Source organism: Propioniciclava coleopterorum (assembly GCF_011393335.1).
GTDB lineage: Bacteria > Actinomycetota > Actinomycetes > Propionibacteriales > Propionibacteriaceae > Propioniciclava > Propioniciclava coleopterorum.
Map to the genome: position 1 here is coordinate 113219 of NZ_CP049865.1, position 57232 is coordinate 170450.

Consider the following 57232-nt stretch of genomic DNA (forward strand, 5'->3'; position numbering starts at 1 on the left):
TCTGCGCCTGGCCCGCCACGACGACCTCGTCGCTGTCGGCGAGCAGCCGCGTCATCCGTGGTTCGTCCCACACCCCCGGCGCGACCTCCCAGCCGTCCACGTCGGTCTCCACCGTCGCGACGCCCCGGGCGGACAGCGCGGCCAGCAGCGTGGACTTCCCGGTTCCCGACATGCCGCTGACCTGGATGCGGACCATCAGTCCAGCAGTTCCCGCACGGCGGCGTCCGCGAGGAGCCGGCCCGCGTCGGTGACCCGCACCGACCCGCGCTCGCGGACCAGCCAGCCGCGGCGCTCCAACCCCGGGACGCGCCGGCGTTCGGCCGGGGTGAGCACCTCCTCGGGCAGTCCCCTGCGCAGCCGCAGTTCCAGCAGGACGCGCTCGATCCGGCGGTCCTCGGCCCCCAACCGCTCCCGGCCCGCGGCCGGCGAGTGCCCGGCCGCCAACGCGGAGCCGTAGCTGCGCGGGTGCTTGGCGTTCCAGAACCGGACGCCGCCGACGTGGCTGTGCGCGCCCGGCCCGAACCCCCACCAGTCGTCGCCGACCCAGTAGGCCACGTTGTGCCGGCACTCGTGCCCCCGACGGCTCCAGTTGGAGACCTCGTACCAGTCCAGCCCCTGGCCGCGCAGCAGGCCGTCGGCCAGCGCGTACTTGTCGGCCAGGTCGTCCTCGTCGGGCAGCGGCAGTTCGCCGCGCTTCACCCGGGCGGCGAACCGGGTGCCGTCCTCGACGATGAGCGAGTAGGCGCTGACGTGGTCCGGGGACGCCGACAGTGCCGCCTCGATCGACGTGCGCCAGTCCTCGACCGACTCCCCGGGGGTGCCGTAGATCAGGTCCAGGCTGACCGAGGAGAAACCGGCCGCGCGAGCCCACGCGACGGCGTCCAGGGCGCGACCGGGGTGTGGGTGCGCTCGAGCGTGGCCAGGACGTGCGGCACGGCGCTCTGCATCCCGAACGAGATCCGGGTGAAGCCGGCCTCGACGAGGCGCTCGAGGTAGGCCGGCGTCACCGAGTCGGGGTTGGCCTCGGTGGTCACCTCGGCGTCCGGGGCGAGCCCGAACCTGCCCTTGAGCGCGGTCAGCAGCCCGGCGAGTTCGGTGGCGGGCAGCAGCGTCGGCGTCCCGCCGCCGAAGAAGACGGTGCTGAACGGCCGCGGCTCGCCCAGGACGCCCGCGGCGAGGTCGATCTCGGCGCGCACCGCGTCCAGGTAGCCGCGCTGGGACGCCCCGGGCGCGGCCCCCAGCTCCGCGGCGGTGTAGGTGTTGAAGTCGCAGTAGCCGCAGCGGGTGGCGCAGAACGGCACGTGCACGTACGCCGAGAGCCGGCGGCGTTCCTGGCCGGCCAGCGCCTCGGCCGGCAGCGCCCCGTCGGTGGGGGCCGGCTCGCCCTCGGGCAGCGCGGAGGGGCTCATCGGCTCCCCCGACCCTCGGCACGCACCCCGCCGGACGGGCGAAGCGGGCCCGTCGGGATCCGATCGGACGCCTCGGGCGCGGCCCGGTGCGCGGTCACGTCAGCTCCCGGACGCCGTCGCCGACCGCGGGCGGCGGGAACGGCAGCGGGAGGCCGTCCAAGGCGTGATGGCACGCGCACTCGCCGGACGGCGCCCCGCTCACGGTGCGCGCCAGCAGGCCCTTGAGCCGCTCGATGTTGCCGGCGAAGACGGCCTTGACGTCGGCGGCGGTCACGCCCGCCTCGCCCTCCAGGCCGGCGTCGTTGTCGGTGACGCAGGCGACCGTCGCGAAGCACATCGCCAACTCGCGGGCCACGGACGCCTCGGGCATCCCGGTCATGCCGACGACCGACCAGCCGTTGGCGGCGTGCCACTGCGACTCGGCGCGGCTGGAGAACCGCGGCCCGTTGATCACCACCAGGGTGCCGCCGTCGGTCAGCGGCGTCGCCTCGTCGGCGGCGGCCAGGAACGCTGCGCGGGTGCGGGCGCAGTACGGGTCGGCGAAGGGCACGTGCACCACCCCGCCCTCGGTCTCCCAGACGGTGTGGCCCGGGCGGTGGGTGCGATCGACGACCTGGTCCGGGACCACGAACGTGCCGGGCGGCAGTGTCGGCTGCAGCGACCCGACGGCGCACGGCGCGAGCACCGTGGCGACCCCGAGCGCCTTGAGCGCCCACAGGTTGGCCCGGTAGTTGACCAGGTGCGGCGCGTGCTGGTGCCGCTCGCCGTGGCGCGGCAGGAACGCGACGCGGCGCCCGGCGACCTCGCCGAGCGTCACGGGCGCCGACGGCGGCCCGAACGGGGTGTCGACCTCGACGCGGACGGGGTCGGCGAAGAACGAGTAGAAGCCGGAGCCTCCGATGATCCCGATCTCGGCGCGCAGGTCGGCGCGCATCAGCCCAGCGCGGCGAACAGCTCGCCCAGGACGGGGTTCCAGCCGCGGACGTCCACGTGCGCCACGATGCCGTTGACCTGGAACGGGTCCTCGGCCAGGCGCGCACGGGCGTCCTCCTCCGACGTGGCGCGGACGACGATCAGGGCGGCGTCCGGGCTGCCCTCGCGCCCGGCGAGCGGGCCGGACAACACCACGGTGCCCGCGTCGGCGAGCTCGCCGAGGTGGGCGCGGTGCGAGGCGCGCACCTCGTCGCGGCGCGCGGTGTCGTCGATGTAGGTGTACTGGACGGCGAACAGGCTCATGGATCTCATCCTAGGAGCTGATGTGTGCCTCGCCGGCGCCGGGCACACTGGGTGGCATGAGCATCCCGACCGGACCCTGGCAGTCCCCTGCGCCGGCCCCGAGCTCGTGGCAGCAGGGACAGTTCTCCGCGCCCGCCCCGGTGGTGATCGACCGGCGCCCCGGCGCGGTGGCCTCGTTCTTCTTCATCGGCTCGTGGCTCGCGCTGCTGTGGCTGCTGGAGGGCGTGGACGCCGTCACCGGCGGCGCGCTCGACACCTTCGGGGTGAGCCCGCGCGACGTCACCGAACTGCCGCAGATCCTGTCGGCCCCGTTCCTGCACTTCGGGTTCAACCACCTCATCGCGAACTCCGTGCCGTTCCTGGTGCTGGGCGTGCTCGTCCGCATGACCGGACGCCGCGACTTCTGGGTCGCGACCCTGTGCTCGATCGTGGTGTCGGGCCTGGTGGCCTGGCTGGTGTCGGCGCCCTACACCGTCACGGCGGGCGCGTCCGGGCTGATCTTCGGCTGGCTCGGGTTCCTGCTGGTGCGGGGGTTGTTCGCCCGCAACTGGGTGCAGATCCTGGTCTCCGCCGCCGTGTTCGGCTTCTTCGGAGGCATGCTCTGGGGCGTGTTCCCGACCATGCCCGGCGTCTCGTGGCAGGCGCACCTGGGCGGCGTGCTCGGCGGCGTCCTGGCCGCCTGGTGGCTCACCCGCCGCGGTCGCGGCGCCGCGACCGTCCTGCGGTAGCCCGCGGGGCGGCGCCGGGAACCTGCGCCACAATGGGGCGCCATGGGTTCCCTGATCTACAGCAATCCCCTGGCCACCCCCGACGACGTCGCAGGCTTCCGCATGGAGGGTCCCGGCGTGGTGGGCTTCCCGCGCGGCCGTCTCCGTCTGGAGAGCCTGGCGCATCCGGACGAGGGCCAGGCGGCCAACCTGGTGTTCTGGTGCGACGAGTCCTTCGGCGACGGCATCGAGATCAGCTGGGACTTCCACCCCCTCACCGAGCCGGGGCTGGCGATCCTGTTCTTCCACGCCGTGGGATCGGAGGGCCGCGACCTGTTCGACCCCTCGCTGAAGGCCCGCACCGGCCCCTACGACCAGTACCACAGCTCCGACATCGCGGCCTATCACGTGTCCTACTTCCGGCGGATGTGGCCGACCGAGCGCCGCTTCCACACCTGCAACCTGCGCAAGTCGCCCGGCTTCCACCTCGTCGCCCAGGGCGCGGACCCGCTGCCCGGCGCCCTGGACGCCGACCCGCCCTACCGCGTCCGGGTCACCGTCGCCGACGGTGACGTGAGCTTCGCCATCGACGGCCTGACCCTGTTCCGCTGGCGCGACGAGGACGCCCCGGGCGGGCCGCGCCTGGCAGGCGGCCGCGTGGGCTTCCGCCAGATGGCGCCGCTGATCGCGGAGTACGCCAACCTCGAGGTTCACCGCCTGGGCTAGGCCTTTCGCGGGCACCGTCCGCGCGCGGGACCGGATCGGTTCGGATTAGTTTCGCCAGAACCCTTGCCAATTGGAACGTTTCATAGTTACTGTCGCCTGGTCACCCCACACGAGAGGCGGCGCGCGATGACGCGAACCACCACCCCGATCTCGCGATCAGGAACCTGGGCCGAGCGGGCCTACGAGGCCGGCAACGCCGTCCTGCTGGCGCTGCAGTTGCAGGGCCTGATGGTGCTCGGCACGCTCGCCGGCGGCGTCCTGTTCGGGCTCGCGCCCTCCCTGACGGCGGCCGCCGCCCTCGCCCGCGCCGACCGGCGCGGCGACCTCGTCCGGCCGTGGCGGGATTTCTGGCCCACCTGGCGCGCCGACCTGGTGCCCGCCACGCGCGCGGCCGCGCCGCTGGCCGGGCTCGCCCTCATCGCGGCGGCCAACCTGACCTTCGCCGCGCCGCTGGGCCTGGGGTGGGCGATCGCGTCGATCGCCGCCGCGCTCGCGATCGCGACGGCCGTCGCCTGGTTCCCGGCGCTGTACGCGCACTACGCGATGCCCTGGCCGCGCTACACGCTGCTGGCACTCGCCCTGGTGGCGCGCAAGCCGCTCGCCTCGATCATCCTGCTGTTCCTCTCCGCCGGCCTCGCCTTCCTGGCCACCTGGTCGCCCGCCATCGCGGTGTTCGTGGCCGCCGGCGCGTGGGTGCTGGTCGGCTCGCGCGTCGCGCTGAGCGCGTTCGACGAGAACGAGGAGCGGCTCGCCGACGGCCCCGAGGTGCCCGACCTCGTCGCGACGCTGCCCTCGCGCCCCCTGGATCTCTCCTAGCACGACCCCCTCGTCCCCCCACCAGTACGACACCTCGTCCCCCCACCGAAAGGACAACGACGTGCCTACCCCCAAGAAGCTGCTCGCCGTGGCTCTGAGCGCCGCCCTCGGCGTCTCCCTGGCCGCCTGCGGCGGCGCCCCGCAACAGGCCGACACCGAGGACCTGGCCACCATCACGGTCATGGGGCCGGTCCTGGATCAGCAGGCCCCCGCCGGCGACGGCATCCTCCACAAGAAGATCGAGGAGTTCACCGGCAAGAAGCTCGCCATCACCTGGGTGCCGAACTCCGCCTACGGCGACCGCACCAACGTGACGCTGGCCGCCGACAACATCCCCGAGGTGATGGTCATCCAGGACAAGGCCCCCGGCTTCGTCCGCTCGGCGCAGGCCGGCGCGTTCTGGGACCTGACCGAGAAGCTGAACTCCGGCAAGTGGCCCCACCTCAAGGCCGAGAACGAGGCGATGCAGCTCAACGCGTCCATCAACGGCAAGAACTACGGCGTGCCGCGCCTGCGCGACCCCATGCGCACCGCGGTGATCATCCGCAAGGACTGGCTGGACAAGCTCGGGCTGCAGATGCCCGAGACGACCGAGGACCTGTACGAGATCGCCAAGGCGTTCACCACCCAGGATCCCGACGGCAACGGCAAGGCCGACACCTACGGGCTCATCCTGCCCAAGTGGGGCGGCTACCAGAACGCGGGCCCCTACGACGTCATGGAGACCTGGTACGGCGCCCCGAACGGCTGGGGCGAGAAGGACGGCAAGCTCGTCCCCACGGTCGACACCCCCGAGGCGCTCGAGGCCGCCAAGTTCTTCAAGAAGCTCGTCGATGAGAAGCTGGTGAACCCCGACTACGCCTCCATGGACGCCACCAAGTGGAACGACCCGTTCGTGCAGGGCAAGGGCGGCATCATCATCGACGTCTCGTCCCGCGCCGCCGCGATCATGGGCCTGTTCAAGCAGCAGGACGCCCAGAACTTCGCCTCCTACGTCGACATGACCGGCAACCTCAAGGGCCCCGACGGCGAGAAGCGCTCCTACCCGACGCTCGGCTACGCGGGCTTCCTCGCGATCTCGCGCCAGTCGGTCCCCACCGAGGCCGAACTGGACGACATCCTCACCACGCTGGACAAGCTCGCCTCCAAGGAGGGTCAGATCCTGGAGAACAACGGCATCCAGGACGTCAGCTTCAAGGTCGACGGCGACTGGTCGGTGACCATCAAGGGCGGGGACGCCGACGTCATCAACGCCGACACCAAGTCGTTCGCGCAGCTGGGCACCAACACCGCCGGCTACGAGGCCTACACCGTGAAGCCGTCCACCGCGGACGAGGAGGCCTTCTACCTCAAGCGCCTCGCCATCCATGAGGAGGATATGAAGACGGCCGTGCACAACCCGGCCAACGCGCTGGTGTCGGAGACCTTCGTGTCCAAGGGCGCCCAGCTCAACCAGATCCTGGTCGACGCGCGGCTGAAGTTCATCGCCGGCCAGTTCACCGAGGACCAGTACAACGCCGAGGTGAAGCGCTGGCACGCCGAGGGCGGCGACCAGGTCATCAAGGAGATGAACGAGCTGTACGCCAAGCGTTGACGCGCCCGTGGGGGACGCGCCCGGCGCGTCCCCCACGACCCTCCCCCGTCCCCTCCTGCTGAGGAGCCCCCCATGGCCCAGACCATGAACCCCGACAGCCTGGCCGAGCAGGCCCTGGCCGTCGAGGAGGTCGACAGCGACCTCGAACAGCGCCCGCGCGGTCGAAAGCGCCGCGCCCCGGCCGGCCGCCCGGTGTCAATGCGCGCCCGGTTCGTCCAGTACCGCTGGCTGTTCCTGATGCTCATCCCGGGCGTCCTCTACTTCGCGCTGTTCAAGTACCTGCCGATGTACGGCATCACCATCGCCTTCCAGGACTTCCTGCCGTTCCTCGGCTACTCGGGCAGCCCCTGGGTCGGGCTGAAGCACTTCGAGGCGCTGTTCTCGGGGCCGGACTTCCCGCGCATCCTGGCGAACACGCTGATCCTGGCCGGGCTGCACATCGTGATCGTGTTCCCGGCGCCGATCCTCGTGGCGCTGCTGCTCAACGAGCTGCGGATCACCTGGCTCAAGCGTGCGGTGCAGAGCTCGATCTACATCCCGCACTTCCTGTCGTGGACGATCGTCGCGTCGCTGACGTTCCTGCTGTTCGGCCTGGATCCCGGGCCGATCACGAAGTTCGTCGCCGGCGCATTCGGGATGCAGGTCGACTTCCTGGCCGACCCCGAGTGGTTCCGGCCGCTGATCATCCTGCAGTCGATCTGGAAGGGCACGGGCTGGGGGACGATCATCTACCTCGCCGCGCTGACCGGCGTCGACCCGAACCTGTACGAGGCGGCCCGCATCGACGGCGCCAACCGCTGGCGTCAGATGTGGCACGTCACGCTGCCGGCGATCCGCAGCACCGTGGTGGTGATGGCGATCCTCATGACCGGCAACCTGCTGGACACCGGCTTCGAGCAGATCTTCCTCATGACGAACTCGCTGAACCGCAGCGTGGCCGACGTCTTCGACACCTACGTGTACACGATGGGCATCACCCAGGGCATGTACTCCTACTCCACGGCCGTCGGCCTGTTCAAGGCGCTCGTCGGCATCGTGCTCATCTTCGGCTCCAACGCACTGGCCCGGAAGTTCGGCCAGTCCGGACTCTTCTGAAAGGGGCGTCGACATGGCACGCGACAACACCTACAACACGCCGGGGAGCCGGATCTTCGACTCCCTCAACGTCGTCATCCTCATCGGGCTGGCGCTGCTCACCCTGCTGCCGTTCATCTACGTGCTGGCCGGTTCGTTCGCCCAGGAGTCGGAGATCATCAACCGCGGCTTCTTCCTGTGGCCCGAGAAGCCCTACCTGGGCGCGTACGAGTTCATCTTCTCGACGAACACGTTCGTGCGCTCGCTGGTGGTGACCATCGGGGTCACCCTCGTCGGCACCCTCGTCCAGGTCGCGCTGACGTTCCTCATGGCCTACCCGCTGTCGCGGCGCGGCCTGCCGGGACGCAACGCGCTGCTCAACCTGGTCATCTTCACGATGGTGTTCGGCGGCGGCATGATCCCCACGTTCCTCGTGGTGAAGCAGCTCGGGCTGCTGGACTCCTACTGGGCGCTCATCCTGCCCGCGGCGATCAGCCCGTTCTACCTGATCATCGTGAAGAACTTCTTCCAGGAGCTGCCCGAGGAACTGCAGGAGGCGGCCCGGATCGACGGCTGCACCGAGATCGGGGTGTTCGCCCGGATCGTCCTGCCGCTGTCCAAGCCGATCCTGGCGACCTTCTCGCTGTTCTACGCCGTCGGCATCTGGAACGACTACATGTCGCCGCTGCTCTACATCAGCGACACCTCCAAGTGGACGCTGCAGATGTTCGTCCGGCAGGTCACCGTGTCGGCCGACGCGCTGGGCAACCTCGACCCGAACTACGTGCCGCCGGAGCAGGGGTTGAAGTTCGCGATCATCGCGGTGGCGACCCTGCCGATCCTGATGGTCTACCCGTTCCTGCAGAAGCACTTCGCCAAGGGCATGCTGATCGGCTCGGTGAAGGGGTGACGCGGCGCTCCCCCGCCGTCCTGCTGGGCGGCGACTCGACCGTGGCGTCCTGCCCCGCCGGCGAGACCCCCATGTCGGGCTGGGGCGCGCACCTTGCGGGACCGCTGAACGCCCGCGTGAACCACGCCCGCGGCGCCGCCGGGCTGCCACCGGCCACCGTGGGCGTGCTCAACACCGCCAAGGGCGGCGCCACCACGGCGAGCTACCGCGAGGAGGGACTGTGGGACGCGCTGCTGCAGGCGTCCCGGCCCGGCGACACCGTCGTGCTGCAGTTCGGCCACAACGACCAGAAGCAGCCCGACGTCCTCGCCGCCCGCGGCGGGTTCAGCGACCGCCTGCGCGCCTTCGTCGCCGAGGCACGCGCCCACGGGCTCACCCCGGTGCTCGCCACCTCCGTCGAGCGACGGCACTTCGACGGGGACACCGTCAAGGCCACGCACGGCGACTACCCGCAGGCGACCCGGGACGTCGCCGCCGACCTGGGCGTGGCCTGCATCGACCTGACGCCGCTCACGGCGGCCCGGTACGCCGAGCTCGGGCCCGAGGCGTCCCGCGCGCTGTTCACCCACTTCCCGGCGGGCGCGCATCCGCTGTACCCCGACGGCATCGCCGACGACACCCACTTCTCGTTCCCCGGCGCGCTGGAGGTGGCCGAGATGGTGGCCGCCGCCCTCGCGCCGCTGCTCACCGACCGCGCCGAGGAGGCGCCCCCCGCATGACCGTCACCGCTCCGCTCCACCGCGTCACCCCCGCCCGCGACCAGGCCGCCACGTGGGGCGTGTGCTGGCCCCGCGGCGCGGTGCGGCCCAGCGCGTCCTTCACCCTGGACGCCGACGGCGCGCCCCACCCGGTGCAGAGCTGGCCGCTGGCCACCTGGCCCGACGGGTCGTGGAAGTGGACCGGGCACAGCTCCCCCGGGCTGCCCGCGGGCGCCCTCGCGGTCATGGCCCATCCGGCGGCGTCCCCTCCGGTCTCGTCCCCTCCGGTCGCAGCCCCTCCGGTCGCAGCCCCTCCGGTCGGAGCCCCTCCGGCAGCGGGGCAGGCGTCCCCCGATCCCGCCGACGGTGACGGACCCGATCCCGCCGACGGTGACGGACCCGGCGCGGCCGAAGGCGATGCACCCGGCCCGGCCGACGGACACACGCCCGGGGCGGCCGACGGCGCCGACGCGCTGCGGGTCACGGCGTCCGGAGACGGGTGGATCGTCGCCGACGCGACCCGCGCCTGGCACGTCGCTCCCGGACGCCACCTCATCGACCGCGTCGAGGTCGACGGCCGGCTCGTCGGGCGCGACGTGGCCCTGGTGAGCCTGTGGCAGGACGGCCCCGACGACGACGGCGCCCGGCCGGCGCGCGAGGACTGGTCGGGGCGCGTGGAGAGCGTGGTCGTCGAGCAGGACGGCCCCGCGCGTGCGGTCCTGCTGCTCACCGGCGCCCACCACCCCGACGGCGCGACCGCCCGCGGCTCGGACGCCTGGCTGCCGTTCCGCGTCCGGCTGATCTTCGGCGCCGGCCGCCCCGACGTGCTCGTGCAGCACACGTTCGTCTGGGACGGCGACGCCGCCACCGACTTCCTGGCGGGGCTGGGCGTCCGCGTCCAGGTGCCGCTGCGCGCCGAGCCGTGGAACCGGCACGTCCGGCTGTCGGGGCCGATCCACGACGGCCGCGTCGGGTTCCTCAGCGAGGCGGCCCTGGGCATCACCGGGCTGCGCCGCGACCCCGGTGCCGAGCGCCGCGCCGCGCAGGTGGCCGGGCGGCCGCTCGACGACCCGTCCGGCTGGCCGGCGACCGTCGGCGACCGGCTGCGCTGGATTCCGGTCTGGAACGACTGGTCGCTCGCCCAACTCAGCCCCGACGGCTTCACGCTGCGCAAGCGCACGGGACCCGGCCACGCCTGGGTGCCGATCCCCGGATCGACCCGCTCCAGCGGCTTCGCCTACGCGGGCGACACCGTCGGCGGCGTCGCGCTGGGGCGCCGCTCGTTCTGGCAGACCCACCCGGTCGGCGTCGACATCCGCGGGATGGGCGGCAACGCCGCGAGCCTGACCTCGTGGCTGTGGTCGCCCGAGGCGCCGGCGATGGACCTGAGGTTCTACCACGACGGGCTCGGGCAGGACACGTGGGCCGACCAGCTCGACGCGCTGGAGATCACCTACGAGGACCACGAACCCGGCTTCGGCGACCCGCACGGCATCGCCCGGACCGCCGAGCTGCGGCTGTTCGCCCACGCCGGGACGCCGACGCCCGAGGCGCTCGCGGCGGACGCGCTCGCGACCGAGGATCCCGTCGTCGTCATGCCCACGCCCGCGCACCTGGCCGCCTGTGGGGTGTTCGGCGACTGGCTGCCCATCGATCCGGCCGACGCCGCCGCGTCCGAGCTCGAGGCGCTGCTGGACGGCCTGTTCGCGTTCTACGCGGGCCAGGTCGAGGACCGGCGCTGGTACGGGTTCTGGGACTTCGGCGACGTCATGCACGCCTACGACCCCGACCGGCACCAGTGGCGCTACGACGTGGGCGGGTACGCCTGGGACAACTCCGAGCTGTCCACCGACCTGTGGCTCTGGCTGCAACTGCTGCGCACCGGGCGCGCGGACGTGTTCCGCATGGCCGAGGCGATGTCCCGGCACACCGGCGAGGTCGACGTCCACCACGTCGGCCGGTTCGCGGGGCTCGGCAGCCGCCACAACGTGCAGCACTTCGGCTGCTCGGCCAAGCAGCTGCGGATCAGCTCGGCGGTGTACCGGCGGATCCACTTCTACCTGACCGCCGACGAGCGCGTCGGCGACCTGCTGGCCGAGCTCGTGGACGCCGAGCGGACGTTCCTGGCGCTCGACCCGACCCGCAAGGTCCGCCACGACGGCTACGTGATGGACCCGCACGCGGTGTCGGTGGGCCTGGGCACCGACTGGAGCGCGCTGGCCTCGGCGTGGCTCACCGGCTGGGAGCGCGTCGGCGACGAGGCGGTGCGCGCCCGCTGCCGCGACAAGCTCCTGGGCACGATGGCGGACATCGGCGCCCTGCCGCAGGGGTTCCTGTCCGGCGAAGCGCGCCTCGACCTGGCGACCGGCCGGTTCGACACCGCCCCGGACCAGCGCTCGGTCTCTCACCTGTCGGCCGTGTTCGGCCTGGTCGAGGTGTGCGCCGAGGTCATCGACCTCACGGCCGGGACGCCCCACGAGCAGCCCGGTTTCGCCGAGGCGTGGGCGCGCTACTGCCGCCACTACCTCACCCGCGACGACGACCCGCGGGCCGCGACCGCCGCCGACGGCGTCCCGCTGGCGCAGGCGCACAGCCGGCTGGCGGCCTGGGCCGGAGCCCACGACGCCGACCCCGCGCTGGCGGACCTGGCGTGGTCGGCGTTCCTGTCCCCGCGCGACTCGATCCCCCACGACCGGCTGCGCCCGGGGCGTCCGCTCGGAGTCCGGGTCGAGGACGGCCCGACCGTGCTCGCGCCCGTCCGGGAGGCCCCCGGGGTCTCGACCAACGGGGCCGCGCAGTTCGCGTTGGCCGCGATCCAGAACCTGGCGCTGGCCCGCGCGGCGCTCCCGGGGGACGCGGATGCCTAGTGGCGCCCCGGAGGCGCGCCTAGGCTGGCGCCATGAGCTTCATGGAGGTCTTCGAGCCGGGGCTGCGGCACTGGCGCGAGTTCAAGGAGCTCCAGAAGGTCCTGGTGCACCGCACCGACCAGGCCGGCTCGGGCCGCAAGCCGGTCGACCTGGAGTCCGGCCGGATCGTCATCGAACTGCCCGACGCGGCCGCGTCCTCACCCGGTGATCAGGCGTCTTCCGGCTCGGACGCGGATGCCGCGACTCCGGGTGCCGACTAGTCTTGGCGCAGCGATCGGCGAGTGGCCTTTGGCTAGGACAGGGCCCACGGCGGCCCCTGCACAGATTGGCGCCCGATCGTGACCCTGACACCGTCCCCCGCCACCCGCGCCCCCGCCCGCTCCTGGCAGCGGTACGCCGACGCGACCACCTACCCGCCGCTGATCCGGGCCTACACCGAAGTGTCGGCCGCGGTGAAGGAGGCGGGGCTGCTGCGCCGGGCCCGCTGGTTCTACGTCCTGGTCGGCGCGATCCTGCTCCTGGGCTTCGGGGGCGTGTGGACCGGCTTCGTGCTGCTGGGGCCGAGCTGGTTCCAGCTGCTGATGGCGGCCGGCCTGGGCCTGTTGCTCACCCAGGTGGCGTTCCTGGCGCACGAGGCCGGCCACAAGCAGATCCTCGCCTCGGCACCCGCCAATGACCGGCTCGCCCGCGTCCTGGCCGGCCTGATCGGGATGAGCTTCTCGTGGTGGGACTCCAAGCACACCCGGCATCACGCCAACCCCAACCGGGTCTCCAAGGATCCCGACGTCGCCGTCGACACCATCTCGTTCCTGGAGGAGGACGCCGTCCGGGCGCGCGGCCTCATCCGCTGGATCACGCTGCGGCAGGGCTGGCTGTTCTTCCCGCTGCTGACGCTCGAGGGGCTGAACCTGCACGTCCAGAGCTTGCGGCACCTGCTCTCGCGCGGCCGGGTCAAGCACCGCTGGTGGGAGCTGTCGATGATCGCGGCGCGGTTCGCGGCGCTGATGATCCCGGTGTTCCTGCTCCTGCCGCTCGGGATGGCGTTCGCGTTCCTGGGCGTCCAGTTCGCGGTGTTCGGGGTCTGCATGGGCGCCTCGTTCGCGCCCAACCACAAGGGCATGCCCGTCATCGACAAGGACGCCCGCCTGGACTTCTTCTCCAAGCAGGTCCGCACGTCGCGCAACATCTCCGGCGGTTGGTGGGCCACCACGCTGCTGGGCGGCCTGAACTACCAGATCGAGCACCACCTGTTCCCGAACATGCCGCGTCCGCACCTGGCCAAGGCCCGCGTCATCGTCCGCCGGTTCTGCGCGGAGCTCGAGGTGCCCTACACCGAGACGAGCCTGCTGCGCTCCTACGGCATCGTGATCGCTTACCTCAACCGGGTCGGCCTGGCGGCCCGCGACCCGTTCGAGTGCCCGATCACCGCGGAGTTCCGCCGCGCCTGACAGACGCGCTTTTCGTGCTGGAGAGACGGCCGCTCGGACGCCTCCGGCCGCGGACCCGACCGCACCCGCTCCGCGTTCATGATGAGCAAGCAGCGCGACAGCTGGCACCACTGACCTGACCATCGGTGCGCCGAGCAGCCGCCCCCTTTTTCGCCAGTCGCCCCCGTTCCTGCGGGGGCAACTGGCGTCTACGGGGGCGGCTCGTCGCGAAAGGGGGCGGCTCGTCACGAACGGGGGCGGCTCGTCACGAACGAGGGCGGCTCGTCGCAAACCGCGGGTGGCTCGTCGCAAACGCGGGCGGGCCGTCACAACAAGGGCGATTCGTCATGGGATGCGGGAGCCCCACCGCCTGGCCCTAAGCCTCCACTCCGAAGACGCCCCCGTTAGCGCCAGTCGCCCCCGTTGCAGCGTGGGCAACTGGCCTCAACGGGGGCGACTCGCCGCAAACGGGGGCAGCTCGTCACAAGAGCGAGCGCTTCGTCGCAAACGCGGGCGGCTCGTCGCAAACGCGGGCGACTCGCCGCAAACGGGGGCGACGCGACGCGAACGGGGGCGACTCGTCACAAGGGCGAGCGCGCCGTCGCAAACGCGGGCGGGCCGTCGCAGACGCGGGCGACCCCACGCAGAACCGCGGCGAGCTCCGGGCTACTTGGGGTCGCGGGACTCGCCGGTGGAGAGCGCGGCGACGAACGCCTCCTGGGGGACCTCGACGCGGCCGACCATCTTCATCCGCTTCTTGCCCTCCTTCTGCTTCTCCAGCAGCTTGCGCTTGCGGCTGATGTCGCCGCCGTAGCACTTGGCGAGGACGTCCTTGCGGATCGCGCGCACGGTCTCGCGGGCGATCACCCGGGCGCCGATGGCGGCCTGGATCGGCACCTCGAACTGCTGGCGCGGGATCAGCTCCTTGAGCTTCTTGGCCATCGCGAGGCCGTAGCTGTAGGCGGCGTCCTTGTGGACGATCGAGCTGAAGGCGTCCACCGGCTCGCCGTGCAGCAGGATGTCCACCTTGACCAGGTCGGCGGTCTGCTCGCCGGCCTCGTCGTAGTCGAGCGAGGCGTAGCCCTTGGTGCGGCTCTTGAGCGCGTCGAAGAAGTCGAAGACGATCTCCGCCAGCGGCAGCGTGTAGCGGATCTCCACGCGGTCGGACGACAGGTAGTCCATGCCCTTCTGGAGGCCGCGGCGCTGCTGGCACAGCTCCAGGATGGTGCCGATGTAGTCGGTCGGGGTCAGGATCGTCGCGTTGACGACGGGCTCCCAGACCTCGGCGATCTTGCCCTCGGGGAACTCGCTGGGGTTGGTCACCTGGTGCTGCGTGCCGTCCTCCATGACCACCTTGTAGACCACGTTGGGCGCGGTGGAGATCAGGTCGAGGTTGAACTCGCGCTCCAGGCGCTCCCGGACGATCTCCATGTGCAGCAGGCCCAGGAAGCCGATGCGGAAGCCGAAGCCCAGCGCGCCCGAGGTCTCGGGCTCGTAGGTGAGCGCGGCGTCGTTGAGCTGCAGCTTCTCCAGCGCCTCCCGCAGCTCGGGGAAGTCGCCGCCGTCGATCGGGTACAGGCCCGCGTACACCATCGGGTTGGGGTTCTTGTAGCCGGCGAGCGCCTGGGTGGCGGGCGCGTGCTGCAGCGTCACGGTGTCGCCGACGCGGCTCTGCCGGACGTCCTTGACGCCCGTGATGAGGTAGCCGACCTCGCCCACGCCGATGGCCTTGCTGGGCAGCGGCTCGGGGCTGATGACGCCGACCTCGAGGAGTTCGTGGGTGGTGCGCGTCGACATCATCGCGACCCGCTCGCGGTGCTTCAGTTCGCCGTCGACGACGCGGACGTAGGTGACGACGCCGCGGTAGGTGTCGTAGACCGAGTCGAAGATCAGGGCGCGGGCGGGGGCGTCGGGATCGCCGACCGGGGCCGGGATCTGCGCCACGATGGCGTCCAGCAGTTCGGGGACGCCCAGGCCGGTCTTGCCGGAGACGCGGAAGACCTCGTCGGGCTCGCACCCGACCAGGGAAGCCAGTTCCTCGGCGTACTTCTCCGGCTGCGCGCCGGGCAGGTCGATCTTGTTGAGCACCGGGATGATCCGGAGGTCGGCCTCCATGGCCAGGTACAGGTTCGCCAGCGTCTGGGCCTCGATGCCCTGGGCGGCGTCCACGAGCAGCACGGCGCCCTCACAGGCGGCGAGCGAGCGGGAGACCTCGTAGGTGAAGTCGACGTGGCCGGGGGTGTCGATCATGTTGAGGACGTGGTCGACGCCGCCGACCTGCCAGGGCATCCGCACGGCCTGGCTCTTGATGGTGATGCCGCGTTCGCGCTCGATGTCCATCCGGTCGAGGTACTGGGCGCGCATCGAGCGCTCGTCGACCACCCCGGTCAACTGCAGCATGCGGTCGGCCAGCGTCGACTTGCCGTGGTCGATGTGGGCGATGATGCAGAAGTTGCGGATGATCTGCGGGGGTGTGGCCCCAGGCTGCGGCGTGGTCACGCGACGGCCCCTCTCCGAGTGCTGGTGCTCCGTGTGCGGGTACGACGAGACGTCGCCCCGGCCACTGAGGGCGGAGCGACGTCGCGGGAGTTCGTCAGAGCGCGGCGGCAGCCGAAGCCACGGCCGACTTGCGGTTCGCGGCCTGGTTCTTGTGGATGACGCCCTTGCTCACGGCCACATCCAGCTCGCGGCACGCGACCTTCGCCAGCTCCTGCGCCTTGGCGACGTCGCCGGCCTCTGCGGCCTCGCGGAACTTGCGAATGTGCGTCTTGAGAGTGGACTTCACGGCCTTGTTGCGCAGACGCGCCTTCTCGTTCGTGAGGATCCGCTTCTTCTGGGACTTGATGTTCGCCACGGGCAAGCCTTCGGTTCAGGTTCGATCTAGAAGTGCGCCCACGACGGACGCGATGGCCTACATTACCAGCGACCCCGGCCGCCGCCCAAATCGGCTCCGGGGAGCCCCTCGGACGCCGCCGCGCGCCGCCGCGGACCCCTCAGCGCCCCATCCCGGAGTCGGGCCGACGCCCCCGCAGCCCGGCCACCTCCAGCACCAGCCGCTCCAGGGCGAAGGCCGGGTCGGCCGCCGATCCCTTGACCGCGGCGTCCGCGACCGCCACGCGCCCCAGGGCGTCGGCGAGCCCGCGCGGCGTCCAGTCGCGCGAGAGCCGCACCAGGTCCTTGACCTTCCACGGCGGGACGCCGATCTCGCGGGCGACGTCGCCGTCCCGCATCCGCTGCCCCGCGAGGTCGCTGTAGCGCCCCTGCTGCCGCAGCGCGGTCGCCAGCGCGCTCGTCACCAGCACGGGGGCGACCCCGGTGTCGAGCGCCCAGCGCAGCGCGCCCAGCGCCTCGTTGCGCCGCCCGGCCATGACGTGGTCGGCGACGGTGAAGCTCGTCACGTCGGCGCGGCCGGTGAAGTAGCGCCGGACGGCCGCCTCGCTGATGACCCGGTCGTCGGCGTCGTCGAGCAGCTGCCGCACGGCCCCGGCGACCGCGCGGGCGTCCGAGCCGAGGGACTCCACGAGCCGCGCCGCGGTGCCGGCGTCGATCCGGCCGCCCTGGCGCCGCGCCTCGTTCGCCGCGAACTGCGCCAGTTCCCAGGCCTTGATGGTCGGGCAGTCGATGGTGGCGACCTTGGCCTTCTTCAACGCGTCCAGGAGCCGCTTGCCCTTCACCCCGCCGGGGTGCACCAGGACCAGCGCGAGATCGTCCATCCGGGCCGTGGCGTAGCCCGCCAGGGCGTCGTAGAGGTCGGGCGTCACCTCGGAGATCGGGTTGACGACCACGATCGCGTCCGAGGCGAACAGCGAGCCGCCGGTCGCCTCGTTCAGCGCCGAGGCGTCCAGCCCCGAACCGTCCAGCATCGTGACGCCCGCCTCGGGCCGCTCGATGAGGGCGCGCTCGGTCAGGCCTCGCACCGCGCGCTCGGCCAGCAGCGCCTCGGGGCCGCTCACCAGCGTCACCGCGCCGAACAACGGGGCTGTCGTCTCCACCCCTTCATCCTGCCAGCACCCACCGACGGTCCGCTGCGGTGGGACCGTCCGGGCGATGCCCAGCCCCCGACCGGGTCCCGGGTCGACGAACTCCCGTGGGTGATCGGCCGCGCAGAGGCACGCAGAGGCGGGCTGGGGGCACTCCGCAGCAACCCCTGCCGCCCCCGGGACGGCCTGCGCTAGTGTGGCGGGTAAACGCATTCCCACGCTTGGAGGACCCTGTGACCACGACCATCGCCCAGGTCGGCGTCCGCGGCTTCGGCCGGATCCACATGGAGCGCATCGACCGGCTCGCCGGCATGGGCCGCATCGAACTCGTCGCCACCGCCGACCCCGGCGGCCCGCTGGAGGACCGCGACGTCGCCTGGTACCCCTCGCTGACCGAACTCCTGGAGCGGCACTCCCCCGACATCGTCAGCCTCGCCACCCCGATCGGGACGCACAGCGCGCTCGCGACCGAGGCGATGCGCGCGGGGGCCGACGTCTTCCTCGAGAAGCCCCCGTTCGCGTCCCTGGCCGAGTTCTGGCAGGTGCTCCGCGCCATCAAGGAGACCGGCAAGCAGGTCCAGATCGGGTTCCAGAGCCTCGGCTCCGACGGCGTGGCGCGGCTGCGCCAGCTGGTGGCCGACGGGACGCTGGGCGACATCGTGGGGATCAACGCCCGCGGCGCCTGGCTGCGGCAGCGCGCCTACTACGCCCGCGCGCCGTGGGCCGGCCGCCGCACCCTGGACGGCAAGCGGATCGCCGACGGCGTCGTCACCAACCCCCTGGCCCACTCCCTGGCGACCGCGCTCGTCGTCGCCGGCGTCACCGACATCGACGACATCGCCTCGGTGACCACCGAGATGTACCACGTGCACGACATCGAGGCCGACGACACCTCGTTCGTCCGGATCGACCTGGTCGACGGCCCGCCCGTGTGCGCCGCCCTGACGCTGGTGGCCCCCGACCAGGGCACCGCCATGGTGACCGTGGTGGGCACCCGCGGCACCGCCACGTACGAGTACACCGACGACGTGCTGCACCTGCAGGTCGACGGCGTCACCACGCACGAGACGTTCGCGCGCACCGACCTGCTGGAGAACTTCGTCGACCACCTCGAGGGTGGCGCCGAGGCCCTGGTGCCGCTGCAGGACACCATCGGCTTCATGTGCGTCCTGGAGGCCACGCAGGACCGGCCCGCGCCGCTGCCGATCCCCGACCGCTACGTCACCTGGCGCGGCGAGGGCCTGGAGGGCTACCCGATCCTCAAGGACGTCGAGTACTGGATGGACCAGGCGCTGGCCCAGCAGAACGGCTTCGCGGCGGCGGGCGCGCCCTGGGGCGACCCGGACGCCGTGGCCGTGTGGCGGCCGCGCACGGCGCTCGCGCACCTGGAGATCGACGGGCGCGTCGTCGCCGAGTACGCCGACGGCTCCGACATCATCCCCACGTCGAGCCCGCGCCCCTACCTGCACCCGATCCGGACGCTGGCCGGCGTGATGATCACCGACTCCCACCCGGCCGACCACGACTGGCACTGCGGGCTGGCCTTCACCATGCAGGACGTCGACGGCGTCAACTTCTGGGGCGGCCGCACCTACGTCCGGGACCGCGGCTACACCTGGCTGGGCGACCAGGGCGCCATCACGCACACCGACTGGCTGGAGCGCACCGACCACAGCCTCACCGAGACGCTGACCTGGGCGGGGCCGATCGTGGAGCCGCTCGAGCACCCCATCGCGCCGGTCGAGCTCACCGAGACCCGCCACCTCGCGTGGCACCGCGCCGGCGAGGACGCGTGGGTGCTGGACGCCGACCTCGCGCTGGAATCCCCCACCGGCGCCCCCGTGACGCTGGGTGGCCCCGGCACCAACGGACGCGACGTCGGCTACGGCGGCTGGCAGCTGCGGCTGCGGCCCAGCGAGGACGTCCGGATCTGGGGGCCCGGCTTCTCCGGAGTCGAGGCCATTTTCGGCCGCACCGCGCCCTGGCTCGCCTGGTCGGGCTCCTTCGCCGGCGCCCCGGTCACGATCGTCATGGCGCACCTGGACGCCGAGGCCGCGGCGTCCGACCGCTGGTTCGTCCGGCACGGCGACTTCGACGGACTGGGCACCGCCCTGGCCTGGAGCGAGGTCGTGCCGGTGCCGGTGCGGCGCCGCTACCGCCTGATCGTGGCCGACGGCACCCTCGACGACGCCGCCATCGCGGCGCTCGTGCCCGAGCCGTCCTGATGACGCCGGCCGAGCTCGCCGCCGGGTTCGCCGACCCGCCGGTGGCGGCGCGGCCGTGGGCGTTCTGGTTCCTCAACGACGACACGCCCCTGGCCGAGCTGACCGCCCAGCTGGACGCCTTCGCCGCGGCCGGCTTCGGGACGGTGTGCCCGTGCGCCCGGATCGGGCTGTCGGAGTCGATCGGCTACCTCACCGACGCCTGGTGGGATCTGATGCGCGGCGTGGTCGCGCACTGCGCCGCCCTGGGGCTGCGCGTCGTGCTCTACGACGAGGCGTCCTACCCCTCGGGCGCCGCGAACGGCGCGGTCGTCGCCGAGAACCCGGAGTTCGCGTCCCGCTGCCTGGTGCGCACCACCGCCGAGGCCGAACTGTCGCCGGGCGGCGTGGCCTACCTGCGCCCCAACCCGGGCCGCTCGCTGTGGGACCGCCGCGTCGCCACCGTCCTCACCGACGCCGCAGGCGTCCGCCACCTCGTCACCCCGGACGCCGCGGGCCTGGTCCGGGTCTCGGCGGCCGAGCACGGGACCGGGACCGTCACCGTGGAGGCGTTCTTCGACGCCCCCAGCGGCGGCACGATCCGCGGCGCGCACGCCTGGCAGGACGACGAGTCCGCGCTCGCCCCCGCGTCCGCCGATCTGATGAACCCCGAAGCGGTCGCCGCCTTCCTGCGGCTCACCCACGACGCCTACGCCGAGCACCTCGGCGCCTGGTTCGGCACCACGATCGTGGCCCTGTTCACCGACGAGCCCGCGCCGTCGGGCCGCAACCCGCGCCCCGGCGCGATCGCGTGGACGCCCGGCCTCGAGCACGCGCTCGCCGCCGCCGCGGGCACCCCGGTCGAGGACGTCCTGGTCGATCTGGCCGACGCCTTCACCCCGGACACCAGGGTCCACGCCCTGCACGAGGCCGTCGTCGCCGAGCGGGTCGCGACGGTCTACCACGGCGCGCAGCGCGCCTGGTGCGACGCGCACGGCCTCGCCTTGACCGGCCACCCGGAGCGCCCCGACGAGATGGCCGCCCTGGACGCCTTCACCTGGCCGGGCCAGGACACCGTGTGGCGCTGGGTGCTGCCCGGCGCCTCCGCGCTGACCGGCCCCGAGTCGGCCGGGCCGCGGACGGCCTCGAGCGCGGCCGTCCTGCGCCGGCTCGCCGACCCCGCCGACGTCGCCCCCGTCGTCAACGAGGTGTACGGCGCCTACGGCTGGCGGCTCAGCCTGGACGAGATGAAGTGGATCGCCGACTGGCTGGCCGTCCGCGGCACGACGGCGTTCCTGCTGCACGCGCTGTTCGCCTCGGTGCGGGACAACCGGGCGTTCGAGTCCGAGCCGGACCTCGGCCTGGCCAACGCCTGGTGGCCGCACCTGCCGACCTTCGTGTCCTATCTGGCGCGGCTGTCGCTGCTCAACCAGGCGCTCCAGGAGCGTCCGACGGTGGCCGTGGCGGTGGTCGGCGACCGGGTCCCGGCCGACGCCGTCGCGCCGCTCCACACCCGGCAGGTCGGCTTCGTCTACGCCGGCCTCCCGGCGCTCGCCGCGCTTGCCGTGGACGCCGTCGTCGCGCTGCCCGGCGACGCGGACGCCGTGCGCGCGGCCGCGCCGCAGGCGCGGATCATCGTCGCCGAGGGCGCGGACTGGTGGCGCGACCTCGCGCCGTCCGGCCCGCCGGTCCTGTCCGGGGAGCGCGCCGACCTGCGCGTCCGGTCGGGGCGCCTGGGCGACACGGACGCCGCCCTGCTCACCAACGAGGGCGAGGACCCCATCACGGTCGCCGCCGGCGGCGCCGCCTGGGACCCCTGGACGGGCACGATCACCGCGGTCGACGGCCCGCTGACGCTGCCCCGGCGCGGGGCGATCTGGCTCACCGACGCCGTGCCGGAGGGCACGCCGCCGGCGCCGCCGCCCCGGGAGCCGGGCGCCCCGGTCGCCCTGGCGCCGTGGCGCAGCGACCCCGCCGCTCCGGCGGGCGACTGGACCGCGGACCCGGCCTGGGAGACCTTCGCCGGCGCGGTGACCTACGCCACCTCCTTCACCCTCGCCGAACCGACCGACCTCCTGCTCGACCTGGGTGCGGTCGGCGACAACGCCGACGTCCGCGTCAACGGCACGCCCGTCGCGGCGCTGTTCTGGGCGCCCCAGCGCTGCACCGTCCCGGCGGCGGCGACCCGGGCCGGGAGCAACACGCTCGAGGTCGGCGTCACGAACAGCAGCGCCAACCGGTACGAGGGTGCGCTGCGGCCCTCGGGCCTGATCGGTCCGGTGACGCTGCACCTCGCCGTCGCCGTCGCGCCGGGCCGCTAGGTTGGCGGCATGAAGAGCGTCTTCCTCATCCGCCACGGCGAGGCCGAGTTCACCGGACGCGGACGCGGCGACCACGGCCGCATCCTCACCGACGAGGGGCTCGCCCAGGCCGCTCGGCTCGGCGAACTGCTCGCCGACGCCGGCGTCGAGGTGGTGCTGGCGTCCTCGGCCGACCGCGCGCTCCAGACGGCCCGTGGCATGGCGCTGCCCGCCCGGGTCGAGCCGCTCGACGAGCTCTACAACGCCTCCACGCTCGGGATCCTGCGCGCGCTGGCCGACCTGGACGAAGGCGTGACGGTGGCCGCGCTCGTGGCGCACGCCCCCGGCGTCCCGGCGCTCGTGGACGAGCTCACCGGCCCCGGCAGCGACCCCGACGCCATCGCGCTGGTGCGGTCGCACTACCCCACGGCGACCGTCGCCCGCATCGACTTCGACGGCGGCTGGGACGAACTCGCCGCCCCACGGCTGGCCTGGGCCGACCGCGGCTGAATCGGCGACGGCTTCCCGTCGCCCGGACAAGAATCGCATTCAGCCCATTTCCGCAGGTCACGATTCCCCAACACCTCGACGATTCCTTTGACTTGCGTTTCGGCAACCGCTTACCTTGAATGCGACGCACGCAACGACGCATGGGGGAGCGCATGGCGCAGAGGAAGTCCTGGACCCGACGCCTGCGCGAGGGCTGGCCACCGCTGGCCTTCGGCGTGGCCGTCTTCGTGCTCTGGTGGGCCGTCACGGCCGCCGGACTTGTGCCCGCCTTCCTCATCCCGTCCCCCGGCGACACCTGGGCGGCGTTCGCCAAGAACGTCCCCTACTTCGCCCAGCACACCGGCGTCACCACGATCGAGACGCTGCTCGGCTTCGTGATCGCCGCGATCATCGGCGAGGTCGTCGCGATCGCGATGGTCTACTCGCGCCCCATCGAGCGCACCCTCTACCCCATCGTCCTGTTCGCGCAGGTGATCCCGAAAATCGCCATCGCGCCGCTGTTCATCGTCTGGCTGGGCTTCGGGCTGGCCCCCAAGGTCGTCGTCGCCGTCCTCATGGCGTTCTTCCCGGTCGTGATCTCCGGCCTGGCCGGCCTGAAGTCCGTGGACCGGGAGATGCTCGAACTGGCCGACACCATGGGCGCCAGCAACTGGAAGGTGTTCAGCAAGATCCGGTTCCCCGCCTCGCTCCCCCAGCTCTTCAGCGGCCTCAAGGTGGCCGCGACGCTGGCGGTCACCGGCGCCGTGGTCGGGGAGTTCGTCGGCGCCAACTCCGGCCTGGGGTACGTCATCCTGCAGGCCAACGGCAACATCGACACCGCCACCCTCTTCGTCGCGCTCATCATCATGTCGCTGCTCGGCGTGGCGATGTTCGCGGTCATCGAGCTGATCGAGCGCCTGGTGATCCCCTGGCACTCCAGCTTCCGCAATGCACCCGCCGCCACCGTCCAATTCTGAAAGGCGAACATCATGTCCATTTCGCGCAAGGGATTCCTCGCCGGCCTCGGCGCCACCGTCGCCCTCGCGGCGGCCGGCTGCTCCACGGGCCCCACGGCCGCACCGGCCCCCACCGGCGGCTCCACCGCGGGCGCCGCCCCCACCCCGGTGACCCTCATGCTCAACTGGTACCCCTACGGCGAGCACGCCGGCTTCTACTACGGGGTCGAGAAGGGCATCTTCGCCCGACACGGCATCGACCTGAAGATCCAGGCCGGGCAGGGGTCGACCAAGACGGTGCAGGCCGTCGGCGGCAACCAGGTGATGTTCGGCTGGGCCGACACCCCGGCCGTCCTGAGCAACATCGACAAGGGCGTCAAGGCGCGCAGCGTCGGCGTCTTCCTGCAGACCACCCCGTCCTCGGTGCAGCTCTTCGAGGAGAAGGGCGTCAAGACGCCGGCCGATCTCAAGGGCAAGACCATCGCGGTGTCCGCGGGCGACGCCCCCACCGTCATGTTCCCGACCTACCTGAAGAAGGCCGGGTTGCAGCCCACCGACGTCCAGACCCAGAACCTGGACGCCGCGGGCAAGATCTCCGCGGTGCTCGCCGGCCAGGTGGACGGGCTCATCGGCTTCGCCCACGACCAGGGCCCGACGATCGCCGCGAAGTCGGGCAAGCCGATGACCTACCTGCGCTACTCCGACGTCGGGTTGAACTACTTCTCCAACGGCCTGATCGTGAACCCCGAGACCATCAGCTCCAAGCCGGAACTCGTCAAGGCCATGGTCGCCGCCACCTCGGAGGCGTACGCCGCCGCCGCCAAGGACGTCGACGCGGCCGCGAAGTCGATGGAGGGCAAGGACCCGCAGATGCCGGCGCTGCCCGTCCTCACCCAGCAGTGGACCGAGACGATCAAGCTGCTCAGCACCGACGCCACGAAGGGCAAGGCGCCCGGCACCAACGCCGCGTCCGACTGGGACGCCACGATCAAGGTGCTGGCCGACGCCGGCCTGATCGGCGGGGTCAAGCCGGCCTCGACCTACTTCGACGCGTCGTTCCAGCCGACCGCATGAGCGACGCCCGACCCCTCACGGTGGACGCGTCCGGCGTCAGCGTGACGTTCGCCACCAAAGCCGCCCAGGTGCCGGCCCTGCGCGACGTCACGCTGAGCGTCGAGCCGGGCGAGTTCGTCTCGATCGCCGGCCCCTCGGGCTGCGGCAAGTCGACGTTCCTGAAGGCGGTCGCCGGCCTGGTCAAGCCCAGCGCCGGGTCGATCACCCTCAACGGGACGCCGGTGACGGGTCCCCGCAACGACGTCGGCTTCGTGTTCCAGCGGCCCGCGCTGCTGGAGTGGCGCACCGTCGAGCAGAACATCTGGCTGCAGGGCGAGATGCGGGGGCTGCCGCGCTCGGCCTACCGGGGCAAGGCGACGGATCTGATCGAGCTGACCGGACTGCAGGGCTTCGAGCGGGCCTACCCGCACGAGCTCTCCGGCGGCATGCAGCAGCGCGTCGCGCTGTGCCGCGCCCTGCTGCACGAGCCGCAGGTGCTGTTGATGGACGAGCCGTTCGGCGCCCTGGACGCCCTCACCCGCGAGCGGATGAACCTCGAACTGCACCGGATCTGGGAGCAGACCGGGGTCACCGTGCTGCTCGTCACCCACTCGGTGCCCGAGGCGATCTACCTGGCGAACCGCGTCGTCATCATGAGCCCGCGCCCCGGCCGGATCCTGGAGCAGCTCGACATCGCCCTGCCGCGCGTGCGCGACTACGGCGACACCATGGCCGACCCGGAGTTCCAGCGGCTCACCGGACGCGTCCGTGAGCTGCTGGGTACCTCCGGCGAGGTGGACTGACCGACCCACGCTCCCCCGGCGCCCGACGCCGCGGGGACCCGACCAGGAGGTGTTCGTGGCATCCCCGACCATCGTGGCGGCCGAGGTGTACCCGGTCGCCGGACGCGACTCGATGGAGCTGAACCTCTCCGGCGCCCACGGCCCGTACTTCACGCGGAACGTGGTGATCCTGACCGACTCCGAGGGCCGCGAGGGCCTCGGCGAGGTGCCGGGCGGCGCCGCGATCACCGCGACGATCCAGGAGGCGTTCGCCCTGGTCGAGGGGTCGGGCGTCGGCGAGTTCGCGAACGTGCTGCGGCGGGTGGGCGAGCGGTTCGCCGACCGGGACGCGGGCGGGCGGGGGCTGCAGACCTTCGACCTGCGCACCACGGTGCACGCCGTGACGGCGCTGGAGTCGGCCTACCTCGATCTGCTCGGCCAGCACCTCGGCGTCCCGGTCGCCGCCCTGCTGGGCGACGGCCAGCAGCGCGACGCGGTCCGCGTGCTGGGCTACCTGTTCTACCTCGGCGACCCCGACCGCACCGACCTGGACTACCTGCGCGAACCGGACGCCGCGCACCCCTGGTACCGGCTGCGGCACGAGGAGGCCCTGACGCCGGAGGCCATCGTGGCGCTCGGCGAGGCGGCGCACGACCTCTACGGGTTCGCCGACTTCAAGCTCAAGGGCGGCGTCCTGCCCGGCGAGGAGGAGGTCGCGGCGGTCCGCGCCCTGAAGAGCCGCTTCCCGGACGCGCGCATTACCCTGGACCCCAACGGCGCCTGGTCGCTCGCCGAGGCCGTCCAGCTGTGCCGGCCGCTGCTCGACGTGCTGGCCTACGCCGAGGACCCCTGCGGCGCCGAGGGCGGGTTCTCGGGGCGCGAGGTCCTGGCCGAGTTCCGCCGCGCCACGGGGCTGCGGACCGCGACCAACATGGTCGCCACGGACTGGCGGCAGCTCGCCAGCTCGCTGGCGCTGCAGTCCGTGGACATCCCGCTCGCGGATCCGCATTTCTGGACCATGCGCGGCTCGGTGCGGGTGGCCCAGCTGTGCCACGGGCTCGGGCTCACCTGGGGCTGCCACTCCAACAACCACTTCGACATCTCGCTGGCGATGGTCGCGCACTGCGGCGCGGCGGCGCCCGGGGAGTACAACGCCCTCGACACGCACTGGATCTGGCAGGAGGGCATCGAGCGGCTGACCGTCGAGCCGCCGCGGATCGTGGACGGCCGCGTCGCCGTCGGCGGCCCGGGGCTCGGCGTCCGGATCGACCGCGCCCGGCTGGAGGCGGCCCACACCCTCCACCGGGAGAAGGCGCTGGGCACCCGGGACGACGCCCTCACCATGCAGTACCTTGTTCCCGGCTGGGTCTTCGACAACAAGCGCCCCTGCCTGGTGCGCTGACGCGGCGATCCGGCTCCGGAAACCGCGGGCCGCGGCTGCCGTTGCCCCGAATCTTCCACCGCATCACGTTCCCTGATAGTGTTTCAGGGAAAGCGCTTCCCGTCGTCGAGAGGACCTCACTGATGGACGCACGTCTGTCCCCCATCGTCACCCACTCGCTCGTCCCGGTCGTCGTCATCGACGACGCGGACAGCGCCCTGGGCCTGGCCGAGGCGCTCGTCGCCGGCGGCCTGCCAGTCGCCGAGGTGACGTTCCGCACCGCCGCCGCCGCGGAGGCGATCGCCCGCATGGCTACCAACCCCGACATCCTCGTCGGCGCGGGCACCGTCCGCACCGCCGAGCAGGTCGACCAGGCCGTCGACGCCGGCGCGAAGTACATCGTGTCCGCCGGGCTGAGCGCGGCCGTCGTGCGCCGGGCGCAGGACCGCGGCGTCCCGGTGCTGCCCGGCACCGTGACCGCCACCGAGATCCTGGCCGCCACCGAACTGGGGCTGGACACCGTGAAGTTTTTCCCGGCCGAGACCTCCGGCGGCGTCGCCGCGATCAAGGCGCTCGCCGCGCCGTTCCCCGACATCACCTTCGTGCCCACCGGCGGCGTCGGCCCCAAGAACCTGGCCGACTACCTCGCCGTGCCGGCGATCGCCGCCTGCGGCGGGTCGTGGATGTGCCCCCGCGACGCCGTGAAGGCCGGGGACTTCGCCACCATCGAGCGCCTCACCCGCGAGGCCGTCGAACTCGTCCGTTCCACCAAGGAGGCCTGAACCATGTCGATCACCCTGCGTCCCGCTGAGGAGTGCACCTACGACATCGTGTCGCTGGGCGAGGTGATGCTCCGCCTGGATCCGGGCGAGGGCCGCATCCGCACCGCCCGCCGCTTCGAGGCCTGGGAGGGCGGCGGCGAGTACAACGTCGCCCGCGGCATGTCGCGCGCGTTCGGGCTGCGCGCCGGCGTCGTCACCGCGCTGGTGGACAACGAGGTCGGTCGCCTGATCGAGAACATGATCCTGGCCGGCGGCGTGGACGCCCGCCACATCGTGTGGCGCGAATCCGACGGCATCGGCCGCAACGTCCGCAACGGCCTCAACTTCACCGAGCGCGGCTTCGGCGTCCGGGGTGCCGTCGGCGTGTCCGACCGCGGCAACACCGCCGCCTCGCAGCTGCGTCCCGAGGATGTGGACTGGGACCACCTGTTCGGGAAGCTGGGCGTGCGCTGGCTGCACACCGGCGGCATCTACGCCGCCCTGTCGGAGGCCACGGCCGAGACCGTCATCGCCGCGGTGAAGGCCGCCAAGAAGTACGGCACCGTCGTCAGCTACGACCTGAACTACCGTCCCAGCCTGTGGAAGTCGATCGGCGGCCTGGAGAAGGCGCGCGAGGTCAACACCACCATCGCGCCCTACATCGACGTGATGATCGGCAACGAGGAGGACTTCACCGCCAGCCTCGGCCTCGAGATCGAGGGCGTGGACGAGCACCTCACCGAGCTGCCGCTGGAGAGCTTCGCCAACATGATCCAGAACGCCGCCGCCACCTACCCGAACTTCCAGGTGATCGGCACGACGATGCGCAGCGTGAAGTCCGCCACGATCAACGACTGGGCGGCCATCGCCTGGTCGGCCGAGACGGGCGTCCTGCAGTCGACGCAGCGCCCCGACCTGGAGATCTTCGACCGCGTCGGCGGCGGCGACTCGTTCGCCTCCGGCCTGATCTTCGGCCTGCTGGACGGCCAGCCGCTGCAGACGGCGCTGGAGTACGGCGCCGCCCACGGCGCGCTCGCCATGACCACCCCGGGCGACACCACGATGGCCACCAAGGCCGAGGTGATCAAGCTCGCCGGCGGCGGCAGCGCCCGCGTCGATCGCTGACCGGAAGGAACCATCACATGAGCAACGCTGAGGAGAACACTGCTGTGAAGAAGGTCGCCCTCGTCACCGGAGGCAACCGCGGCATCGGCCGCGGCATCACCGAGGCGCTGCTCGCCGAGGGCTGGCGGGTGGCCATCATGGCCACCCGGCCGGCCCCCGAGGACGTCCTGGCCGAGCTCGGCGAGCTCGGCGAGGTCCGCTACACCCAGGGCAGCGTCGCCGACCTGGACGCCCACGAGCGCTTCGTCGCCGAGACGCTGGCGCAGTGGGGCCGGATCGACGCCCTGGTCAACAACGCCGGCGTCGCGCCGGCCGAGCGCGCCGACATCCTGGAGGCGACCCCCGAGAGCTACGACCGCGTCATGGACATCAACCTGCGCGGCCCGTACTTCCTCACCCAGCGCGTCGCCCGCGCGATGATCGCGCAGGACGCCCCCGGCGAGGGTGTCCGCGGCACCATCGTGAACGTGTCGTCGATCAGCGCCGACACCATCTCGATCAACCGGGGCGAGTACTGCCTGTCCAAGGCGGGCGTCGGCATGGCGACCCAGCTGTGGGCCGTCCGGCTGGCCCCCGAGGGCATCGTCGTCTACGAGGTGCGCCCCGGCGTCATCGCGACCGACATGACCGCGGGCGTCACGGCCAAGTACGACGCCCTGTTCGCCTCGGGCGCGGTCCCCATGCCGCGCTGGGGCTACCCCAGCGACGTCGGCGGCGCCGTCGTCCAGCTGACCGCGGGCAGGATGCCCTACTCCACCGGCGACGTCATCACCGTCGGCGGAGGCATGCAGATCAAGACCCTGTGAGGTGAGTGACATGGATCAGTCGACCTGGATCGACCAGCACGCCACCGGCCACCTGCAGGTGGACGGCCAGTCCATCCCGATCGTGACGGCGAACACCGTCGTGGTCGGCACCGGTGCCGCCGGCTACTGCGCCGCGGACCGCCTGGTGATGCTGGGCCAAAAGGACGTCGTGATGGTCACCGACAAGCGGCGGGCGGGCGCGTCCCGCAACGCCGGGTCGGACAAGCAGACCTACTACAAGCTGACGCTGGCCGGCGCCGAGCCGGACTCGGTGCGCGAGATGGCCGAGACCCTGTTCTCCGGCGGCTCGATGGACGGCGACATCGCGCTGGCCGAGGCCGCCTGGTCGCCGCGCGCGTTCTTCCACCTGGTGGAGTCCGGCGTCCCGTTCCCGCACAACGCCTCGGGCGAGTACGTCGGCTACAAGACCGACCACGACCCGCGGCAGCGGGCCACCTCGGTGGGCCCCTACACCTCCCGCACGATGGTGGAGAAGCTCGAGGGCCGGGTCAAGGACGGCCATGGCATCCCCGTGCTGGACCTGTGCCGCGTCGTCGACCTGGTCGTGGAGGACGGGGCGGTCGTGGGGCTGCTGTGCGTCCGGCTCGACGTCGGAGCCGACCATCCCAGCCGCTTCCTGCTGCTGCGCTGCACCAACCTCGTCTACGCCACGGGCGGGCCGGCCGGCATGTACGCCGACTCGGTGTACCCCAACGGCCAGTGGGGCGCCAACGGCGCCGCGCTGCGCGCCGGCGTCCACGGCAAGAACCTGACCGAGTGGCAGTTCGGGCTCGCCTCGATCCACCCGCGCTGGAACGTGTCCGGCACCTACATGCAGGCACTCCCCCGGTTCGTGTCGACCGACGCCGACGGCGGGGACGCCCGCGAGTTCCTGGGCGAGTTCCTGCCCGACTACGGCGATCAGCTCACCCGGATCTTCCTCAAGGGCTACCAGTGGCCCTTCGACGTCCGCAAGGCGCCCGAGGGCAGCTCGCTCATCGACCTGCTGGTGTACCAGGAGACCAAGCTCCGCGGCCGCCGGGTCTGGCTCGACTTCCGGGCCAACCCCGCCGAGGAGCACTTCGACGCCTCGAAGCTGTCCGACGAGGCGCGGGCCTACCTCGACGCCACCGGCGTCACCGGGCTGGGCGACAGCACGCCGATCGAGCGGCTGCAGCACATGAACCGGCCCGCCTACGAGTTCTACCTGCAGCGCAACCCCGGCGTGGACCTCGAGACGGACATGCTCGAGGTCGCGGTGTGCGCGCAGCACAACAACGGTGGCCTCGAGGTCGACCAGTGGTGGCAGTCGAACCTGGCGGGCTTCTTCCCCGTCGGCGAGGCGGCCGGCGCCCACGGCGTCTACCGCCCCGGCGGGGCGGCGCTGAACTCGGGCCAGGTCGGCGCGACGCGGGCGGCGTCCTACATCGCGCAGGCGCGCACCGAGGACCCCGTCGACGAGGGCACCTTCGCCTCGGCGGCGGCGCCGGTCGCCGAGCGGGCGGCGTCCCTGCTGAAGGAGGCGGGTGCGCGCGCCGCGTCCGGCACCGACGGCACCGACGAACTGCTCACCCGCATCCGCCGCCTGATGAGCGACAAGGCCGGCGTGGTCCGGTCGCGGGAGTCCGTCGCGCAGGCGCGCGAGGAGATCACCGCCCTGCTGGCCGGCTACGAGGCGACGATCGCCGCCGACCTGGACAGCCGCCGCTCGGTGAGCCGGCTGTTCCTGATCCGCGACATCCTGACGAGCCAGTACGTCTACCTCAACGCGATGGAGCACTACGTCGCCAGCGGCGGCCTGTCGCGCGGGTCGGTGCTCTACACCGACGCCGAGGGCGATCTGCCGGTCGTGGACGCGAGCGTCAGCGCGGCCCTGCCGGAGCTGTTCCGGCTGCGGCTGGACGCGGGCAAGCTGGACGACGTCATCCAGGTGACGAGCTGGGACGGCGCCGCCGACCCCGAGTTCACGTGGCGGGAGCGTCGCCCGATCCCCGAGCACGCCGAGGCGTTCGAGAACACCTGGCGGACCTACCGCGAGAACAAGAACATCGGCTGAGCGGTGGGGCGCACCCCGTGCGGGCGCGCCCCGTCGCCGACCGCCCCCACCGACCCACAGGAGGATCCATGCAGATCATCGCCCGCAGCGCCGACGTCGCGCCCGTTACCACCCCGAGGGCGCGCAGCGCCGGCTGCTGAGCCATGGCGGCTCGATGATGGTGGTGGAGTTCACGTTCACCGCCGGCACCGTCGCGCCGGTGCACCACCACCCGCACGAGCAGGTCGGCTACGTCGTCTCCGGCGACCTGACGCTGCTGATGGAGGGCAAGGAGGACGAGCACCTCACCGCGGGTGCGTCCTACTACGTGCCCTCGAACGTCCCGCACGGCGTCATCATCCACGCCGACACGGTGCTGGTGGACGTCTTCACCCCGCAGCGCGAGGACTTCCTCCCCGCCTGAGTTGTCTCCCCCGGGGCGGTCGCGCATGCCCGCCCCGGCCTCGAGGACCGGTCGGCCTGGTGTGAGAGCGGATCGGGTGACTCGCCCGGTGGCGAGAAGGTGTCGACGGCGAAAAATCAAGGATCGCGCACTCGCGCCTGCACGCCGGGATGCCGACAAGGGGCGATGCGCTCCCGCGCGTCGGTGACTGCGTGAACATTGAGTTTCTGCAGGCCCCGCGCGGTCGCGCGGCCGGCGTGACCGCCGCGGCCTCAGCGGCGCAGCGTCGTCCCGCTCAGGGCCTCGTGGTGGGTGACCAGGGCGGAGTGGTCCCGGTCGGACAGACCGCGGGCCGCCAGCCCGGCGAGCATCTCGCGCACCGCCGCGGTGAGCGGCAGCGGGGTCGCCGTCTCGTGGCCGGTCGCCAGGGCATTGTCGAGGTCCTTGGCGTGCAATTCCACGCGGAAGCCCGGGTCGAAGCCGCCCGCGAGCATCATCGGGCCCTTGGCCTTCATCACGTTCGAGCCCGCCAGCCCGCCGCCGATGGCGTCCAGCACCGCCGCCGGGTCCACCCCCGCGCGCTCGGCGAGCACGAGCGCCTCGCCCAGCACCGCGATGTTGACGGCCACGATCGCCTGGTTGGCCAACTTGGCGACGTTTCCGGCCCCAGCGGACCGACGCGGGTGGCGGAGGCGCCCACCTGCAGCAGCACGGGCCGCAGCCGCTCGAACGTGGCCTCATCGCCGCCGACCATGATCGCCAGCGTGCCCGCGACCGCGCCGGGCTCGCCGCCGGAGACGGGGGCGTCCAGCATGGTGACGCCGCGGGCGGCCAGCGCCTCGCCGATCTCCCTGGCCCCGCCGGGCGCGATGGAGCTCATGTCGACCAGCACCAGCCCTCGGACGCCCCCGCCGCGATCCCGTCCTCGCCGAGGGCGACCTCGCGGACGTCGGGGGTGTTCGGCAGCATCGTGATGACCACCTCGGACGCCGCGGCGACCTCCCGCGGCGTGGCGACCACGGCCGCGCCCGCCTCCGCGAACTCGGCGGCCTTGGCCTCGCTGGAGGTGGTCACGGTGAGCGCGTGGCCGGCCTTGAGCAGGTTGTGGGCCATGGGGCGTCCCATGATGCCGAGTCCGATGAATCCGATCTTCACGATGCGTGCTCCTTGGGTGAGTGGGTGGGGGCCGCGGCCGCGCCGCGGGCGAGGACGGGTCGGGCTCAGGGGGCGTCGGCCAGGCCCGCGACGACGTCGCGCAGCCGGGAGCGCCAGGGCTCGGACAGGGCGCGGGCCGGGGCCAGGCAGTGCCCGGCGTCCACCCCGGCCATGCGCAGCCCCTCCTTCAGGACGACGGGGAAGGTCGCCTTGTCCAGGAGTTCGCGCAGCGGGGTCAGCGCGTCCTGCCGGGCGCGCGCCAGGTCGTGGTCGCCGGCCACATGCGCGTCGTAGATGCCCGCCACCAGCGCGGGCGCGATGTTGGCCGTGGACGCGATGCAGCCCTCCGCGCCGGCCGCCAGCGCCGGCTCGATGAGGGTGTCGCGCCCCATGAGCACCGCGAAGCCCTCGGGCCGCGCGGCGAGCAGCGCCCGGGTGGCCGCCAGGTCCCCGGCGGAGTCCTTGAGGCCGACGATGCCGGGCACCTGGGCCAGCCGCAGCACCGTGTCCAGCTCGAGATCGACGTGGGTGCGTCCGGGGTTGGTGTAGAGGATCACCGGCAGCGACGTGGACTCGGCGATGGCCCGGTAGTGGTCCACGAGCTCGTCCTGGGTCGGCGTCATGAAATAGGGGGTGAGCACCGACAGCGCGGCCACTCCCCCGACCCGTTCCGCCATCGAGGCGGTGGCGACGCAGTCGCGGGTGGTGATCTCGCTGGCGCCCGCGTAGACCGGCACCCGGCCGGCCACGTGCTCGACGGTCAGCTCGACCACGCGGCGCTTCTGGTCGGCGTGGAGCCCGTAGATCTCCCCGGAGCTCCCGAGCACGAACACGCCGTGGACGCCGCCGGCGATGACGTGGTCCAGCACGTCGCGCAGGCCCTGCTCCATGAGCTCGCCGTCCTCGTCCAGTGGGGTGACCAGGGCGGGGATGGCCCCGTGCGGCGTGAACGTCATGGGCGGAGCCTCGCCTTCGAGTTGGACAGGTGGAGCCGCATCGCGGCGGACGCGGCCAGCGGGTCGGACCGCTCGATGGCGGCGGCGACCTGGGCGTGCTCGGCGAGCACCGTCCCCAGGTGGGCGGTCGAGGTCAGCGCGCTGCGCTCGTCCAGCCCGGTGCGCTGCAGCAGGATCATGCGCGGCCCCAGCTCCTCCAGCGCGCCGAGGAAGAACCGGTTGTTGCTGGCCTGGGCGACCGCCAGGTGGAAGGCGAAGTCGGCGCGGACGACCCGGGCGGGCTCGTCGGCCACGGCGCCGAAGGCGTCCAGGGCGCGGTGGATCGCCGCGAGCTGGGACGCCGAGCGCCGCGCCGCGGCGTGCGCCGCCACCTCGGACTCGATCCCGATGCGGTACTCGATGAGGTCCACGACGTCGCGGCGGGACGCGGCGCCCGCCAGCAGGCCTCCGCCCGGCTCGGCCGGGATGGAGAGCACGAAGCTGCCGCGGCCCTGGAAGCTCTCCACGAGCCCGCCCGCGCGCAGCTGCTGGAGCGCCTCGCGCACGACCGTGCGGCTGACGCCGAACTCCTCGGTGAGGGCGGCCTCGGTCGGGACCTGGCTGCCCGCTGGCATCGCCCCGGACAGGATCCGGCCGCGCAGTTCGTCGGCGATCTCGCTGGCCAGCCCGCGCGGCGACTCCCCGCTCACACCAGCACCCGGTCCGAGACGCCGAACTCGGCGGTGGCGGTCGTCCAGGCGCGGCACTGCTCGCTCAGCGTGATGCCCAGGCCGGGACGCTCGGGGACGATCATGCGGCCGTCGCGCGTCTCCAGCCGCTCGTTGAACAGCGGGTCGAGCCAGTCGAAGTGCTCCACCCAGGGCTCGCGCGGGTAGCAGGCCGCCAGGTGCAGGTGGATCTCCATGGCGAAGTGGGGGGCGAGGTCGAGACCGGCGGCGTCCGCGAGGGTGGCCAGGCGCAGGAACTGGGTGATCCCGCCGACGCGCGGGGCGTCCGGCTGGATGATGTCGGCGGCGCGCGCCTCGATGAGCCGGACGTGCTCGGCGACGCTCGCCAGCATCTCGCCGGTCGCGATCGGGGTGTCGAGCTGCCGGGCGAGCTCGGCGTGGCCCTCGGCGTCGTAGGCGTCCAGCGGCTCCTCGATCCAGACCAGGTCGTAGGGCTCGAAGCGGCGGCCCATCCGCAGTGCGGTGGCGCGGTCCCACTGCTGGTTGGCGTCCACCATCAGGGGGGCGTCCCCGATGGCGGCGCGGACGGCCTCGAGCCGGGCCAGGTCGACGCGGTGGTCGGGGTGCCCGACCTTGATCTTGATGCCGCCGATGCCTTCGGACAGCGAGCGCTGCGCGTTCTCGCAGACCTGCTCGATCGGCGCGTTCAGGAAGCCGCCGGAGGTGTTGTAGGTGCGCACCGAGTCGCGGTACGGGCCGATGAGGCCGGCCAGCGGCAGGCCCGCGCGCTTGGCCTTCAGATCCCACAGGCAGACGTCGATCGCGGCCAGCGCCTGGGTGGCCACCCCGGAGCGCCCGACGGACGCCCCCGCCCACAGCAGCCGGTCGTAGACGCGCGGGATGTCGCTGGGGTTCTCACCGATCAGGAGCTCGGCGACCTCGCGGGCGTGCGCGAACTGGGCGGGGCCGCCGGCACGCTTGGAGTAGCTGAAGCCCACGCCCTGCAGGCCCTGGGCCGTCTCGATCTCGCAGAACAGGAAGGCGACCTCGGTCATGGGACGCTGGCGCCCGGTGAAGACCTTGGCGTCGCTGATCGCCGTGCGAAGTGGCAGGATCACCTGCGACAGGGTCACGTGCGTGATGGGATCGAAGGCCATGGGGGTCCCCTTCCTGGTCGACGCGATTCATCATACAAGTTCGGCAGTTGTTGGACAACTAGGTCGGCGGGGTGGATCGACCTAGGCTCGGGGCATCCGAACATGAGGAGCCGGCGGGGCCGGCACACGCCAGGAGGCGACATGACCCGATACGTGATCATCGGCGGCGGGCTGGGCGGCGCGAAGGCCGCCGAGGCCCTGAGGGATCTCGACGGCTCGGCCGAGATCGTGCTGCTCAGCGGAGAGCGGCACCTCCCCTACGAGCGGCCGCCGCTGTCGAAGGAGTTCCTGCAGGGCACCAAGACGCTGACCGACGCCACCGTCTTCGACGCGGGCTGGTACCGCGACAACGAGATCACCCTCAAGCTCGGCGCCTTCGCCACCTCCGTGGACGCCGGACAGCGCATCGTGGAGTTGTCCGACGGCACGAACCTCAGCTACGACGGGCTCGTGCTGGCCACCGGCTCGCGGCCCCGCTCGCTCCCCCTGCCCGGCATCGCGCGCCCCGGCGTCCAGACGCTGCGCACGATCGAGGAGGCCACCGAACTGCGCGAGGCCATCCTCGCCCTGGCCGCGGACGGTCGGCGCCTGCTCATCATCGGCGGCGGCTGGATCTCGCTGGAGGTCGCGGCCAGCGCCCGCACCCTCGGAGCCGAGGTGACGGTCATCGCGCGCGACGACCGGATCCTGCCAGCGCTCGGGCGCGAGTGGGGCGAGCGCTTCGCCCGGCTCCACCGCGAGCACGGGGTCGACCTGCGGCTGTCGGCCCAGGTCGCCCGTGTGGACGGGGACGGCGACACCGGCCCGGTCTCCGGCGTCACGCTCACCGACGGGACGACCATCGACGGGGGCCACCTGCTGATCGCCGTGGGGGCCGACCCGCGCCTCGAGCTCGCCGACCTGGCCGGGGTCGACCTGGACGACGGCGTCCTGGTGGGCCCGGGGCTCGTTTCGAGCGATCCGGCGATCACCGCGGTGGGCGACATCGCCAACGTCGAGAACACGTTCCTGGGACACCGCGAGCGGCTGCAGCACTGGGCCGCCGCCCTGAAGGAGCCCGACTTCGCGGCCCGCTCGCTGGTCGGGGACGCGTCCGACTTCGACGACATCCCGTACTTCTTCACCGACCAGTACGACTGGGGCATGGAGTTCCGCGGCGAGATCCCCGCCTCGCATCGGCTGGTGCAGCGCGGGCCCGAGGACGCCGGCATCACGTTCTGGCTGGACGCCGACGGCGTCCCGCGGGCGGCGATGAACCTCAACGTGTGGGACGACGGGGACGCGATCGAGGCGATCCTGCGCGCGCGGCGTCCGGTGGATGGGTCCGCGCTGGCCGACGAGGAGCGGCCGCTCACCGAGTTCGCCTGACCGTCCGCCGCATGAAACCCGTGGCAACAAGGGCATGGCAACCGGCCACGGGTTCCATAGCGGCGTTACGCTGGGGTGTCGGGCAACGCGGCCCACCGTGATGAAGGGACCCCCTCCGCACCATGGCACAGATCACCAAGCTCGCCCTCTCGGCCGTCGCTCTCGGGCTCGGCGCCTCGCTGGCGCTGAGCGGCTGCGCGGCCGGGGGCCCACCCCAGGCGTCCAAGCAGCCCGGCGAGAAGACCGTCATCCGGTTCGCCTGGTGGGGCAACGACACCCGCAACAAGATCACCACGCAGGTGATTGAGGCCTACGAGGCCGCCAACCCCGACGTCGACATCCAGGGCGAGCCGACTGACGGCGGCAGCTACTGGGACAAGGTCGCGACCCAGGTCGCCGCCAACGACATGCCCGACGTGATCCAGATGGACGAGAAGTACATCTCCGAGTACGGCAAGCGCGGCGCGCTGATGGACCTGTCCAGCATCAACACCGCCGACTTCGCCGAGGGCACCGTCGAACTGGGCGAGGTCGGCGACAAGCTCGTCGGCATCAACATCGGCGTCAACGCGCCCGCGCTGGTGGCCAACCCCAAGGTGTTCGCGGACGCCGGTGTCGACCTGCCCGACGACGCCACCTGGACGTGGGAGGACTTCCACGCGATCGCCAAGCAGATCAGCGCCAAGGGCGGTGGCCAGACCTGGGGCTCGGTCAACCCGATGAGCGTCGACTCCACCCTGAAGGCGTGGCTGCGCCAGCACGGCAAGGAGCAGTGGACGGCCGAGGGCCAGGGCTACACCGCCGACGACGTCACGCCCTTCTTCGCCTTCTTCAAGGAGTTGCAGGACGACGGCACCTTCGCCGGCGCCTCGGTCACGGCCGAGGACGAGGGCAAGGCGCTGGACCAGACGCTGATGGCGACCAACCGGGTCGGCATGGCCACGCTGTGGTCCAACCAGCTCACCACCATGGACAAGGCCACCGGCCAGGACCTGAAGCTGCTGGCGCTGCCCAGCACGACCGGCCAGATGAAGGACGCCGGCCTGTGGTACAAGGCGGCCATGTACTGGAGCGCTTCGGCCCGCACCAAGAACGCCGACGAGGTGAAGAAGTTCATCGACTACCTGAGCAACTCCACCGAGGCCGGCGCCATCATGGGCACCGAGCGCGGCTTCCCGCCGAACCTCAAGGTCCGCGAGGCGATCGCCCCGAACTACACCAACTCCGACAAGAAGGTCGTCGCCTACCTGGACGCGATCCAGCCCAACCTCGGCCCGACGTCGGTCGTCCCGCCGCAGGGCGGCGGCCAGAGCCCGGAGATCCAGAAGCGCCACGCCCAGAACGTCGAGTTCGACCGCGGCAGCCCCGCGTCCGAGGCCAAGGGCTTCCACGACGAGGTCAAGAGCGTCCTGAAGTAGCCGATTCCACTCCGCGAAGGGCCCCCGACATGTCGGTCGGGGCCCTTCGTCGTGCCGCCCGGAATCCCCCGGACGCCACCGCGATCAGCACGGCCGCGGCCACCCGTCACCGCTCCGCCCCTGCCGCGACGGACCCGGCGCGGGAGCGCGAGGGAACCAAGTTATCGGACAACCTCTTGAGTTGTTGGACAACTTTCGGCTACGGTCATGGCGTGGCATCGGAGCCACCATCCCCGTGAGGAAGGATCCCCGCGCACCATGGCAACCAAGAAGAAACTCCTGACGACCCTCACCGCGCTCGGGGTGACGGCATCGCTGGCTCTCGCCGGGTGCGCATCCGGGACGCCGACCGCGACGACGAAGGCCCCCGGCGAGAAGACCGTCATCCGGTTCGCGTGGTGGGGCAACGACACCCGCAACAAGCTCACCAACCAGGTGATCGAGGCCTACGAGGCTGCCAACCCCGACGTCGATGTCCAGGGCGAGCCCACCGAGTGGGGCGGCTACTGGGACAAGCTCGCCACCCAGGTGGCGGCCAACGACGCCCCCGACGTCATCCAGATGGACGAGAAGTACATCTCCGAGTACGGCAAGCGCGGGGTCCTGATGGACCTGGCCAGCATCAACACCGCCGACTTCGCCCCGGGCACCGTCGACCTGGGCAAGGTCGGCGGCAAGCTCGTCGGCATCAACATCGGCATCAACGCGCCGATCCTCGTCGCCAACCCCAAGGTCTTCGCGGACGCCGGCGTCGCCATGCCGGACGACGCCACCTGGACCTGGGACGACTTCCACAAGGCCGCCCAGCAGATCAGCGCCAAGGGCGGCGGCCAGGTCTGGGGCTCGGCGGGCATGCTGAGCGTCGACTCCACCCTGAAGGCGTGGCTGCGCCAGCACGGCAAGGAGCAGTGGACCGAGACGGGCCAGGGCTACGCCGCCGCCGACGTCGCCGACTTCTACGCCTGGGGCAAGGGTCTGCACGAGGACGGCACCTTCCCGCCCGCGTCGGTCACCAGCGAGGACGAGGGCAAGGCGCTCGACCAGACCCTGATCGCGCAGAGCAAGGTCGGCATGGGCACGTTGTGGTCGAACCAGATCAACGCCATGGACAAGGCGTCCGGCCAGGACATGGCGCTGCTGCGCCTGCCCAGCCGCACCGGCAAGGCGAAGGATGCGGGGCTGTGGTACAAGGCCTCGATGTACTGGAGTGCCTCGGCCCGCACCAAGAACGCCGACGAGGTGAAGAAGTTCATCGACTACCTGAGCAACTCCACCGAGGCCGGCGCGATCCTGGGCACCGAGCGGGGCCTGCCGCCTAACCTGAAGGTCAGGGCGTCGATCGCGGACAAGTTCAGCGCGTCGGACAAGAAGGTGGTGGCCTTCATGGAGAAGATCGAGCCCGAGCTCGGCCCGACGTCGGTCGTGCCGCCGCAGGGTGGCGGGCAGAGCCCCGACATCCAGAAGCGGCACGCCCAGAACGTCTACTTCAACCGCGGCACGCCGCAGGCGGAGGCCGAGGGCTTCTACAACGAGGTCAAGAGCGGCCTGAAGTAAGCCTCAGCAACAGTAGCCTCAGCAACGGCGAGGGCCCCGGTCGATCCGACCGGGGCCCTCGCCTGTGTGAGGAGGATCAGCGCTTGCCGAAGGGGGCGATGTGCGCGATGAAGTGCTCCTTCATCAGGGCCGCGTACTCGTCCTCGTGCGTGGTGAGGATGTCCTTGATCCGCGTGCCGTACTCGTCCAGGACGGCGCCGTAGCCCACGTGCATCACCTGGCGGGAGTCCAGCTCGGTCACCAGTTCGCCGACGCGGTCGTCCGGCAGGTCGGACGGGATCCGCGAGGTGTCGCAGGACAGGTGGTAGCTGTGGCGGTTCTCCTCGAAGCTGTCCAGGGACAGCGCCAGGATGTCGCGCAGCAGCTGCGGGTCGTGCGCGGCGACGATGCGCAGCGCCTCGATCCAGCTGGTGCCGGCCGTCTTGAGGTGCGCGACCCCACGGGTGGCCTCCACGAACGAGGGGTAGATCGAGAACTTGTCCGAGCCCGAGTGCAGCGAGAGCTTGTACGGGCCCAGCACGCGGGCGATCTCGGCGTGGTCGGAGAAGTTCTTCGCCAGGGCGGCGCGGTCGCCGATGTACTCCACGCCCTTCTCGAACTGCCCGACCCAGCGCGGCGCGAAGCTGATGAGCTCGACGCCGGCCCGCTGCAGTTCCTTCACCACGACGACGTGCTCGACCAGCGTGGTCGGCTTGTCGGTCTCGTCGATGGCGAACTCGAGCTCGTGCTCGACGCCGAGGCCCTCGACGTGCTTGATGAGCTCCAGGCCGCGGACCAGCGCGGGCCCGGCCTTGGCGACGGCGCGCAGCACGCTCTCCTCGTCCAGGACCAGCGGTCCCGACTCGAGCTCGATCGTCTGCCCGGCGTAGCGGGAGACGACGTCGTCGGTGGAGGTGTCGAGCGAGCTCAGGTCGATGCGCGCCGCCTTCTCGCGGACCGTCGCCTCGTCGTCGTCGTGGGCGGCCATGTCCATGCCGTCGCCCGGATCGATGGTGAAGAACACGAAGCCGGCCTCGGCGCACTCGCTGAGCGACTCCTCGGTCTTCTGGTGGTCCGCGTCGGCGCCGACGCCGTCGGTCCAGCCCTCCTGGAAGGCGCCCCAGGTGGCGTCGTCCAGGACGTTGCGCGGGGTGCGGTGCGTGCGACCCATCTCGCGGGTCGACTGCTGCGCGAACACCGGGTTCACGCCGCCGACGTCCTTGAACGCCTGGGCGTGCCCGGGGGTCGCCAGGCCGAGGCGGTCGCCCGTGCCGGCGGAGGTCTCCAGGCCCCAGCGGCGCGGCGTGAGCCACGGCAGGGCCTTGCGCAGCGCCAGCGCGTTGTCGGCGTCGGCGGGGGCCACGAACACGTCACCCTCGGCCTGCCCGGAGAAGCCGTCGAGGACGGCCTGGGGCGCGTGGGCGATGACGAGCGACTTGGTGCCGTCGTCGTTCCTGCGGAGCCAGTAGTCGGCCCCCTCGTGGGAGACGCGCGAGGCGGCGTAGTCGGTGCTCATGTGGATACCTTTCTCGATGGTGTCGCGGTTGTTGCGGTCAGGGCGGCGCGGGCGCGCAGGTGGGCGCGGGCGGCGTCCTGCAGTTCGGGGGTGAAGGCGTGTCCGGCGTCGACGAAGACGCCGGTGTAGCGGCCGGGCCCGGCGGCGAACGCCTCGGCCAGAAGCGCGTCCGCGGCGGCCATGCCGGCCGGGCTGAACAGGTGGTCGCGGCGCCCGTACCCGACGAGCACGTCGGCGTCGGGGCGCGAGGTCAGGAGCCCGGGCAGGTCGACGCCGCGGGCGTGCAGCAGCCACGAGTGCCCGACGTGGTCGGGCCAGAGCGCGGCCATGGTGGTCATCATGCCGACGACGACGACGGTGCCGATCCGGTCGTCGAGCGCGGTCAGGGCGGCGGCCCGCCCTCCCCCGCCGGAGAAGCCCAGGACGCCGAGGCTCCCGGGCGCGCAGGACGCGGCGAGCACGTCCAGCGCCAGCAGGTCGTCGTGCGCGACCATGCCCGCCAGCGTGGTGTCGAGCAGGGAACAGGCCTTCGCCACGAGGTGTTCGTGGTCGCCGGCGGCCGCGTCGTAGGCGGCCGCGTCGGTGATCCCGAGGTCGAAGCGGCGGCTGCCCCAGCAGAACGCGTCGGGCGCCAGGACGGTGAGGCCGTCGCGGGCCAGGTCGTTCGCCACGCACGCGCCCCCCTCCGCGTCGCGGCGGTAGGCCAGCACGTGCTGCGGCAGGCCGGGCACGTCGACCATGCGCGCCGCCCCCACGGACTTGATCCCGCCGTGGGAGTGCAGCGCCAGCACGCCGGGCAGGGTGGCCGGGTCGGCGTCGCTGGGGTGCAGCAGGAAAGCCGACTGCCGGGGGCCGAAGCCGGCGTCCCAGGTCAGCCGGGTGGTGGTGACGCCGTCGGCGTCCCAGGTGCCCTCGGCGACCGGCGCCGGGGTTCCCGGACGCGGGACGCCGAGCAGCGCGCCGAGGCGTCCGGCGACCCGCGGCCGGCCGGAGACGTACTCCGGCCAGTCCGCGTAGCCGCCGAACGCCCCGTGCTCGCTCATCGACTCAGGTCGAGCCCGAGATCGGCGGGCGAGACCGCGGCCCCCGAGGCCAGCGACGCGTTGCCGCAGATGCCGACCGAGATGGCGCGCAGGCCGTCGATGTAGTCCGAGGGCCGACCCAGCGGGTCCTCCCCCGGTCCGTTGAACACGTCGGACAGCAGCAGGGCGTCGCCGCCGCCGTGGCCGCCGGTGCCCTCGGGGATCTCGACCTCCTGGGCCGCCTCGAAGTGCTTCTGCACCGTGAGGCGCTCTCCCTTGTCGCGCGCCCCGACCTGGTCCGCCATGGCGGAGGGGTCGACGACGACCTTGCCGTCGGCGTCCACGCTGATCCGGGCGCGCTCGATGACCTCGAGCTCCGCGCGGCCCAGCGTGCCGTTGACGGCGACCCGGTAGCCCTCCCACGGGCTGTGGGCGTTGAGGGCGTACGACAGCGTCGGGCCGCCCTCGTAGTCGACGATCACCGCGAGGTTGTCCTCGGTGGTGACGCCGGGGCCGAACACGTCCTGATCCCGGATGTACCCGTCGTACTGCTCGTTGTCGAGGTACAGCGCCTTCAGGCGGGGATCGTCGCGCAGGTCGAGCTCGAACGGGCCGTGCTCGCCGTCGTGGGTGCCGCGCTCGGGGCGCGGGGCCAGGCCCCGGGCGTCCGCGTTCTCGGCGCCGTAGAACTTCACCCCGCCGCTGGCGTAGACGCGCTTGGGCACGTCGGCCAGCCACCAGTTGATCAGGTCGAAGTGGTGGCTCGACTTGTGGATCAGCAGGCCGCCCGAGTTGGCCTTCTCACGGTGCCAGCGGCGGAAGTAGTCCGCCCCGTGCGCCGTGTCCAGCACCCACTCGAAGGTCATCGAGAGCGGCGTCCCGATCTGACCGGACTGGATGATCTCCTTCAGCGCCGAGTTCCGCGGGCTGTAGCGGTAGTTGAAGGTGACGACGACCTGGTGGCCGGTCTCCTTCACCGCGTCCACGATCGCGTTCGCGGAGTCGGCGTCGATGGTGAGCGGCTTCTCCACCACGACGTCGACGCCGGCCCGCAGGCAGCGGGTGATCATCTCCGCGTGGGTGAAGTCGGGGCTGGTGACGATCACGCGGTCGAGCTGCTGCTCGGTGATCATCCTCTCCACATCGTCGGGGCCGTAGAGGGTGAGGGCGTCCGGCGCGTAGCCGTACTCCGCCACCATCCGGTCGCGGTGGTACTCCGCGCGGCCGGGGTTGCTGTCGGCGATCGCCACCAGGGTGGCGACGTCGCTGTGGGCACCCCCGATCGCGTCGGTGTACATCTGGGCGCGATGGCCGGATCCGATGAGGCCGTAACGCTGCATGGAAATCGAACTCTCCTTGGTGGTCGTCGACTTACTTGATGCCGGTGGTGGCGATGCCGCGGATCAGGAACTTCTGGCCGAACAGGAAGACCAGGAAGACCGGGATCAGCGACACGATGCTCATGGCGAACATCGCGCCCCAGTTGGAGCCGCCGGTGGAGTCCAGGAAGGACTTCAGGGCGAGCGGGACGGTGAACATCTCGGGGCTGGTCAGGTAGATCAGCGAGCTGAAGAAGTCGTTCCACGTCCAGATGAAGGTGAAGATCACCGTCGTGGCGATGGCCGGCGTCATCAGCGGCATGATCACGCGGCTGAAGATCTTCCAGTGGCCACAGCCGTCGATGCGGGCCGCCTCGTCGAGTTCCTTGGGCAGGCCACGGATGAACTGCACCATCAGGAAGACGAAGAAGGCGTCGGTGGCCAGCAGCTTCGGCAGCACGAGCGGGATGAACGTGTTCACCCAGCCGAACTGACTGAACAGGATGTACTGCGGAACGATGATGACGTGCATCGGCAGCATGATCGTCAGCAGCATGATCGCGAAGAAGATGTTCTTGAACTTGAACCGCAGCCGCGCGAACGCGTAGGCGGCCAGCGAGCACGAGATGACGTTGCCGAGGATGCAGCCCAGCACCAGGATCATCGAGTTGATCAGGTAGCGGCTGAACGGGTACTGCAGGGCGGTCCAGCCCTCGGTGTAGTTCTCGAGGTGCAGGCTGGTCAGCACCAGGCCCGAGTCGCGGAAGATCTCCTCGGTGGGACGGAACGAGCTCACGAGCATCCACAGCAGCGGGTAGATCATGAGCAGGGCCGCGGCGATCATCAGGATGTGCTTGATCACCGAGCGGACGTTGGAGCCGAGCTGGCCCGTGCGCTTGACGGCGTGCAGGTCGCCCGCTCCGCCGTGGTCGATGGCGACGTCGTTGTCGAGGACGACGTCGGTGCTGTCGGTACGCGGATCAGTCATCGTAGAACACCCAATACTTGGAGACGAAGAAGTTCAGGGCGGTGAATACGCCGATGATGATCAGCAGCAGCCACGCCATCGCGGACGCGTACCCCATGTCGAACTGGGCGAAGCCCTTCTGGTAGAGGTACAGCGTGTAGAACATCGTCGAGTCGGACGGGCCGCCCGTACCACCGGAGACGATGAACGCCTGGGTGAACGACTGGAACGCGCCGATGATCTGAAGCACGAGGTTGAAGAAGATGATGGGGCTGAGCAGCGGCATCGTGATCTTCCAGAACTGCGTCCACTTGGACGCGCCGTCGACCGCCGCAGCTTCGTAGTACATGGTGGGGATCTGGCGCAGGCCGGCCAGGAAGATGATCATCGGGGAACCGAAGGTCCAGATGTGCAGCAGGATGATCGTGCCCAGGGCGGTGTTCGGGTCGGAGATCCAGCCCGGCAGGTCGCGGAATCCGACCGCCATCAACACCTGATTCACCAGGCCCGAGGTGCCGAAGATCTGGCGCCACAGGATCGCGATCGCGACCGAGGAACCCATCAGCGAGGGCAGGTAGAAGACCGAACGGTAGAACGGGAGGCCGCGCATGCCCTGGTTGAGCAGGACGGCGATGCCGAGCGCCAGCGCCAGCTGCAGCGGCGTCGACACGAAGACGTAGGTGAAGGTGACCCGCAGCGAGTTGAGCAGTCGGGGGTCGTTGAGCATCCGCTCGTAGTTCTTGGCCCCGATCCATTCGGGCGGAGCGAGCAGGCTGTAGTCGGTGAAGGACAGGTACAAAGAGGCAAGCATCGGGCCGATGGTGATGACCACCAGGCCGATCAGCCAGGGCAGGAGGAAGAGATAACCGGCGACGTTGTCCGGTGTCTCCTCCTTGCCGCGGCCCCTGAGCTTGCCGAGTTCGCTGAGAGCACTCATGGCTTCTCCTCCCGCGGTGTGCGGCTCGGGTCGTGGGGGATGGGTGGGACGACCACGGGCGGACGGCGCTGGGCCGTCCGCCCGCGGACTTGGCTCACTTGAGCTGGCTCTTGACCTCGTCGTGGAGGCCGGTCGCCGCCTCGATCGGAGTCTTGCGCTTGAAAAGCAAATCCTGCACCATCCGCATCTGGACCGTACCGAAGTTGCCACCGCCGACCGGCGTGACGAGCGGGACCGGGCCGAGCTCGGACTCGATCGAGTCGAGGTAGGCCACGACCTTCTTGTCGACGTCGCTCAGCTTCGGCTCCAGCGCGGAGCGCACCTCCTTGTTGGCCGGGACGCCGCGCTCGGTGCCCATGATCAGGCCCGCCTCGGGGCTGTTGGCCAGGAAGTCGACGAACTTGGCGACGGCCTCGGGGTTCTTCGTCTTGCCCGACGCGGACCACAGCATGGACGCCTTGTACCACAGGGCCGCCTTGTCGGCCGACCCAGCCTTGCTCGGCGGGCGCAGCAGCGTCATGTCGGTGCCGGACGCCTTCTGCAGCGCGGTGATCTGGTTGGACCAGTACACCGAGAAGCCGATCTTGTTGGTGGCGGCCATGGTCTGGTCGAGCGGCTTGCCCATGTCCTCAGAGGTCTGGGAGTCCGACGGCGCGGACTTGTCGCCCTGGATGTCCAGGCCCCACTGGAAGAAGGACTCCAGGTCCTTGGGCTCGAAGCCCATGCCACCCTCGACGAACTGGTCCTTGCCCTCCTGGCGCAGGTAGGCGCGCAGGGCCGGCTCGACGTAGCTCATGTTCTGGGTGCCGAAGACGCCGTCGGGGCTGGCCTCGGACACCTTCTTGGCGGTCTGGTGCAGGGTCTCCCACGTCCAGGTCTTGTCGTCGGGCATCGCGACGTTGGCCGCCTCGAGCACCTTCGGGTTCCCGACGACGACGGGGGCGTTGATGCCGGCGTTGATGCCGTAGAGCTTGCCGCCCACCCGGCCCGTGTCGACGGTGCCCTCCATGAACTTGTCGGTCTTCAGGCCGACCTTCTCCAGGTCGAGCAGCGCGCCGCGCTTGCCGTACTCGGAGATGTACTTCTCATCCATCTGGATGACGTCGGGCGCGTCGTTGGCGGCGACCTGGGTGGCGAGCTTGTCCCAGTAGCCGGACCATTCGCCCGGCTCGCCCTGCACCTTGATGTCGGGGTTCGCGGCCTCGAACTTCGCGATGACCTCGTTGGTCAGCTTGTTGCGCGTGTCGTTCCCCCACCAGGCGAAACGGATGACCGTCTGGCCCTTGTCGTTCTGGGTGCCCTGACCCGGCGCCGCGGGTGAGCCACAGCCGGCCAGCGCCAGACCGAGCACCACGACGCTCGCGGCGAGCTTCTTGGTGATGGACATTGATTGCCCTCTTTCGTTTCGTGCTTCGCCGACCCCGTTGCCGGGAAGCGCTTACCGAGACAGTACGGGCACGCGGGACCCTCGTCAAGGAGACAGGACGGATTGACACCGAATCGAATCGATTCACGCTGCCGACACTAGGCGCGAGAGAGTTGCAGCGCAGGCGCTGGGACCGCGCTTCACACCCGGCGCGAGGGACCGCCGCGGACCGCCCCGGGCGTCACCCCTGATCAGCGCCTCGTAAACCGCTTTCCCGGCAACCGCGCGCCTCGCGTTGCCCGGCGTGGATCGTCTCGTTAGGGTGCCTGCAACCGTCCTTCGGATCGGAGGCCCCATGGCCCGCGCCACCCGTAGCGCCCCCACGTTGAGCGATGTCGCTCGACACGCCGGGGTGTCGCTCGCGACCGCGTCCCGGGCCATCAACGGCTCCGAGACCCGCACGGTGGGCGAGGACCTGCGTCGCCGCGTCGCCGAATCCGCCCGTCTGCTCGGGTACGCGCCCAACGCCAACGCCCAGGCCATGGCCCGGGGCGCCACCCGCACCATCGGCGTCGTCGTCCACGACCTGACCGACCCCTACTTCGCCGCGATCGCGGACGGGATCGCCACGGCCGCGACCGAGCGGAAGCTGTTCCTCACCCTCGCCACCACCGGCAACAACCTCGCCGCCCTGGGCGACGTCGTGACCTCGCTGGACTCCATGCGGGTGCGCGCCATCATCCTCGTGGGCGCCCGCTGGAAGGACCCCGACCTGCAGGACGCGCTCATGGCGTCCATCGACCAGTACGTCGGACGCGGCGGCCGCGTCGTCGCGCTCGGCATGGACTTCCCCGGCGTGGACTGCGTGCAGGTGGCGAACGAGGCCGGCGCGACCGCGCTCGCCGAGGAACTCGTCGCGCTGGGTTACCGCCGCCCGCTCGTCCTGACCGGCCCGGAGCGCCACTCCACGGCCGCGTCCCGGGCGACGGCGTTCACCCACCGGATGAAGCAGTTGGGCCACCCCGTTCCCGACGCCAACCAGATCACCTCGGACTTCACCCGCGCCGGCGGCACCGTGGGCATGCGGCTCGCGATCGAGGGCGGCCTCACCTACGACGTCATCGTCGCGATGAACGACGTGATGGCGCTGGGCGCGCTCAACGAGGCGACCCGCTCGGGCATCAGCATCCCGGCCGACGCCGGCCTGACGGGGTTCGGCGACATCTCGACCCTGGTCGACGTCACCCCGGGGCTGACCACGGTGCGCGTCCCCAGCGGGCAGCTCGCGCGCCTCGGCCTGGACCTGGCCCTGAGCGGACCCGGCGACGGGACGGGCTCGATCACCGTCGGGGTGACGCCGGTGCTGCGCGATTCGACGCCTGCGCTGCGCGACTCGGCACCGGCATCGCGCTGATCCGCGCCCCCGGGCCCGACCCCCTACCGCCCGCCCTCGGGCCTGTGCTAGATTCACTCGGGAAAGCGCATTCCACGTTCAGGGAGGCCCTCCATGGGAACCAAGAAGCTCACCATCGCCATGAACGGCGTGACCGGTCGTATGGGTTACCGCCAGCACCTCGTCCGCTCGATCCTGCCGCTCCGCGAGGAGGGCCTCGAGCTCCCCGACGGCACCCGCATCGAGGTCGAGCCGATCCTCATGGGTCGCCGCCCCGAGGCGCTGGAGGCCATGGCCGCCCAGCACGGCATCGAGCGCTGGGAGACCGACCTGGACAAGGTGCTGGCCGACGACTCCGTCGACATCTACTTCGACGCGCAGGTCACCTCGCGGCGCATGGAGGCCCTCACCAAGGCCATGAAGGCCGGCAAGCACATCTTCACCGAGAAGCCCACCGCGGAGACCCTCGAGCAGGCCGTCGAGCTGGAGCGCATCCGCGCCGCCGCCGGCGTGAACGCGGGCGTCGTCCACGACAAGCTGTACCTCCCGGGTCTGGTCAAGCTGCGCCGCCTGGTCGAGGAGGGCTTCTTCGGCCGCATCCTGAGCATGCGCGGCGAGTTCGGCTACTGGGTCTTCGAGGGCGACCACCAGCCCGCGCAGCGCCCGAGCTGGAACTACCGCAAGGAGGACGGCGGCGGCATGACCGTCGACATGTTCTGCCACTGGAACTACGTCATGGAGGGCATCGTCGGCAAGGTCGAGGCCGTCACCGCCAAGACCGCCACCCACATCCCGACCCGCTGGGACGAGCAGGGCAACGCCTACGACGCCACCGCCGACGACGCCGCCTACGGCATCTTCGAGCTGCGCACCCCGGGCGGCGACCCCGTCATCGCGCAGATCAACTCCTCCTGGGCCGTCCGCGTCTTCCGCGACGAGCTGGTCGAGTTCCAGATCGACGGCACGCACGGCTCGGCGGTCACCGGCCTGTTCAACTGCGTCGCCCAGCAGCGCGGCCACACGCCCAAGCCGGTGTGGAACCCCGACCTGCCCACCACGGAGAAGTTCCGCGACCAGTGGCTGGACGTCCCGGCCAACGCCGAGCTGCCCAACGGCTTCCGCGCGCAGTGGGAGGAGTTCCTCGCCGACGTCGTGAACGACCGGCCGCACCGCTACGACCTGCTGTCCGCCGCCCGCGGCGTCCAGCTGGCCGAGAACGGCCTGAAGTCGTCGGCCGAGGGCCGCCGCGTCGAGATGGAGGAGCTGTCGGCGTGAGCGCCAACCGTCTGTCGTTGAACACGGCGACCACCAAGTACTGGACGCTCGCCGAGGCCGTCGCGGGCGCCAAGGCCGCCGGCCTGGAGGCTGTCGGGCTGTGGCGCGACCGCGTCGCCGAGGTCGGCCTGGAGGAGGCCGCCCGGATCGTGTCGGAGGCCGGGCTGCGCGTCAGCTCGCTGTGCCGCGGGGGCTTCCTCTCGGCCGCCGACGAGGCGGGCATCGCGGCGGCGCTGGAGGACAACCGCGCCGCGATCCGCGAGGCGAACGCTCTGGGCACCCGCGAGCTCGTGATGGTCGTCGGCGGCCTGCCGGCGGCGTCCGAGCCCTCGGGCCCGGCCATCCCGGACGGCGACAAGGACATCGTCGCCGCCCGGCAGCGGGTCCACGACCGGATCGCCGAGCTGGTGCCCTATGCGCGCGAACACGACGTCCGGCTCGTGCTGGAGCCGCTGCACCCGATCTTCGCCGGCGACCGCGCGGTGCTCTCCACGCTGGAGCAGTGCCTCGACATGGCCGCGGAGTTCGACGCGCGCGACGTCGGCGTCGTGGTGGACACCTACCACGTGTGGTGGGACCCCAAGCTGCGCGAGATGATCGCCCGGGCCGGCGCGGAGGGGCGGATCGCGTCCTACCAGATCTGCGACTGGATCCTGCCGCTGGCCCCCGACGCGCTGTTGTCGCGCGGCCACGTCGGCGACGGCTACATCGACTTCCCCACCATCACCGCCTGGGTGGCCGAGACCGGCTACGACGGCGACATCGAGGTGGAGATCTTCAACGCCGACATCTGGGGCACCCCCGGTGAGCAGACGGTGGAGACGATGAAGGAGCGCTACGCGTCCCTGGTCGAGCCGTACCTGTGAGCCACGCCCCGCGCTGACGCCGCGATGCCCCGGGATCCGTCCCGGGGCATCGTCGCGTCCGGGGGCGGTCTCCCCCGCCGTGTCCTAGAGCGGGATGTTGGTGTGGGTGCCGCGGCGGCCGTCGTCGACGGTCCGCAGCACCGCAGCGAGGCGGCTGCGGGTGCGCTCGGGGGCGACGACCTCGTCCACGGCCCCGACCTCGAGCGCCGCCGCGACCCCGCCGAGTTCCCGGGCGTGCTCGCGGATCAGGTCGGCCTCGCCCGCGGCGCGCCGTTCGGGCGGCAGCTCGGCGAGCCGGCGGCGGTACAGGACGCGCACCGCGGCGTCCGGGGGCATGACGGCCAGGTCGGCGTCCGGCCACGCCAGGACGCGGGTGGCGCCCAGGCCCTTGGCGTTCATGGCGATGTAGGCGCCGCCGTAGGCCCGGCCGATGACGAGATTGATCCGCGGCACGGACGCGTTCGCGAACGCGTGGAACAGCTTCGCGCCGCGCCGCAGCGCCCCGCCGCGCTCCTCGCGCAGCCCGGGCAGGATGCCGGGCACGTCCACCAGCACCAGCAGCGGGACGCCGAGCGCGTCGCACATCCGGACGAAGCGGGCCGCCTTGTCGGCGGAGTCGGCGTCCAGCCAGCCGCCGGCGTGCAGCGGGTTGTTGGCGACGACGCCCACGGTCCGGCCGCCCAGGCGCCCCAGGCCCACGACGAGCTGGCGGGCCCAGGCCGCCTGGATCTCCCACCAGCCGTCGGCGTCCAGCAGGCCGGCGACGACGCCGTGGACGTCGCGCTCCGCGGGATCGGGCAGCGGCCGATCCTCGACCGTCGCAGCCACCGTCCCCGGGGCGGCGATCAGCTCGATCAGGTCGGCGACTCGGGCGAAGCCGGTCTCCTCGTCGGGCACCGCGAGGTGGACGACGCCGGAGTGCTCGGCGTGCGTGGTCAGGCCGCCGAGGTCCTCGAGCTCGACCTCCTCGCCGGTCAGCGTCCGGACGACGTCGGGGCCGGTCACGACCACGCGTCCGGAGGGGGCCATCACCACGACGTCGGCCAGCGTGGACGCGTACGCGGCCGCCCCGGCCGAGGGGCCCAGAACCAGCGAGACCTGGAGGATGCGGCCCGAGGCGGTCGCGATGCTGTGGAGCATCCGCGCCACGCGGTCCATGGTGCGGGCGCCCTCGGCGAGCCCGGCCCCGCCGGAGTGCCAGACGCCCACGATCGGGAGGCCGTGCTCCAGGGCGAAGGCGTGGGCGGCGATGATGACGTCGCAGTCGGCGACGGCCAGCGAGCCGCCCCGCAGGCCCGGGTCGGTGGCGAACGCGACGGCCCGGTCGCCCCGCACCGTCCCCTGCACGGCCACCGCGCCGCGCCCGTGCTCGGTCCCGGCGAGCGATCGCGCGCTGCCCGGGTCGAACAGCCGGTCCAGCCGGCGGCGGGGATCGGTCGGCGTGGTGTCGTCGGAGGGACGCAACGCGTCGTCGCGGTGCTGCTGCGAAGCCGGCATGACCCGACCACCTTCCCGGGCCGGCGCGGCCCGTCCTGGCGCCGAAGCTAGGCGCTGGGCGCCCGGGCGTCAAAACCCGGCGCGCGCCGCGGGTCAGCCCCGGTGCTCGTGGACGCCGGGGCCCAGCCGGACGCGGCGCCCGCCGGGGAACACCAGCGTGGCCTCGGACGCCGGGGGCACCTCGACCCGGACGCGCAGCCCGTCGTCGGTGGCCTCCCAGGCGACCGCGATGCGGCCCTGCGGCCCGAGCAGGCTGCCGCGCGCCCACGGGACGCGGGCGTCCGGCACGGGCGCCACGACGAAGCGGTCCCAGCCCGCCGAGTCCTCCTCCTGGCGCAGCCCGAGCGTGTGGCTGTGCAGGAAGCGGGCGACGGCGCCCTTGCTGTAGTGGTTGAGCGACTCGTGGGCGTCCCCGTGCTCGTCGACGCCCTCCCAGTCCTCCCAGAAGGTGGTGGCGCCGCGGTCGAGCATCGTGAGCCAGGAGGGCGGCGTCCGGGCGAACAGCAGGTCGTAGGCGACGTCGGCGCGGCCGGCGTCCGCGAGGACCGGCAGCAGGTCGCCGGTGGACAGAAAGCCCGTGGCGAGGCGCCCGCCGGCGCGGCCGATCAGCTCGACCAGCCGCGCGACCGCCGCGGCGCGCTCGCCGTCGGGGATCAGGCCGAACGCGAGCCCGCGGACGTAGCCCGCCTGGGTGTCGCCGGCGGTGCGGCCGTCCGGACGCAGGAACTCGGTGCGCCACGCGTCCCGGACCAGCCCGGCGATCCGGGCGTACCGCTCGGCGTCGCCCGTGCGCCCGAGCAGCGCCGAGACCTCGGCGAGCGTGGCGACCGAGCGGTGCAGGAACGCGGTGCCCACCTCCCCCTTGTCGGCCAGGAACCAGGCCATCGGGTCGGTCTGCACCTCGGCGGCCCGGCTGCCATCGGCGGCCCGCGGGGCGGGCTCGCACCACTCGCCCCAGTGGAAGGTGCCGTCCCACAGATACTCCTCGTGGGGTTGCGGCTCGGGCGACCGGGCGGCGCGCGAGGCGTGCCGGGACTCCCGCGCCCGGCCCAGCGCCCACTCCACCCACGCCGCCATGGCGTCGCGGTTCTCCGCCAGGACGCCGACGTCGCCGTAGGCGCGGTACAGCTCCCATGGCACGTGGACGATCGCGTCGCCCCAGCCGGCCGAGCCCGTCATCAGGGCGAGCCGGTCGTCGAGGTGGTGCTTGATCCGGCGGCCGTCCGGGGAGAAGTTGGCGATCCGCCCGTCGGGCAGCTGGTCGTCGCGGACCGAGGCGAGCCACTTGCGGCTGAATCCGTGCACGTCGAACAGCCGCGTCGCGGTGGAGACGAAGACCTGGTAGTCGCCGGTCCAGCCCAGGCGCTCGCGGGTCGGGCAGTCGGTGGGCACGTCCACCGCGTTGCCGCGGAAGCCCCAGCGGGCCGCCCGCCACAGCCGGTCGAGGTCCGGGGCGCCGCAGGCGAACTCCCCGGTGGGCGCCAGGTCGGTGTGGACGACCCGCAGGGCGAGGTCGGCCGCGGCGGGCTCGGGGCCGCCCGAGCGGGTGAGCCGGGCGTAGCGGAACCCGTGGACGGTGTGCCGCGGCTCGAAGGCGGACGCCTCCCCGTCGGAGACCACCTCGTCGCGCTGCACGAACGGGATCGGCGGCCGGCCGGGCTCGCGGGCGTCCAGGTGCGTCGTGTCGAGGTCGCCGTTCCGGCCGAGGTGTTCGCCGAAGTCCAGCGTCGAGCGGACGCCCGCCTCCCCCAGCCGCGCCAGCCGGACGCGGCCGGACGCGTTCTGCCCGAAGTCGGCCACCCACGCGTCGGGCGCGACGCGGGTCAGGGACGCCGCCGGCAGTTCGTCCACGCACCGCACGGGGGGCGCCGGCGACCAGGAGATCGGGGGCACCGGACCGGTGCGGACCACGACGCCGGCGGCAGCGTCGGCTGCGCCGGACCCGTCCCCGGCCGCGCCAGACTCGTCACCGGCCGCGCCGGACCCTCCGGTACCCGCGTGGGCGTGCGGGGCGGCTTCGCCGTGATCACCGCAGCCGGAGCGGGTGAGGTCGTCGGTCTGGCCGTCCATCAGGTCGGCCCGGGTGATGGTGGTGGGCCGGCTGGTCCAGTCGGGGCCGGTGCGCAGGACGCGGCGGCCGCCGTCGGCCAGCCTGACGTGCAGTTCGGCGCACACCGCCACGGCGTCGCCCCAGGCGGCGGGGTGGCGGAACGCGCCGACCTGCCCGCGGAACCAGCCGTCGGACACCACGAGGGACAGCGTGTTGCGCCCGGGGTGGAGCGCGTCGGCGACGTCGTAGGCCTGGGCGTGGACGGTGCGGTCGTAGGAGGTTGACCCGGGCGCGAGTTCGGTCGTGCCGGCGCGCTCGCCGTTCACGAACGCCTCGTAGACGCCCAGGGCGGTGGCGTACAGCCGCGCGGACGCGACCGGCCCGGGGAGAGTGAAGGTGGTGGCGAGCTCGTGGGCGGGGCGGCGTCCGGGGCCCGGGTCGGAGGTCTCGGCCGCGCCGATCCAGGCGGCCTCCCAGTCGGGATCCAGCAGCCCGACCTCGAAGCCCGCCCACGCCGACCAGGGGCCGGGTCCGTCGTCGAACCGCTCCCGGACGCGCCAGGCGACCCGTTGGCCGCTCGCGAGGGGCCCGGCGAACGGCCACGCCACGAACCGGTGCCCGGGGCCGAGCACGGCCGTGGGCAGCCGGACGCCGTCGGCCTCCGCCTCCAGGTCGTGGCCGGCGGGGACCCGTGTTGGCAGGTCGCCGGCGGGTCGGCCGGGGGCGGCGTCCGGCCGCGCGGCGGGCCACCACGACAGCTGGGGCGGGCCGCCGGCGACGGGGAAGGCGTCGCCGCCCGCGTCGATCCGGAGCCGGTGCGGCCGGTCGGTCGGCCCGTCGGCGGGGGCGGTTCGATCGTCGGCGGGCAGTGTGCGGTCGCTGTCGGTCATGCTGCGTCCTGTCGGTCGGGCAGGTGCGCGCGCAGGAAGCGCGCGCTGCGCTGCAGGCTGGCGATCGGGGAACGGTCGACCCAGTTGCGGTGGGTCTCGCAGATGACGGCGGCCACCCCGGCGTGCCGTGCGTCGGCGAGCAGCCCGACCAGGTCCATGGTGCCGTCGCCCAGCTCGACGGCGTCGGCGCGGTCGATGGGGGTCAGGCTGACGCCCCGCGCCCGGGTGCCGCGGTCGGTGACGTGCAGCAGTTCGACGCGCTCCCCCAGTCCGCGCAGCAGCGCGCGGGGGTCGGCGCCCACGGCGGCGGGCCAGTAGGCGTCGAACTCGAACCCCACGCGGGCCGGGTCGGTGCGCGCGACGAGCTCGGCGTAGGCGGTGCGGCCGGACGGCAGCCGACGCAGCTCGGCGTTGTGGTTGTGGAACAGCAGCCGCAGCCCGGCGTCGGCGAGCCGCTCCCCCGCCGCGTCGAGCCGGCGCGCGAGCGCGGCCACGGCGTCCGGGTCGGTCCAGGCGAACCGGTACATGCCCGGGACGACGACGCGGCCGGTGCCGTAACGCGCGGCCTCGCGCACCACCGCCCCGGCGTCCCGCTCGATGGCGCCGAGGTCCTCGTGCAGCCCCACCACGGTGAGCCCGGACTCGCCGACCAGGGTGGCCCAGTCGAGGCGGCCGCCGCGCCCGACCGGCATCCCGGCGGCGCGGGTGAGGGCGCGGACCAGGGGCGGCGTGGGCCGGATCATGAAGCCGTTCAGCTCGATCCCCTGGAAGCCGGCCTCGACCACCAGCGCCAGCGTGCGGCGGGCCGCCGTCGCGGTGCCGCAGACGGTCCCGAGCTGGAGCTGCTGGATCGCCCGCAGCGGCGGCGCCCCGGTCACAGCCCGTTGCGGCGGGCGACCGACCCGAGCCAGGCGAGGCTGGGCTTGGGCGTCCGGGCGAACGTGGCCCGGTCGACCGCCACCAGCCCGAACGTCGGGCGCCAGTGCCCCCACTCGTAGTTGTCGAGCAGGCTCCAGTGGAGGTAGCCGCGCACGTCGATCCCGTCGGCGACCGCGGCGGCGACCCCCCGCAGGGCGTCGGACGTGTACGCGATCCGGCGGTCGTCCTCGGCGGTCGCGATCCCGTTCTCGGTGACCAGCACGGGCAGGCCGGTGACGGCGTGGGTGTGCCGGATGGCCATCGCGAGCGCGTCGGGGCGGTACGCGGTCCCGACCAGCGTGTTGTCGGGGTGCTCGGGGTGGGGCTCGACGCCGTCGGGGCCGACCCACTGGCTGGAGTAGGACTGGACGCCGACGTAGTCGTCGCCCGCCGAGCCGGCCAGGTACAGGTCCTCCCACACCCACGAGAGTTCGGCCAGCTTCGCCTCCGCGCCGGGCCGCGCCTCGAACGCGCGGTTGGCGACGCTCCAGCCGACCTTGGCGTCCGTGCGGGCACGCAGCACCGCGCGGGCGGCGTGGTGCGCGGCGACCAGGCGCTCGCCGATCTCGACGTCGGGGGCCGGGAGTTGCGCGGGGCGCGCGTTGTCGACGGTGGGGCTCTGCCACTGCCCGGACGCCTGCTGCGCGAGCATGTCGCGCTGCAGGGCGGCCATCATCGAGAGCATGTTGGGCTCGTTCATGGTGACGACCCACTCCACGCCGTCCAGAATCGGGCAGACGGCCTCCACGTAGCGGGTGAACCGCGCGACGGCGTCCGGTGCGAGCCAGCCGCCCGCCTCGGCGAACCAGCGCGGGTGGGTGAAGTGCTGCAGCGTGACGACCGGGGTGAGTCCACGGTCAAGGGCCGCGTCGATCATGCGCCGGTAGTGCGCCAGCTCGGCGCGGGAGAGCAGGCCCTCCTCCGGCTCGATGCGCGCCCACTCCAGCCCGAACCGGTACGCGGTGAACCCGGCGTCCGCGAGCAGGTCCATGTCCTCGGCGTAGCGGTGGTAGGAGTCGCACGCGTCGCCGCTGCGCTCCATGCCCGGGACGCGCGCCTCGTTGGCCCAGAAGTCGGAGTTCAGGTTGTTGCCCTCCACCTGGTGCGGCGCCGTCGCCGCGCCCCACAGGAAGCCCTCGGGGAAGGTCGTCATGGCAGGTCCTCTCACTTCGCGATCCGGTTCAGGGCGGCGTTGAGCGCGGCGACCTGCTCGGCCCCCACGGCG

50 protein-coding genes and 2 pseudogenes (2 of these 52 cut by a window edge) are annotated in these 57232 nt (G+C 72.2%); 28 read left to right on the plus strand and 24 right to left on the minus strand.

Going from position 1 to position 57232, the window contains the following annotated elements; genetic code table 11:
- The 5 genes from G7070_RS00550 to G7070_RS00565 form a co-directional block, all read right to left on the minus strand.
- Nucleotides 1-196, minus strand: partial view of an AAA family ATPase gene (locus tag G7070_RS00550; RefSeq protein ID WP_166230966.1) — the 5' end (the start) only. 260 nt of this gene lie to the left of the window's left edge; 196 of the gene's 456 nt are visible here — the first part of the coding sequence; it begins with the start codon at nucleotides 194-196; its stop codon lies off the left edge, out of view.
- Complete coding sequence (locus G7070_RS19490; RefSeq protein WP_348981476.1) at nucleotides 196-699, minus strand: hypothetical protein; 504 nt, start codon at nucleotides 697-699, stop codon at nucleotides 196-198. Before G7070_RS19490 ends, G7070_RS00550 begins: the two co-directional genes overlap by 1 nt.
- 128 nt (nucleotides 700-827) lie before the next feature.
- Nucleotides 828-1409, minus strand: a complete 582-nt coding sequence (locus G7070_RS19495; RefSeq protein WP_348981477.1) for a radical SAM protein — start codon at nucleotides 1407-1409, stop codon at nucleotides 828-830.
- 94 nt (nucleotides 1410-1503) lie between these two features.
- A complete protein-coding gene (locus tag G7070_RS00560) occupies nucleotides 1504-2343 on the minus strand; it encodes an S-methyl-5'-thioadenosine phosphorylase (protein ID WP_166230969.1) in 840 nt (279 codons plus the stop codon).
- The gene (locus tag G7070_RS00565; RefSeq protein WP_166230972.1) at nucleotides 2343-2645 is read right to left on the minus strand and encodes a YciI family protein; all 303 of its coding nucleotides are present in this window, start codon (nucleotides 2643-2645) and stop codon (nucleotides 2343-2345) included. Before G7070_RS00565 ends, G7070_RS00560 begins: the two co-directional genes overlap by 1 nt.
- A 56-nt stretch (nucleotides 2646-2701) precedes the next feature.
- Here G7070_RS00565 and G7070_RS00570 point away from each other — a divergent pair, with 56 nt between their 5' ends.
- From G7070_RS00570 to G7070_RS00615, 10 genes are all read left to right on the plus strand, one after another.
- A complete protein-coding gene (locus G7070_RS00570; protein ID WP_166230975.1) occupies nucleotides 2702-3373 on the plus strand; it encodes a rhomboid family intramembrane serine protease in 672 nt (223 codons plus the stop codon).
- Between the two features lie 42 nt (nucleotides 3374-3415).
- The gene (locus G7070_RS00575; protein WP_166230978.1) at nucleotides 3416-4078 is read left to right on the plus strand and encodes a DUF1961 family protein; all 663 of its coding nucleotides are present in this window, start codon (nucleotides 3416-3418) and stop codon (nucleotides 4076-4078) included.
- 126 nt (nucleotides 4079-4204) lie between these two features.
- Nucleotides 4205-4894: a DUF624 domain-containing protein gene (locus tag G7070_RS00580; protein ID WP_166230981.1), complete on the plus strand. Its 690-nt coding sequence runs from the start codon at nucleotides 4205-4207 to the stop codon at nucleotides 4892-4894.
- Between the two features lie 61 nt (nucleotides 4895-4955).
- Nucleotides 4956-6488: an extracellular solute-binding protein gene (locus G7070_RS00585; protein WP_166230984.1), complete on the plus strand. Its 1533-nt coding sequence runs from the start codon at nucleotides 4956-4958 to the stop codon at nucleotides 6486-6488.
- Nucleotides 6489-6560: 72 nt separating this feature from the next.
- Nucleotides 6561-7583 carry an ABC transporter permease gene (locus G7070_RS00590; RefSeq protein WP_246227197.1) on the plus strand — a complete coding sequence of 341 codons (1023 nt, stop codon included), beginning with the start codon at nucleotides 6561-6563 and terminating at the stop codon, nucleotides 7581-7583.
- Between the two features lie 13 nt (nucleotides 7584-7596).
- Nucleotides 7597-8472 (plus strand): carbohydrate ABC transporter permease, encoded by an 876-nt coding sequence (locus G7070_RS00595; protein ID WP_166230987.1) that lies wholly within the window; start codon nucleotides 7597-7599, stop codon nucleotides 8470-8472.
- Nucleotides 8469-9191 carry a rhamnogalacturonan acetylesterase gene (locus tag G7070_RS00600; RefSeq protein WP_206079869.1) on the plus strand — a complete coding sequence of 241 codons (723 nt, stop codon included), beginning with the start codon at nucleotides 8469-8471 and terminating at the stop codon, nucleotides 9189-9191. The genes G7070_RS00595 and G7070_RS00600 overlap by 4 nt, the downstream gene beginning before the upstream one ends.
- Entirely contained in the window at nucleotides 9188-12037 is a 2850-nt protein-coding gene (locus G7070_RS00605) for an exo-rhamnogalacturonan lyase family protein (RefSeq protein ID WP_166230990.1), read from the plus strand. Before G7070_RS00600 ends, G7070_RS00605 begins: the two co-directional genes overlap by 4 nt.
- A 32-nt stretch (nucleotides 12038-12069) precedes the next feature.
- Complete coding sequence (locus G7070_RS00610) at nucleotides 12070-12297, plus strand: DUF6191 domain-containing protein (protein WP_166230993.1); 228 nt, start codon at nucleotides 12070-12072, stop codon at nucleotides 12295-12297.
- 78 nt (nucleotides 12298-12375) lie between these two features.
- Nucleotides 12376-13485, plus strand: coding sequence for a fatty acid desaturase family protein (locus G7070_RS00615; protein ID WP_246227198.1), 1110 nt, complete (start codon nucleotides 12376-12378; stop codon nucleotides 13483-13485).
- 645 nt (nucleotides 13486-14130) lie between these two features.
- Here G7070_RS00615 and lepA read toward each other — a convergent pair.
- The 3 genes from lepA to holA form a co-directional block, all read right to left on the minus strand.
- A complete protein-coding gene (gene lepA / locus G7070_RS00620; RefSeq protein ID WP_166230995.1) occupies nucleotides 14131-15963 on the minus strand; it encodes a translation elongation factor 4 in 1833 nt (610 codons plus the stop codon).
- Between the two features lie 94 nt (nucleotides 15964-16057).
- Nucleotides 16058-16318 carry a 30S ribosomal protein S20 gene (gene rpsT, locus G7070_RS00625; protein WP_166230998.1) on the minus strand — a complete coding sequence of 87 codons (261 nt, stop codon included), beginning with the start codon at nucleotides 16316-16318 and terminating at the stop codon, nucleotides 16058-16060.
- 139 nt (nucleotides 16319-16457) lie between these two features.
- Complete coding sequence (holA, locus tag G7070_RS00630; protein ID WP_246227199.1) at nucleotides 16458-17456, minus strand: DNA polymerase III subunit delta; 999 nt, start codon at nucleotides 17454-17456, stop codon at nucleotides 16458-16460.
- Nucleotides 17457-17677: 221 nt separating this feature from the next.
- Here holA and G7070_RS00635 point away from each other — a divergent pair, with 221 nt between their 5' ends.
- The 12 genes from G7070_RS00635 (at nucleotide 17678) to G7070_RS00690 (ending at nucleotide 31757) form a co-directional block, all read left to right on the plus strand.
- On the plus strand, nucleotides 17678-19669 hold the full coding sequence (locus G7070_RS00635) for a DUF6807 family protein (protein WP_166231004.1): 1992 nt from the start codon (nucleotides 17678-17680) through the stop codon (nucleotides 19667-19669).
- Complete coding sequence (locus tag G7070_RS00640) at nucleotides 19669-21966, plus strand: hypothetical protein (RefSeq protein ID WP_166231007.1); 2298 nt, start codon at nucleotides 19669-19671, stop codon at nucleotides 21964-21966. Before G7070_RS00635 ends, G7070_RS00640 begins: the two co-directional genes overlap by 1 nt.
- Nucleotides 21967-21975: 9 nt before the next feature.
- Nucleotides 21976-22455 carry a SixA phosphatase family protein gene (locus G7070_RS00645; protein ID WP_166231009.1) on the plus strand — a complete coding sequence of 160 codons (480 nt, stop codon included), beginning with the start codon at nucleotides 21976-21978 and terminating at the stop codon, nucleotides 22453-22455.
- Nucleotides 22456-22607: 152 nt separating this feature from the next.
- Nucleotides 22608-23411: an ABC transporter permease gene (locus tag G7070_RS00650; RefSeq protein ID WP_206079870.1), complete on the plus strand. Its 804-nt coding sequence runs from the start codon at nucleotides 22608-22610 to the stop codon at nucleotides 23409-23411.
- Nucleotides 23412-23423: 12 nt separating this feature from the next.
- On the plus strand, nucleotides 23424-24464 hold the full coding sequence (locus tag G7070_RS00655) for an ABC transporter substrate-binding protein (RefSeq protein WP_166231013.1): 1041 nt from the start codon (nucleotides 23424-23426) through the stop codon (nucleotides 24462-24464).
- Nucleotides 24461-25246 (plus strand): ABC transporter ATP-binding protein, encoded by a 786-nt coding sequence (locus G7070_RS00660; RefSeq protein WP_166231015.1) that lies wholly within the window; start codon nucleotides 24461-24463, stop codon nucleotides 25244-25246. The genes G7070_RS00655 and G7070_RS00660 overlap by 4 nt, the downstream gene beginning before the upstream one ends.
- A 55-nt stretch (nucleotides 25247-25301) precedes the next feature.
- Complete coding sequence (locus tag G7070_RS00665; protein ID WP_166231017.1) at nucleotides 25302-26627, plus strand: enolase C-terminal domain-like protein; 1326 nt, start codon at nucleotides 25302-25304, stop codon at nucleotides 26625-26627.
- 119 nt (nucleotides 26628-26746) lie between these two features.
- Nucleotides 26747-27388, plus strand: a complete 642-nt coding sequence (gene eda, locus G7070_RS00670; RefSeq protein ID WP_206080050.1) for a bifunctional 4-hydroxy-2-oxoglutarate aldolase/2-dehydro-3-deoxy-phosphogluconate aldolase — start codon at nucleotides 26747-26749, stop codon at nucleotides 27386-27388.
- Nucleotides 27389-27391: 3 nt separating this feature from the next.
- Nucleotides 27392-28492, plus strand: coding sequence for a sugar kinase (locus tag G7070_RS00675; protein ID WP_166231021.1), 1101 nt, complete (start codon nucleotides 27392-27394; stop codon nucleotides 28490-28492).
- Between the two features lie 17 nt (nucleotides 28493-28509).
- Entirely contained in the window at nucleotides 28510-29298 is a 789-nt protein-coding gene (locus tag G7070_RS00680) for a 3-ketoacyl-ACP reductase (RefSeq protein ID WP_246227200.1), read from the plus strand.
- A 10-nt stretch (nucleotides 29299-29308) separates the two neighbouring features.
- Entirely contained in the window at nucleotides 29309-31354 is a 2046-nt protein-coding gene (locus tag G7070_RS00685; RefSeq protein WP_166231023.1) for an FAD-binding protein, read from the plus strand.
- Between the two features lie 154 nt (nucleotides 31355-31508).
- A complete protein-coding gene (locus G7070_RS00690) occupies nucleotides 31509-31757 on the plus strand; it encodes a cupin domain-containing protein (RefSeq protein ID WP_166231025.1) in 249 nt (82 codons plus the stop codon).
- A gap of 251 nt (nucleotides 31758-32008) precedes the next feature.
- On the opposite strand, the pseudogene G7070_RS19500 reads toward G7070_RS00690, so the two are convergent.
- From G7070_RS19500 to G7070_RS00710, 5 genes and pseudogenes are all read right to left on the minus strand, one after another.
- Nucleotides 32009-32392: pseudogene (locus tag G7070_RS19500) on the minus strand (NAD-binding protein); the annotation flags it as partial.
- An 80-nt stretch (nucleotides 32393-32472) separates the two neighbouring features.
- A pseudogene (locus tag G7070_RS19510) lies at nucleotides 32473-32891 on the minus strand (NAD(P)-binding domain-containing protein); the annotation flags it as partial.
- A gap of 65 nt (nucleotides 32892-32956) precedes the next feature.
- Complete coding sequence (locus G7070_RS00700) at nucleotides 32957-33847, minus strand: dihydrodipicolinate synthase family protein (protein ID WP_166231027.1); 891 nt, start codon at nucleotides 33845-33847, stop codon at nucleotides 32957-32959.
- Nucleotides 33844-34536, minus strand: a complete 693-nt coding sequence (locus G7070_RS00705) for a FadR/GntR family transcriptional regulator (RefSeq protein WP_246227201.1) — start codon at nucleotides 34534-34536, stop codon at nucleotides 33844-33846. Before G7070_RS00705 ends, G7070_RS00700 begins: the two co-directional genes overlap by 4 nt.
- Nucleotides 34533-35672, minus strand: a complete 1140-nt coding sequence (locus G7070_RS00710) for an L-talarate/galactarate dehydratase (RefSeq protein WP_166231029.1) — start codon at nucleotides 35670-35672, stop codon at nucleotides 34533-34535. The genes G7070_RS00705 and G7070_RS00710 overlap by 4 nt, the downstream gene beginning before the upstream one ends.
- 141 nt (nucleotides 35673-35813) lie before the next feature.
- Between G7070_RS00710 and G7070_RS00715 the strand changes: the two genes are divergently transcribed.
- From G7070_RS00715 to G7070_RS00725, 3 genes are all read left to right on the plus strand, one after another.
- Nucleotides 35814-37040 (plus strand): NAD(P)/FAD-dependent oxidoreductase, encoded by a 1227-nt coding sequence (locus G7070_RS00715; RefSeq protein WP_166231031.1) that lies wholly within the window; start codon nucleotides 35814-35816, stop codon nucleotides 37038-37040.
- A 122-nt stretch (nucleotides 37041-37162) separates the two neighbouring features.
- Nucleotides 37163-38458 carry an ABC transporter substrate-binding protein gene (locus tag G7070_RS00720; protein WP_166231033.1) on the plus strand — a complete coding sequence of 432 codons (1296 nt, stop codon included), beginning with the start codon at nucleotides 37163-37165 and terminating at the stop codon, nucleotides 38456-38458.
- A 258-nt stretch (nucleotides 38459-38716) separates the two neighbouring features.
- The gene (locus tag G7070_RS00725; RefSeq protein WP_166231035.1) at nucleotides 38717-40012 is read left to right on the plus strand and encodes an ABC transporter substrate-binding protein; all 1296 of its coding nucleotides are present in this window, start codon (nucleotides 38717-38719) and stop codon (nucleotides 40010-40012) included.
- Nucleotides 40013-40088: 76 nt separating this feature from the next.
- On the opposite strand, the gene G7070_RS00730 is transcribed toward G7070_RS00725, so the two are convergent.
- The 6 genes from G7070_RS00730 to G7070_RS00755 form a co-directional block, all read right to left on the minus strand.
- Nucleotides 40089-41507 (minus strand): tagaturonate epimerase family protein, encoded by a 1419-nt coding sequence (locus tag G7070_RS00730; protein WP_166231038.1) that lies wholly within the window; start codon nucleotides 41505-41507, stop codon nucleotides 40089-40091.
- A complete protein-coding gene (locus G7070_RS00735) occupies nucleotides 41504-42550 on the minus strand; it encodes a hypothetical protein (RefSeq protein WP_166231041.1) in 1047 nt (348 codons plus the stop codon). Before G7070_RS00735 ends, G7070_RS00730 begins: the two co-directional genes overlap by 4 nt.
- Nucleotides 42547-43869 (minus strand): Gfo/Idh/MocA family protein, encoded by a 1323-nt coding sequence (locus G7070_RS00740; protein WP_166231044.1) that lies wholly within the window; start codon nucleotides 43867-43869, stop codon nucleotides 42547-42549. The genes G7070_RS00735 and G7070_RS00740 overlap by 4 nt, the downstream gene beginning before the upstream one ends.
- 31 nt (nucleotides 43870-43900) lie before the next feature.
- The gene (locus tag G7070_RS00745) at nucleotides 43901-44836 is read right to left on the minus strand and encodes a carbohydrate ABC transporter permease (protein ID WP_166231047.1); all 936 of its coding nucleotides are present in this window, start codon (nucleotides 44834-44836) and stop codon (nucleotides 43901-43903) included.
- A complete protein-coding gene (locus tag G7070_RS00750) occupies nucleotides 44829-45752 on the minus strand; it encodes a carbohydrate ABC transporter permease (protein WP_166231050.1) in 924 nt (307 codons plus the stop codon). The genes G7070_RS00745 and G7070_RS00750 overlap by 8 nt, the downstream gene beginning before the upstream one ends.
- Before the next feature lie 94 nt (nucleotides 45753-45846).
- Nucleotides 45847-47139: an ABC transporter substrate-binding protein gene (locus tag G7070_RS00755; RefSeq protein ID WP_166231053.1), complete on the minus strand. Its 1293-nt coding sequence runs from the start codon at nucleotides 47137-47139 to the stop codon at nucleotides 45847-45849.
- 334 nt (nucleotides 47140-47473) lie between these two features.
- Here G7070_RS00755 and G7070_RS00760 point away from each other — a divergent pair, with 334 nt between their 5' ends.
- The 3 genes from G7070_RS00760 (at nucleotide 47474) to G7070_RS00770 (ending at nucleotide 50652) form a co-directional block, all read left to right on the plus strand.
- Nucleotides 47474-48532, plus strand: a complete 1059-nt coding sequence (locus G7070_RS00760; RefSeq protein WP_431977910.1) for a LacI family DNA-binding transcriptional regulator — start codon at nucleotides 47474-47476, stop codon at nucleotides 48530-48532.
- 93 nt (nucleotides 48533-48625) lie between these two features.
- Nucleotides 48626-49786, plus strand: coding sequence for a Gfo/Idh/MocA family protein (locus G7070_RS00765; RefSeq protein WP_166231059.1), 1161 nt, complete (start codon nucleotides 48626-48628; stop codon nucleotides 49784-49786).
- On the plus strand, nucleotides 49783-50652 hold the full coding sequence (locus tag G7070_RS00770) for a sugar phosphate isomerase/epimerase family protein (protein WP_166231062.1): 870 nt from the start codon (nucleotides 49783-49785) through the stop codon (nucleotides 50650-50652). Before G7070_RS00765 ends, G7070_RS00770 begins: the two co-directional genes overlap by 4 nt.
- Nucleotides 50653-50736: 84 nt before the next feature.
- Here the strand turns inward: G7070_RS00770 and G7070_RS00775 are convergent, their stop codons facing one another.
- From G7070_RS00775 to G7070_RS00795, 5 genes are all read right to left on the minus strand, one after another.
- Nucleotides 50737-52149, minus strand: a complete 1413-nt coding sequence (locus tag G7070_RS00775; protein ID WP_166231065.1) for an acyl-CoA carboxylase subunit beta — start codon at nucleotides 52147-52149, stop codon at nucleotides 50737-50739.
- A 93-nt stretch (nucleotides 52150-52242) separates the two neighbouring features.
- Nucleotides 52243-55089 carry a family 78 glycoside hydrolase catalytic domain gene (locus G7070_RS00780; protein WP_166231068.1) on the minus strand — a complete coding sequence of 949 codons (2847 nt, stop codon included), beginning with the start codon at nucleotides 55087-55089 and terminating at the stop codon, nucleotides 52243-52245.
- A complete protein-coding gene (locus tag G7070_RS00785) occupies nucleotides 55086-55967 on the minus strand; it encodes a sugar phosphate isomerase/epimerase family protein (protein WP_166231071.1) in 882 nt (293 codons plus the stop codon). Before G7070_RS00785 ends, G7070_RS00780 begins: the two co-directional genes overlap by 4 nt.
- Nucleotides 55964-57160: a glycoside hydrolase family 1 protein gene (locus G7070_RS00790; protein WP_166231074.1), complete on the minus strand. Its 1197-nt coding sequence runs from the start codon at nucleotides 57158-57160 to the stop codon at nucleotides 55964-55966. The genes G7070_RS00785 and G7070_RS00790 overlap by 4 nt, the downstream gene beginning before the upstream one ends.
- An 11-nt stretch (nucleotides 57161-57171) precedes the next feature.
- Nucleotides 57172-57232, minus strand: the final stretch of a protein-coding gene (locus G7070_RS00795) for a glycoside hydrolase family 2 protein (protein WP_166231077.1). The gene runs 2159 nt beyond the window's last position; only the last 61 of its 2220 coding nucleotides appear in the window; its start codon lies beyond the right edge, outside the window; the stop codon is at nucleotides 57172-57174.

What these genes read in the sequence shown, in the direction of transcription:
- G7070_RS19495 (WP_348981477.1), bottom strand. Translation starts at nt 1,409, where the DNA reads ATGAGCCCCTCCGCGCTGCCCGAGGGCGAGCCGGCCCCCACCGACGGG.
- G7070_RS00560 (WP_166230969.1), bottom strand. Translation starts at nt 2,343, where the DNA reads ATGCGCGCCGACCTGCGCGCCGAGATCGGGATCATCGGAGGCTCCGGC.
- G7070_RS00565 (WP_166230972.1), bottom strand. Translation starts at nt 2,645, where the DNA reads ATGAGCCTGTTCGCCGTCCAGTACACCTACATCGACGACACCGCGCGC.
- G7070_RS00570 (WP_166230975.1), top strand. Translation starts at nt 2,702, where the DNA reads ATGAGCATCCCGACCGGACCCTGGCAGTCCCCTGCGCCGGCCCCGAGC.
- G7070_RS00575 (WP_166230978.1), top strand. Translation starts at nt 3,416, where the DNA reads ATGGGTTCCCTGATCTACAGCAATCCCCTGGCCACCCCCGACGACGTC.
- G7070_RS00580 (WP_166230981.1), top strand. Translation starts at nt 4,205, where the DNA reads ATGACGCGAACCACCACCCCGATCTCGCGATCAGGAACCTGGGCCGAG.
- G7070_RS00590 (WP_246227197.1), top strand. Translation starts at nt 6,561, where the DNA reads ATGGCCCAGACCATGAACCCCGACAGCCTGGCCGAGCAGGCCCTGGCC.
- G7070_RS00595 (WP_166230987.1), top strand. Translation starts at nt 7,597, where the DNA reads ATGGCACGCGACAACACCTACAACACGCCGGGGAGCCGGATCTTCGAC.
- G7070_RS00605 (WP_166230990.1), top strand. Translation starts at nt 9,188, where the DNA reads ATGACCGTCACCGCTCCGCTCCACCGCGTCACCCCCGCCCGCGACCAG.
- G7070_RS00610 (WP_166230993.1), top strand. Translation starts at nt 12,070, where the DNA reads ATGAGCTTCATGGAGGTCTTCGAGCCGGGGCTGCGGCACTGGCGCGAG.
- G7070_RS00640 (WP_166231007.1), top strand. Translation starts at nt 19,669, where the DNA reads ATGACGCCGGCCGAGCTCGCCGCCGGGTTCGCCGACCCGCCGGTGGCG.
- G7070_RS00645 (WP_166231009.1), top strand. Translation starts at nt 21,976, where the DNA reads ATGAAGAGCGTCTTCCTCATCCGCCACGGCGAGGCCGAGTTCACCGGA.
- G7070_RS00650 (WP_206079870.1), top strand. Translation starts at nt 22,608, where the DNA reads ATGGCGCAGAGGAAGTCCTGGACCCGACGCCTGCGCGAGGGCTGGCCA.
- G7070_RS00655 (WP_166231013.1), top strand. Translation starts at nt 23,424, where the DNA reads ATGTCCATTTCGCGCAAGGGATTCCTCGCCGGCCTCGGCGCCACCGTC.
- G7070_RS00660 (WP_166231015.1), top strand. Translation starts at nt 24,461, where the DNA reads ATGAGCGACGCCCGACCCCTCACGGTGGACGCGTCCGGCGTCAGCGTG.
- G7070_RS00675 (WP_166231021.1), top strand. Translation starts at nt 27,392, where the DNA reads ATGTCGATCACCCTGCGTCCCGCTGAGGAGTGCACCTACGACATCGTG.
- G7070_RS00680 (WP_246227200.1), top strand. Translation starts at nt 28,510, where the DNA reads ATGAGCAACGCTGAGGAGAACACTGCTGTGAAGAAGGTCGCCCTCGTC.
- G7070_RS00685 (WP_166231023.1), top strand. Translation starts at nt 29,309, where the DNA reads ATGGATCAGTCGACCTGGATCGACCAGCACGCCACCGGCCACCTGCAG.
- G7070_RS00690 (WP_166231025.1), top strand. Translation starts at nt 31,509, where the DNA reads ATGATGGTGGTGGAGTTCACGTTCACCGCCGGCACCGTCGCGCCGGTG.
- G7070_RS00700 (WP_166231027.1), bottom strand. Translation starts at nt 33,847, where the DNA reads ATGACGTTCACGCCGCACGGGGCCATCCCCGCCCTGGTCACCCCACTG.
- G7070_RS00710 (WP_166231029.1), bottom strand. Translation starts at nt 35,672, where the DNA reads ATGGCCTTCGATCCCATCACGCACGTGACCCTGTCGCAGGTGATCCTG.
- G7070_RS00715 (WP_166231031.1), top strand. Translation starts at nt 35,814, where the DNA reads ATGACCCGATACGTGATCATCGGCGGCGGGCTGGGCGGCGCGAAGGCC.
- G7070_RS00720 (WP_166231033.1), top strand. Translation starts at nt 37,163, where the DNA reads ATGGCACAGATCACCAAGCTCGCCCTCTCGGCCGTCGCTCTCGGGCTC.
- G7070_RS00725 (WP_166231035.1), top strand. Translation starts at nt 38,717, where the DNA reads ATGGCAACCAAGAAGAAACTCCTGACGACCCTCACCGCGCTCGGGGTG.
- G7070_RS00730 (WP_166231038.1), bottom strand. Translation starts at nt 41,507, where the DNA reads ATGAGCACCGACTACGCCGCCTCGCGCGTCTCCCACGAGGGGGCCGAC.
- G7070_RS00735 (WP_166231041.1), bottom strand. Translation starts at nt 42,550, where the DNA reads ATGAGCGAGCACGGGGCGTTCGGCGGCTACGCGGACTGGCCGGAGTAC.
- G7070_RS00740 (WP_166231044.1), bottom strand. Translation starts at nt 43,869, where the DNA reads ATGCAGCGTTACGGCCTCATCGGATCCGGCCATCGCGCCCAGATGTAC.
- G7070_RS00745 (WP_166231047.1), bottom strand. Translation starts at nt 44,836, where the DNA reads ATGACTGATCCGCGTACCGACAGCACCGACGTCGTCCTCGACAACGAC.
- G7070_RS00750 (WP_166231050.1), bottom strand. Translation starts at nt 45,752, where the DNA reads ATGAGTGCTCTCAGCGAACTCGGCAAGCTCAGGGGCCGCGGCAAGGAG.
- G7070_RS00755 (WP_166231053.1), bottom strand. Translation starts at nt 47,139, where the DNA reads ATGTCCATCACCAAGAAGCTCGCCGCGAGCGTCGTGGTGCTCGGTCTG.
- G7070_RS00760 (WP_431977910.1), top strand. Translation starts at nt 47,474, where the DNA reads ATGGCCCGCGCCACCCGTAGCGCCCCCACGTTGAGCGATGTCGCTCGA.
- G7070_RS00765 (WP_166231059.1), top strand. Translation starts at nt 48,626, where the DNA reads ATGGGAACCAAGAAGCTCACCATCGCCATGAACGGCGTGACCGGTCGT.
- G7070_RS00775 (WP_166231065.1), bottom strand. Translation starts at nt 52,149, where the DNA reads ATGCCGGCTTCGCAGCAGCACCGCGACGACGCGTTGCGTCCCTCCGAC.
- G7070_RS00780 (WP_166231068.1), bottom strand. Translation starts at nt 55,089, where the DNA reads ATGACCGACAGCGACCGCACACTGCCCGCCGACGATCGAACCGCCCCC.
- G7070_RS00790 (WP_166231074.1), bottom strand. Translation starts at nt 57,160, where the DNA reads ATGACGACCTTCCCCGAGGGCTTCCTGTGGGGCGCGGCGACGGCGCCG.